Origin of the sequence: Paractinoplanes hotanensis (assembly GCF_023717965.1) — a bacterium.
Lineage (GTDB): Bacteria > Actinomycetota > Actinomycetes > Mycobacteriales > Micromonosporaceae > Actinoplanes > Actinoplanes polyasparticus.
This window is the reverse complement of record NZ_JAMQOL010000082.1, coordinates 1-57,671: the sequence shown is the minus strand read 5'-3', so window position 1 is coordinate 57,671 and position 57,671 is coordinate 1. Positions and strand designations below refer to the sequence as shown.

The window sequence follows — 57,671 nt, the reverse complement described above, 5'->3', positions numbered from 1 at the left end:
GGTGCCGCGGAATGTCGAACGTGAACGCGTCGAGCGCGGCGGCCGTCATACACGCTTCGGGTGCCGAACCACGGACGTACGTGGGGAAGCCACCATGCGGATGGCGAACCGCGGACAACGAGGCCAGTCCGCGGTCGGCCGCCCGCGCGGCGGACCGGGTCCCGTGGGTACGCAGCACCTGCACGGCGACGGAGGTGTCGTCCACGTCGGTCTGCAGGGCGACATCCGTGTACGACCATCCGCCGCCGGGTTGCTGGCAGCGCACCAGGCGGTCGGCGACCCGGTTCAGCACCGGCTCGGGGGCGCCGGCGGCGGCGAGGGCGACACCGGCGGTCACCGTGCACCACGTGTCGGTGTCCGTGACGAACGGAGCACTGCCGTCGGATCGCACGTGCCGGAGAGCTTTGCGGACTCCGTCCGCGACGGCCGTTTCCGTACCGGGGAGTCGCTGCAGCGCGTGCAGGCTGAAGAGGTGGATGAGCAGGTTGCCCTCCCACACCTCGGGGAGCCGTTGGGTGGCCAGCAGAACGTGGGCGTCCTCGTCGTCGAACGACTCCGTGAGCAGGCTCTTCAACGCGGTCACCTGTACCTGAGCCCAGGAATGCAGACCGTTGCGGTGCAGGAGGTCCGGGTCTGCGCGGGGACGGTCCTCGGCGGATCCACCGAGGGCGGCGAACATGCCGTCGATCAGCGCGCGTTTGCGCGGTCCGGTGAAGGTGGGGGAGCGCTCGAGGATGCGGGAGCGAAGGTCATCGGTGAGTTCCCCGCCTTCAAGCAGGGCGGTCCGGGCGATGGCCAGATCGAACGGATCGGAGTCCGCGGGAAGGTTTCGCAGGTAGCCGATTTGCCTGGTCGCCGGCTGCCCGATGCGCTGCAGGAGGCTGGCCAGGAGAGCCGTTTCCAACGGCCGGCCGCGGCAAGGCGCCCGTACGGCGCCGTCGGAGTCGACGTGCGTGGTGACGTACTCGGTCAGCCGAGCTTTCGCCCTCTCCAGCGACTCAGGAAACGCGGAGGAATGCCACGAATCGCCGTGGTGCTGCAAGGGTCGCATGACTGGCCTCACCCGTTCGAATCGATCAGCTTATGGACGGCGGTGGACGGTGACCGGCATCCGATCCGGTCGCAGCGTGACGACGGCCTTCGGCCGGACACGGGCCGAAGCAGGCACGATTCGCCAGCGCGCGCCGATGCTCGCCAGGATCGTCGTGACCTCACTCACGCCGAAGGCCTCACCTACACACCGGTGCACGCCCGCGCCGAACGGCACGTAGGCGCCCCGCGGCAGACCTCGCTGCCGGCCGGGAAGCCACCGGTCGGGGTCGAATCGCTCGGGATCGGTGTACCAGCGGGGATCCCGGTGCAGGCCGTACGGGCTGAAGTACACGGACGCGCCGGCGCCTACCTTCTGGCCGCCCAGGCGCAGGGGTGCGGCTGCCCGTCGCCGCACCAGCCACACCGGCGGGAACAGCCGCAGAGACTCCCGCACGACCCTGCGCAGATGGCTCAGTTCGGTGAGGTCACCCGCCGCCTGCCTGATCTCGTCCTCCACGCGCACGGCGATGTCCGGATGGCGGCCCAACAGGTAGAACGTCCAGCACACCGTGGTCGCCACCGTCTCGACCCCGGCGACCAGCATCGTCATGATCTCGTCGTGGACCTGCTGATCGTCCAGCCCCGGCAGGCCTAGGTCCTGGGCCTCCCAGAGCCGGCTCAGGAAGAAGGAAGGTGCCTCGGCGGGTCCGCCGGGAACACGCCGGCCGAGCGCGTCGGCGACAGCGTGCAGGCGGCCGAGCGCGGCGGCGTACCGCCGGCCGCTCGTACTCGGAAGCCTCGTCGAGGCGAAGGCGCGCCGGGAGGCGATGTCCAGGCAGGTGGGCAGCGCGGCAGCCACCTCATGTGCCATGGCCTCGGGTGACCGTACGCCGAACAGGCTCGCGAGCACGCCGGTGGCGGCGACGGCCAGCATCTGCCGGACGAGGTCGACCGGCTCGCCCTCGGTCCATCGAGACGCCTGCTGCTCCGCCGCCTCCCGCACAGCCGGAACGTAGGACTCGACCCGCTCACGGTGGAACACCGGCTGGATCAGTCGCCGTTGCTGCCGGTGGAAATCGCCGTCCGAGCTTCCCAGGCCGTTTCCGGTCAGGGCGCGGGTCTTGTCACCGTTGCGGCCACGTCCGACCTCGCCGGAGAGTTCGGTGAGCAGCCGCCACACCAGGTCCGGATCATTGACGAGGTACGCCGGGTGGCGGCGCAGCGTGAAGCTGGTCACTGCACCCAGGGCTCGTTGCCGCTCCACGAATTCCAGCGGTCGCCACCGCAGCCACGGAAGGTGGCCGAGCACGGGCAGCGCACCCGGCATCGCGGCGTCAGCCATCGTGGCCATCCGTCATGGCCGAGACCTGGTATCGAGCCGGCCGGGTGATCGTGAACCACTCGTACTGGCCCTGCATCCAGTTCTCCATCCCCGTGATGCACCGGAGCACGCCCGCTCGTACGTCTTCCGGGAGGCGCGCGAGCGCACGACCGCGACGCAACGCGGCCGCCTTGGCGATGAACTCCTGAACCTTGTCGTCGGTCATGGCGACCACGCGCGCCCGGGCCTCCTCCTCCGGTAGATCCATGCGCTGGGAGAGCACCTCGACGAGGTTGAAGTGCCTGCCCTCGCTACGCTCCTTGCGGTAGGAGTAGAGGTCGTTCGTCCACGTGAGCACGTCCGCGCAGATGTCCCGGAGCTCCTGCCACGGCCGCGCGGCGCGGAATTCGCCCGGCAGGTCGGCACGTGCGGCGACTTCGATGAGATCGATGGTGGGCTTGGCCGCCCCTTCCTCCCGTCGCAGGCGCACGAATTCCTCGATCGTGGGCGGCGGGGCGGTCGTCGCCGATCCCGCGTGCCGGACGGCGTGGAGCACGAAGCTGTCGAGATCCTGGCGGAACAGGTCGACCCAATGGCGGCTCATGCGCCGTACGACGTCGTCGTACCAATCCCGCACCCCGGAGACGACGATCTGGGGCATCGCGTCCGCCAGCCTCCGGTCGGCGAAGGCGGGCGATTCGACGGAAGCCAGATCCGCAACCTGCCGGGTGGCGAAGACCTGCTCGAAGAGGTCGTCCAGTGGGAAGATCCACAGCACCCAGTCGGCGATCGGAGCGATGGTGTCGGCATCGGCCACGGACGAGATCCGGCAGATCAGGTCCACCATGATGTCCTCGTCAGGTACGAAGCTTCCCAGTTGGTGGGCTTCGAGCCGGTCATGGATCGCCCGTGCACGGGCGCGGACGAGCTTCTCCGACGGATACCGACCGTTGTCGAAGGCCAGCTTCAGACGGGGCAGACCACTGGTCACCGTGTTGCCCTCCCCACGCCGGTCGGCGACACGGGCCGGGGGATCATCGGCATCCGGTCCGGATGTACGGTCCCCGTCGCCACCTCGCGGATCGGCCGGTCCGCCGCCGGTTCCAGCCGCTGCGTCGAGCAGATCACGGCGAGGCTGGTGGCGATCGCGGCCAGTGCCATCCTCCGGCCGATGCAGACGTGCACTCCCGCCCCGAACGGGATGTACGCGTCCTTGGCGGGCGGGTCCGACCGGTCGGGCGACCAGCGATCGGGGTCGAACTGCCGCGGCTGGGGGAACCAGCGGCGGTCGTGGTGCAGGATGTACGGGCTGAAGACGATCTCGGCGTGTGCCGGCAGGTCGACCTCGCCGAGCCGGACCGGTCGGAGCGTCCGGCGCATGATGAAGGGAACGGGGTAGCGGCGAACGGTCTCGCTGATCACCTTCTCGAGGTAGGTCAGCGACGACAGGCGCTCGAGGGTGAGGTCCCGGTTCCCGAGCACCTCGTCGAGTTCGCGGCGTACGGCGTCCTCGATCGGCGGATGGCGGAAAATCTCGTACAGGGCCCAGGTCAGCACGGCGCCGGTGGTCTCACTGCCGGCCACGAGCAGGGTCATCACCTGGTCGCGGACGGCCCGGACCGACAGCGCCGCACCGTTGTCGTCCCGGACCGCCAGGAGCGAGGTGAGCACGTCACCGGGGGCCTCGGGGTCCGGATGTTCCGCGCGCCGGGCAGTGATGACGTCGTTCACCAGGGCGTCCATGGCTCGCATGGAGGTGCGGAAGCGAAGGTTCCCGGGCGTGGGCAGCCGGTCCCATCCGTTCGGCATCGCCGTCCGGGCGAGGACGCCCCGGAACAGCACCGGCATGTGGTGCCGGATGCTCGCGAGCTTCTCGGTGGTGAGACCGGTGGAGAACAGGCTCCGGGCCACGCTGGTCAACGCGAGGTCGTTCATGTGCTCGTCGAGGGCGAACGCTCGGCCCGGCGTCCACGAGCCGACCACTTTCTGCGTCTCGTCCCGAACACGCCTGACGTGCGCGGCGAGGTGCTCGCCGGTGAAGGCGGATCGCAGCGCCCTGCGCTGGCGTCGGTGGGACTCGCCGTACGAGGTGAGAAGTGAGTCGCCGAACCAGGTGCTCGACTTCTCCATCAGCAGCCCGCGGTCGTAGTGCTGGTCTCCCGGCACGAGCAGCCGACGGACGAGTGCCGGGTGGGTGACCACATAGGCGGGTACCGGCCCGAGCCGGATCCGCACCACCTCGCCGACCGCCGCGAGGGAGGACAGGAACTCCAGGCGCCGGGTCAGCAAGGCGGGGGCGTGCCCGACGACGGGCCACCCGCCCGGGGCGGACACCGGACCGGCGGCGGGTGACCGCGGCCTCGTGTCGTCGGGCTTCTGCATCATCACGGTACCTCCCTGATGAACCTGTACACGGGTGCCGACTGCTACGGGGTGCGGGAACAGGTGACCACTAACTTCTGCCGACAACCGATGGGTTGCCCTGCATCCACAAGACCGTGACGTGCCTGTTCGTGAACCGCCAGCCATCCGGGGTGCGGAGCAGCCGGTCCTCGTAACGGGCGCCGATCATGCACAGGTCCCCATCTGGTAGGCCGTGCCGCAGATGCTGGGCGATCGTGTAGCTGGAGTGTGTCGCGTGATCACCGTGCACGGCGACCAGATGGTTGCCGTTGACGTGCTGGCTGGCGTCCAGCGGCTGGAGAATGGTGCGGATGAGCTCGGTGATGCCGTCCGGTCCCTCGCCGGTCCCGACGTCTGCGACCTCGATGCGGGCGTCGTCGGTGAACAACTGGCCGATCGCGGCCCAGTCGCGCCTGTCCAGCGTCAGCGCGTACCGGTTGGCCACGGCCTCTACCTCCACCCGGTCGGCAAGGTCCCGGACGAGGTGCTCATCCGTCAAGCGATCCATTGCTCCTCCTCCTGATGCCGCCGGAACCCCTGACCGCAGTCAGCGGGCACAGTCGAAGTACCAGACGGTCGCTCCACCGCGGGACGGGTCGAACCACCGGGGGACCTGCCGCCCGTGCTGGTCGGCGAGCTCGGTGAGGGTATGCACCGCGAGGCGCCATCCGTGACCGGCCAGCCAGTCGTGCGGAGGGATCGGCGGTCCGCTGCTGAACAGGCTGAGCACGCGGTCGACGCCGTCATTGGCGATTTCCTCATCGTGGAGACCCGCCCGCAGCGACGTGGCCACCTCGATGCCGAGGTGGCTGCCCGGCGCGGAGAGTTCACCGATCCGCCTCAGCATCAGGTCGAGCTCGGCGCGGTTCAGGTAGATCGTGAGCCCTTCGGCCAGCCAGCCGGTCGGCCGGGCCGGGTCGAAACCCGCGGTGGTCAAGGCGCCCGGCCAATCGTCGGCCAGGTCGATCGCAACCGGCGTACGCTCGGCCATCGGCTCCAGGCCCGCGACGCGGGCCACGTCCTCCTTCAGCGCCAGGACGGCGGGCCGGTCCAACTCGAAGACGCGCCGCCCCGCCCAGGGCAGCCGGTACGCACGACCGTCCAGCCCCGCGCCCAACAGCACGATCTGTTCGACGGGCAGGTCGGTCAGCAGCCGGTCGTGATGCAGGGTCCGCAGGGTGACAGCGTCGCCCATCATGCGAGTCAGACCGGCCATCTCGCGGGGCATCTCGTGGAGGCGGGGTGTCTCCCCGGGTTGGGCGAGTCCGAGGTGGACGACGGTCGCCTCGGCCAGCGGGTCCCGGAAGGCGGGTGCGGCGGACAGCGACTCGGCGGCCCGCTGGGCGGCGACCAGGACGGCCGTCCACGCGACGCCGTCCGGGAGAGGTGGGTTACTAATGGTTCTCACGTCCAGGAGTCGAGACGGGGTTCCATGTGCTGCCTCCCGTTTGGCTAGGGAGGAACAGCTTCCGGCGGTGGCCTTCACGCCGGCTGTGTGTGGTTGTAGGCGGTGTGCAGGTTCCGCGCCGCCCGCAGACGTCACGCTCACGATGAGGGCGGCGTTGTGTTTCTTGCCGTCAGCCCGTTTGCGGTCGTAGTAGACCCCTCTGAGCGGGCCGGCCAGGGCCGCGAACGCGGACAGAAGGGACCGGGGCGAGCACGAACTTCTCGTTCGCGATCAGCGACCTACACGGAACACAGAACGCCCAGCCTGTACTCGAACAACACGGCTCAGCCGCGCTCTGGGGCGGGCACGGCAGAGGGGTGCGTGGCGAAGCCACTTCCAGCTCAGCCGTGCTCTGGGGCGGGTAAGGCAGAGGGGGTGCGGGTGGCGAAGCCACTTCCAGCTCAGCCGTGCTCTGGGGCGGGTACGGCAGAGGGGGTGCGGGTGGCGAAGCCGCTTGCAGCTCAGCCGCGCTCTGGGGCGGGTACGGCAGAGGGGGTGCGGGTGGCGAAGCCACTTCCAGCCCAGCCGTGCTCTGGGGCGGGTAAGGCAGAGGGGGTGCGGGTGGCGAAGCCACTTCCAGCCCAGCCGTGCTCTGGGGCGGGTACGGCAGAGGGGGTGCGGGTGGCGAAGCCCCCGCTCGCGCGCGACGAAGTCGCGCGCATAAGGAACGAGGCGGCCCGGTCTGCGCGTTCCGCAGACAGAGTTCCGCCCCCGACTCGTGGGCGATACTGGGATCGAACCAGTGACCTCTCCGGTGTGAACGGAGCGCTCTCCCGCTGAGCTAATCGCCCTCAACGAACTCAGACTGTACTAGACCGGCTCCGGAATCCGCGAGCAGGGGTCACGCGAGGTACTCGCGCGCCTTGTCGATCAGGTCGATGCCGAGGCTGAGGCGGACCGAGATGTAGACGATCGCGCTCACGAACACGAAGCCGACAAGGCCGACCAGGCCTTTGACCGGCCAGGACTGGCGGGCGATCCAGTGGGTCCAGGACAGTACGTGTTTCTTCGTGAACTCGAGCAGGTGCCGGGCCCAGGCGAACTCGATGGCCCAGATGGCGAGGCCGGCGATCACGATGGCCCAGCCGGGGCCGGGGAACGGGATCAGCACGATGCCGACGGCGACGACGATGGCGCCGAGGGTGGCGATCGAGATCTTCAGGGCGAGCTTGCCCGTCGGGTTGGCTCGGATCTTGTCCAGCACACCCGGACGAGCTTGTTCTTGGTCGGGTTTCGCAGTCATTTCATCCCCCAGTGTCCCGGAGCCCCGTCACTACCCGGGAGGAATGGACGTTACCGGAGTAAGTCAACTGCTGGACCACCCGACGCCGGGCGGAACCGAGTACTTGGGGCAGAACAGTACAAGATATCGCTTTACGTCTTGTGCGAAAGGGTTTTCGGAACCGTCTTCCCACTACTGGGTGAGATCAGCGTATGGCGGAGCGTAACGACAGGGATCACCTGAGTATGGGAAACGCGGGGTTCACCAGCCTCGCAGCGGTGCCGGGGGGAGTTCGTCCATGAGTACCATTCGTCCAACGACCGTCGAGGTCGAGACCTCACTGCGGCTCGTAGCGCCTGATGCCACGGCACTGCCCGTGCGTGCCAGCCTGCGTTACGACCCAGCCGACCCTTATGCGGTACACGTGTTGTTCCACGCAGAATCAGCCGGTGGGGAAGCCGTGAGCTGGTCCTTTGCGCGGGAGCTGCTCGTGACCGGGCTCGATGAGCCCGCGGGTATCGGAGACGTCCGGGTGTGGCCGTGGGCCACGCCGCGGGGCGACTTCGTTGCTCTTGCTTTGTCGTCTCCGGACGGCAATGCGCTGTTCGAGGTGCCTCGCAGCGTTCTTGTCCGATTCCTCCGTCGCACCTATGTGGTGGTGCCGCGGGGCCGGGAATCCGAACACCTGGACGTCGATGCGGCGGTGAATCGATTGCTGGCCGGCCGATAGCGAAGGAAAGCGACGGGGGCGACTCGCACGGACACTGCCGGTCCGTACGGGTCGCTTTTCCGTATACGGAACTTAAATCTCAAAACCGGACATTGGCTCCCAGAATTCACGCGGAGCGGCGTCCATTCGCTCAAGCTGCGTTTTCAACGGGTGCATCGCTGGTCAGAGCCAGTTACCGTCGGCGCGATGTCCATTGCTGCTCCGCGGCTCGAGGCCGCGACGACGACGTTCCGCCCGCCCGGCTGGGCGGGCGTCGGCACCTGCGCTCTGGACGCTACCTCGGCCCAGCCGCCGAGCCGGCTTCCCTTCCACGTCCTGCTGCTGGCCACGGCCGGTCACGGCACGGTCGAGGTCGACTTCTTCGGGCATTCGTGCCGGCCCGGCACCCTGCTCTGGATCCGTCCCGGCCAGGCGTTGCGGGTCGGCCGCAACGGGCTGACCGCCTCGGTCGTCACCTTCGAGGAGCGGCTGGCCGGCGACGAGGCGCATCTGCACAGCCGCTGGCAGCTGCGCGGCGAGGACGAGGATGCGGTGATCAACGAGTTCGCCCAGCTCGCCGTCGACTGCGAGCGGCACCCGCCGGGGCCGATCGCGGCCGACCTGCTGCGCCACCAGCTGCGGGTGCTGCTGCTGCGGATCGCTCTGCTGGCGGCGGCCGACGCGTCGGGTGCCGAGAGCCGTACGTACACCCGGTTCCGTGGGCTGCTCGAAGCCGGCCACCCGCACAGCCGCCGGGTCGAGGACTACGCCGAGGAACTCGGCTGCTCCGTGCGTACGCTGACCCGGGCCTGCCTGGCCGTGACCGGCCGCACCGCCAAGCAGGTGGTCGACGACCGCGTCGCGCTGGAGGCTCGCCGGCTGCTCGCGTGCACCCCGCTCTCGGTGGCCGAGGTGGGTCGCCACCTGGGGTTTCCCGAGCCCACGAACTTCGGTCGCTTCTTCCACCGCGAGGTCGGTATGAGCCCGGGCCACTTCCGTTCCCAGGTCACGGCCGAGCCGCACGCCGCGATCCCGGCCCAGCGACGATCGTCTGACTGAGGGTAATTCCCACAAAACCATGGGGTATGTGCGACTCGGTGGCGCCGAGAGGGCATGATGAATGGGTGCAGATCTCCGCGCGCGGTGACTACGCGGTCCGGGCCGCGCTCAGTCTGGCGAGGGCCTACCCGGCACTGATGTCCGCCCAAGCCATCGCTCAAGACCAGGAAATGCCCCGCAAGTTCCTCGAGGCGGTGCTCGCCGATCTGCGCCGGGCCGGTGTCGTCCGGGCTCAGCGCGGCGCCGAGGGCGGCTACACATTGTCACAGTCCCCGCGGGACGTGACGATCGGCCAGATCCTGCGTGCGGTCGACGGCCCGCTGGCCGGGGTGCGCGGCCTCCGTCCTGAAGAGACCCGCTACACCGGCGCGGCGGAAAACCTGCCCAATCTCTGGGTCGCGGTCCGAGCCGCCGTACGCGAAGTGGTCGACGAGGTGAATCTGGCCGAGCTCATCAGCGGGCGGATGCCGGCGCACGTCCGCAAGCTGACCACGCGCCCCGACGCGTGGCAGCCGCGCTGAAGTTTGCCGATTTCTCGCACCGGGAATCATCCGGACGTCCGAACGAACCTTTGGGAGGGACGTACCGATGGGCCTCGTTTTCCGCAAGCGTAAGAAGTTCGGCCCGTTGATCCTGAACTTCACCGAGAACGGTTACTCCTCGTGGAGCCTCAAGATCGGCCGTTGGTCGTGGAACTCGCGCAGCCGCGCACACCGCTATGACCTGCCCGGCCCGTTCTCGTGGAAGCAGGACAAGGACAAGAGCCGCTCCTAAGCGGATATGACGACGTCCCCGCCGAGCCGTCCGTGTGACGGCCGGCGGGTGACCGTTCCCGCGTCGACCAGCGTGTGCAGCACCCGCGTGGCGTCCGCGGCCCGATACACCGTCTCGGTCAGCGCGAACGTGCGCAGCTCGGTCACCGTCGCCTCGCCGGCCTGGGCCAGATGGGCCAGCAGTTCGCGGCGCAGCGGCCCGGGATGCGGCGTCAGCGAGATGTCGATCAGGTGCCGCTCCGGGTCGCCGGGATCGCGGTAGCGGACCCCCGCGAACTCGTCGACCGACCACAGCGCCTCCTTGAAGCCCTCGAGGCTCTTGCCGGCCGTGGTGGCATAGACCAGCAGCTCGCCCGGTTCCTCCGAGTCGGCCAGCTCGACCTGCGTGAACAGCGGCCAGCCGGCCCGGTAGGCGTCGACCGAGGAGGCCGACGAGCCCGGCGGCAGCACCAGCAGCATCTCGGACGGTTTTCCGGCGGTCAGCGCGGCCACGGTGGCCGGTGCGGGCGGCTCGCTGCCCGAAGCGTCGAGAAACCCCAGCACAGGTACGCGCTGAGCCCCGACCGCCTTGAGGCCGACCGGCAGCCGTCCGTCCGTTCCGCCCGAGATCGTGTGCACGGCCAGCCCGGCCCCCGCGCCGGATTCGGCGGAGATCGTCTTGAGCCGCGGGTCGATCGCCCCCAGGTCGTCGCCGGTGGCCACCATGATCAGTTCCCGGCCCCGGACGAGATCGGACTGCTCGGCCAGCACGCGCATGGCCGCCTCGGCCGAGACGCCGCCGTCGGCATCGGCGTACCCGTGGGCGTAAATCACCCGCCGGGCACGGTGCAGCGCGGCGGGCGCCCAGGCTTCGAGGTGCCTGACCAGCAGTTCCCGCTTGACGGTGGCGATCGGTGAAGAGGACATAGGCGAGTTCTACAGTGTCCGAGAAGCGAGGAGTTCGCAACCTTGCACTTGTACCTACAGTGGTCACGTGAGCACTATGGGAAACGTGGCCCCTCCGCAGCTCGCCGAACTCACCGCGCGCGCCCAGACCATGACGTCTGAAGGCGATCTTGCCGGTGCGCGCCAGGTGCTGGCCAACGTGCTCGATCCGGTCGACGTCACCGACCCGCGCCACGCCACCGCCGACCTGGCCCTGGCGGCCGCGCTGCACGCCCGCATCCTGATCGCGCTGGGCGACGCCCACGGGGCCCGGCTGTGGGCCGAGTACGCCCACGTCGCCGAGGAACGCCTGCACGGCCCCCACCACGACCGTACGGTCGGCGCCGCCGCCACCCACGCCGCCGTGCTGCAGCGCGTCGGCCACTTCGGCCGGGCCGCCCAGGTCTACCGCCAGCTCGTCGGCGACCTCGCCGAGATCGACGGTCCCGACTCGCCCCGGGTGCTCGCAGCCGAGGCCGACCTGGCCACCGCCGAGCACGCGGCCGGTCACTGCACCGCCGCCCGGTCCCGGCTCACGGCGGCCTGGCGGCGGCACGTCAAGCGGTACGGCGAAGCGTCCGCTCCCGGCATCAAGATGCTGGCCCGCCTGGGCGCGATGGAACGCGAGTGCGGCCGCGAAGCCGAATCCCACGAGCACCTGGCCCAGGCGCAAGAGTTGTGCGCGCGCTACCTGCCCTCCGACCACCCGCTGGTCCGCCAGGTCACGGCCCTCGCCGCCGCTCCCGTCACCGGCAAGCACGTCTGCGGCCGCGTCGAGCAGTCCGACGGCCCCGGCGTCACCACGGTGGGCGCCCCCGGCGTACGCACCCTGCCGTTCCCGCGGCGTCCCACGGTGCCCGAGCCCGACCCGTCCGCCGACCCCGCGCAGCCGCCGCCCGACAACCGCCCCACCGACCCCAACGGCTCGGTCTACCAGCAGCCGCTCTACCTCGCCGACGTGCACCAGGCGCCCGGCGACCTGACCGGCCGTCACGCCCGCGCCGACACCCCGCCGCCGGTTCCCGGCCGTCGCGCTCCCGATTACGGCCCCGACGGTCGCCCCCAGCCGGTCGGTTCGGCCCCCGCGAGCACCTACACGCTCCCACCGAACTCGCAGCATCTTCCCGTACGGACGGAGCCCGCCCCCACCCCCGCCGGCCGCCGCCGTCAGCCCTTCCTGCTGGCCGCCGTCCTGGTGGCCGGCGTGGCCGCCGCCGTGGCCGTGGTCGCACTGACCCTGCCCGACGCCAACGGGAACGAGAACCCGGCCGCCACCCCCGCCCCCGCGGCCTCGTCACCGGCCGCAGCCGCGCCGGCCACGCCCACCACGCGTCCGCCCAAGGCCGACCCGGGCGCCCCCACCGCCGTCAAACTGCGCGACAGCCGCGACAGCGTCCTGCTCCAGTGGACCTACCCGAAGAACTCCGAGGGCCCGGTCTTGGTCTCCGGCGGCCGGGCCGGCCAGCCGCAGAAGCCGTTCCAGCAGCTCCCCGCGGGCAGCGCCGACTACGTCGTCTACGGCCTCAACGAGCAGCTGAACTACTGCTTCACGATCTCGGTCGCCTACGGCACCAACAACATCGCCCGCTCGGTCCCGGTCTGCACCAAGCGCTGACCGCCCCGCGACCGCGCCGAGCACTCGTTCAGTTCCGAGCTGCGCGCAGCGCTGACCGCCCATCGACCACGTCCGGCCCGGTGTGCCGCGCCGGGCGCCCGCGATCGGCCCGGCGCACCTGGAATCCGGCGGCTGACAGTGCGAGGTCCACGTCGCCGGGGTCTCCGTCGATCAGCGCCTCGAAGGTCAGGGAGTCCCTGGGGTTGAGGATCAGCGGATCCAGTTCGATCGCGGAGTCCGTGACCTTCCTCGGCGCGACCCTGCGGTCCTTGGTGCTCCCGTCCGCGTGAAAGGTCACCGCCGCGGTCAGCAACTTCGCCGGTGAGACGTCCAGCACGAGGCGGGTCGCGAGGTCCGACTTCTTCAGTTCGATGCGTCCGCGGTTCGTCAGCCGGACGACGATGACCCGCGGGTCGCACGCCGAGGTGCCCTGCCAGCTGAAAGTCATGCCGGTCCGGTCGATCTCGCCGGTCCGGGGAATGAGTGCGGTGTTCTGGGAGACGCTCCAGACCAGGAGCTTCGATCGGCCGTGGCGGAACTTGTAGATCGTGAACCAGAGACCGGCCAGGGCCACGACCACGGCCGCGGTCGTGGCCCACGCTGCTGCGGTCACTCTTCGATCCAGCGTCGCAGCAGGGCCCGGAATCCACGACGAGGCCGGTCCTCGGGCGCCTCGGCGTTCGGCGCAGTGACCTGCGGTCGATCGGCCGGGTCCTCGCTCGAAGCGTCCGACACGGCTGGTATCAGGCGGAGCGGAATCCTCCGGCCCGGCGTGGGCCTGGCGCCCGGAGTGGAGGAAACGGGCGGTGCCGATCCAGCGGCGATGCTGTCCGGGTCGGCAAGGGCGAGCGGCGCCGGTCGGCCGACGGGAGGCGTGCTGTCCGCGAGAGCGATCGGTGCCGGCCGGGCTGCGGTGGGAACGTCATCCGCGCTGTCCCGGGGTGTGCGGATCAGCGCTGCCGGGCGGCTGGCCATGGGGCCGGCGTCTCTGCTGTTCGCGTCGGTGTCGGCGAGTGAAGCGGGATGATCTGGGATGTGCTTCGTTTCCCGGCCGTCCGGGGCTGAGGCGGCGGGTTGCACCGGCGCGCCTGACTCCGGGACGGCCAGGGCGGCATACCGGTCGTTGGGGCGGCGGTAGGCGCGGCCGAGACTGCTGATCCAGTCTTCCAGGTCGACTTCTTCGCGGGCGTCCACGGGGCGGGGACTCGGCAGGGTGCGCGCGGCGCGGGTGCTCGGCGCGGTCGGCCCTTCGCGGTTCAGGGCGTCGATGCGAGTGAGGTTGATCCGGCGGCGGTATCCGCCGTCGTCCTCCACGCCGTGGGTCTGGCGGAACATCGCGCTCCGGGTGAGTTGCAGGTGTTCGCCGGGCACTCGGCGCGGGAGTTCGATGCTGGTGCTGGTGATGGTCATGCCGCCGACCACCGCGTGGGCGAACACGGTGATGTCCTGGGCGGTGGGTTGCACGACGCTGCGCGACATGGGTGCGTCCGCGCGTTGCCGGGCCTTCTTCTCCTCCTGCTGGGCGATCAGATTGCGGCGGCCGACCTCGTACAGCTGCCAGACCTTGTCCAGTTCCTCTGTGGTGAGTTCGCGGCCGACCGCGGCCAGCGCGTCCAGCAGATCCTGCACGGACTGCCGGCCCTTGGCGGTGCCGTTCACCGTGGTGCTCATGGTGCTCTTCGGCAGCCCCGACTTCTGGGCTGTCCGCTCGAGCGTGAGTTTGGTCGAGCGGATCAACTCGCGGAGGTACTCGCCGAGTTCCCGCGCGGGGCGGTCGGCGGGTATGGGCTTGAACGCCTTGGGGGCCAGGAGCGCCGGGCCCGGCCCGGCCTCGTCTGCCGACTGCCCGCCCGGCTCGAGCTTGGGCGGGCGCCATTCTTCCGACATCGGTCTCACCTTCAAAAGAAGTCGAGGGCGTCCGGGAAAGAGGCGGACGGGCCTCGAGGCCACATCATTCGACGGCGGCAACGGGACCGTGGCTGCCACACCACACCGGCCGACCGGTATCACGAATAGTCATATTGCCCGCCTCTCCGGTTGTCATGGAAGCGTGTCGACGGGATGTCGTGCCATTCTGTGCCGACTCGATGTTCCGACGCCGGATGTCGATCTATACGAACAGAACGTCAGAGGGCATCGTGTTCCGGAGATTGATCATGGAACATGCCTGGAGGTCAGAAGATCCAGCTCAGGGCCTTGTGCGCTGGGAGCAGGTTTTGCATCGTAGGTGCGGATGGCAATCCCGGTATCGGTCTCACGGCTGCGCGATCGTTCGGGATGCGGGGTCCCTTCTGCCACGGGGATCCCGCAGCCGCCCCCACGTATTCGTGAGGACTCAATAACGCACGGTAATCGCGCCAAGAATGCATCGGCAATTCCCGAGGTATCGTCGGATCGAGATCATTCCGCAATTTGATCGACGTGCCCCGGTCGCCCGGCGCCACAACGGCGGGGCGGGCCGTGATGGCCTTGGCGGAGAGCGAGGAGTCTGCCGGCCCAGAGCGCCGATGCGGCCCGCCCGGTCGTCCGCCATACGTCGATCGGTGGATTCGCGGACGGGGCGGTGGACGCGGGGAGCAGTACATCGGTCGATTCGGGCGGGGGCCGGGCGGCCGAAGACTGAGGGCATGACTGTCGAGCACGTATCTGCCATGGCCGGGCCGGTTGGGGTGCGGGAGCGGGCGCTGGCGCCCGATCTCGCGCGGGGGCTCATGCTGGCGCTCATCGCGCTGGCCAACTCGGTCGTCTATCTCTACGCGAGGCCCTACGGGGTGCGGCAGCACATCGTGGGGGACGGGCTCGTGGACCGGATCGTCAGCGTCGTCACGGTGACCACTGTGGACGGCCGGGCCTATCCGATGTTCGCGGCCCTCTTCGCGTACGGAGTGGTGCAGATCATGCAGAGGCAGCGCGCCGCCGGCGCGTCGCTCGCCGACGCGAAGAGACTGCTGCGGCGGCGTAGCTGGTGGCTCGTCGCGTTCGGGTTCGCGCACGCCCTGCTGCTGTTCCCGGGGGACATCCTCGGGCTGTACGGCGTGGCCGGCTTCATCCTGGTCGCACTCACGGGGGTGTCCGACCGAAAGCTGCTGATCGCGGCGGGCTGCTGGCTTCTCGTGGTCGCGCTGGTGCAGGGCGCGGCCTACATGGCGCCGCCGTCGGGGGAGCGGTCGTTCTTCTGGTCGTTCGAGACGGCCGATCCGTGGCAGGCCATGACTCTGCGGCCGTTCGAGTGGCTGATGACGCCGGCCGGCGTGCTCGGTGTGGGCAGCGCCGTCCTGGTCGGCACCTGGGCCGCGCGGCGGGGCGTCCTCGCCGATCCGGCCGCGCACCGGACGCTGCTCGTCCGGACGGCGGTGGTGGGGCTGACGACGGCGGTCGTGGGCGGGCTGCCGGCGGGGCTGGCGGTCGGGCACTTCTGGACGTCGGGCACGACGCTCGCGCTGTGGGGGATCTCGGCGCTGCACGCGGTGACCGGTGTCGCCGGCGGCCTGGGGTATGCGGCGCTCATCGGTCTGCTGGCGATCCGGGCGCGGGGGCCGGTGGTGACCGCGCTGGCTGCCACGGGGCAGCGGTCGCTCAGTTGCTACCTGTTCCAGTCGGTGGTGTTCGTGGCGCTGCTGGCGCCGTGGACGTTCGGGCTGGGCGCGACGATCAGCACCGGCGTCGCGGCGCTGCTGGCCCTGGGCACGTGGCTGGTGTCGGTTGTGCTGGCCGACCTGTTGCGGCGGGCCGGACGGCGCGGGCCGGCCGAAATCGTGTTGCGCCGGCTGACGTACCGCAGAGGCAAGATGACGGTGTGACCGAGATGGCGGAGGAACTGCGCCGGGAACACCGATGGAACCAGGCGTGGGCATTGCTCCCGTACGGGCTGCTGGTTCTCTCGTACGGGATCTCGCTGTTCACCGGCGGGGCCGAGTGGCCGCAGCAACTCGTGACGCTGGCCGTGGCAGCCGGGTTCGCCGTCTGGCACTGGTGGTTCGTCCTGGCCCACCCGGACTGGTGGGAGCGCCGCCCGTGGGCCATGGCGGTCTACTTCGCGGGGGTGCTCGGCTGGACCTACCTGCTGCTGGAGCGGGACGAGGCGTTCCAGCTGTTCGTCCCGGCCTGTTACGTGCTCGCCTTCGTGGCCCTGCCGGGGTGGTACGCCTATCTGGGACTGCTCGCGGCGAACCTGCCGCTGCTGGTGGCGTCCGAGGCCGGGCTGACCTCGGTGCTGATCAACGTCGGGATCATCACGCCGCTGGCAGCGCTGTTCGGCACGATGATCCGGGTGATGGAACGGGAGGCGATCCGGCGGCGCGAGGTCAACAGCGAGCTGGTCGCCATGGCCGCCGAGAACACCCGGCTCAGCCGCCAGGCCGGCGTCGCCGAGGAACGGGCCCGGCTGGCCCGCGAGATCCATGACACGGTGGCTCAGGGGCTGACCGGCATCGTCACGCAGCTCGAGGCGCTGGGCGAGGTTCGGCCCGAGCAGGAACGGCGGCTCGACAACGCCCGTACGCTGGCCCGCACCAGCCTCGACGAGGTGCGCCGGTCGATCGACGCGCTGCGGCCGGGGCCGCTGCAGGACGCCCGGCTGGGTGACGCCGTACGGCTGGCCGTGGCGACCTGGAGCGGGCAGCAGGAGGTGCCCGCGAGTTTCACCGTGACCGGTACGCCCGTGCCGGCGCATTCGGAGGTCGAGGTGACCCTGCTCCGGGCGGCCCAGGAAGCGCTGGCCAACGTGGGCCGGCACGCGCGAGCCGGCCGGGCCGACGTCACGCTGTCCTACATGGAGGATGTCATCGTGCTGGACGTGCGGGACGACGGCACGGGTTTCGACGTGTCCCGGGCCGGTGGGTTCGGGCTGGTCGCGCTGCGCCAGCGGGTCGAGGCGCTCGCCGGGTCGGTCGCGATCGAGTCGTCGCCCGGGGCCGGGACGGCGGTCAGCGTGACCCTGCCGGCGATCGGGCCGGCGTGATGGCGGCGCTCCGGCTCGTGGTCGTCGACGACCACCCGGTCGTCCGGGACGGGTTGCGCGGCATGCTCGGCGCCCAGCCCGACTTCGCGATCGTGGGCGAGGCCGCGACCGGCTCCGAGGCGCTGACCGTGGTCGAGGCGGTGCGCCCGGACGTGGTGCTGACCGACCTGCGCCTGCCCGGGCCGAGCGGCGGCGCGCTGATCCGGCTGCTGCTCGAACGCGTGCCCACCGCCCGGGTGCTCGTGCTGACCACCCACGACACCGATTCCGACGTGCTGCCCGCGGTCGAGGCCGGCGCCATCGGCTATCTGCTCAAGGATGCGCCCCGCGAGGAGCTGTTCCGTGCAGTGCGGGCCGCCGCCAAGGGTGAGACCGTGCTGTCCCCCTCGGTCGCGGCGGTGCTGCTGGCCCGCGTACGCCCGAACCGGCCCGCACCCACCACCCGGCTCAGCGCCCGCGAACGCGAGATCCTGGCCCTGGTGGCCGAGGGCCGCACCAACCGCGAGACGGCGGCCGCCCTGTTCATCAGCGAGGCCACGGTCAAGACCCACCTGCTGCACATCTACGCCAAGCTCGAGGTGCCGGACAGGGCCTCCGCCGTCTCGGCCGCCCACCGCCGCGGCATTCTCTAGCCTTCGACGAGCTCCGACACCGTCACGGCCCGCAGGCCTTGCGCGGCCAGGGCCATCAGCAGCTCCTCAGTGGTGGCCGCCACGCCGCTGCGCCGCGCGGTGCCCTCGTGCAGCACGACGATCGACCCCGGGCGGATGGCGGCGAGCAGGTCGCCGGCGATCGCCTCGTCGCCCGGCCCTCCGGTGTGCGCGGCGACGAGGGTGCCGAGCACCGCGCGCAGGCCCAGCCCGGCCGCCGACCGCAGCATCCGCGGGGTGTAGAAGCCGGAGCCGGGCCGGAACCAGCGGACCGTGCCGTACCGCGTGAGCAGCTGGTTGACCTCGGCCAGATCGCGCCGGAACCGATCGCCGGGCACGAGCACGGACCGTTCGTCGCGCATCAGGTGGTTGGCGATCTCGTGCCCCTCGGCGACGATCCGCCCGACCAGTTCCCCGTGCGCCGCGACCCGTTCACCGATGAGGAAGAACGTCGCCCGGGCGCCGTGCCGGCGCAACACGTCCAGAAGCTGAGGGGTGGTGCCCGGGTGCGGCCCGTCGTCGAACGTCAGCGCGAACACGGGCTCGGCCGTCTCGGCGAACCAGAGCACGTCGCCGGGCAGCACCCGGGACAGGGCGCGGGCGACGGGTTCCCGCCGGCGCCGGAACCCGTCGGTGGCCATGCGTCATGGTAGGTCAGATCCGCGGCAGCAGCGTCCGGGCGACCTGCTTGGCGTCGGCCAGATTCCGGGTGTCGGAGGCGCGAGCAGACGTCGAGCTGCACGGCGCCGCAGAAGGACGTACAGGTGGTGGGGCGGCTCTCGAGGTGCTGAGCGGGCTCAGGCGGCTGCCCGGCGGTGCTGGGTGAGCCAGCGCATCACCTCGAGCGCGTGCGATGCCGGGTCGGGGATCGGGTGGAAGACGTGCTCGACCACGTCGTCGGCGACCACCAGGGTGAGCCGGTCGTAGAGGGTCATGTCGCCCGCGGCCAGCGTGGGCAGGCCGGCCGCCTCGGCCAGGGTCAGCCGCGGATCGGGGATCAGCGGGTAGGGCAGGCGCAGCCGGTGCACCAGTTCGCGCTGGTAGCCGGTCGACTGGGCGGACAGGCCGTAGACGCGGGCGGCGCCGGCGGCCAGGATCTCGGCGTGGTGGTCGCGCAACCAGATGGCCTGGTCGGTGCTGCCGCGGGCGCCGGCCACCTCGAGCAGGCCGCGTGGCAGGTCGACGCCGGGGCGGCCGGTGAGCGGATAGACGAACACGACCGTACGGCAGGCCGGGGCGGCGTCGGCCATGTGGTAGGTGTCCGGGCCGAAGAACACCGAGCCGGGCGCGTCGGTCGGGAACGCCGAATGCACGAACAGCTCCCCGTCGTACGAGGAGAAGCGCACCCGGCTCCGCCAGAGCTCACCACTGGTGTCGACCGCGCCGGTCGTGGGGAGCAGGTCGACGATCGGCCCGGGCAGCAGATCGGGGGCGAACGGCCGGCTCCAGCCGAACACGTCGCGCAGGGTGCGCGCGGTGGCGTTGCCGGGGCGGTGGTTGACCCGCTCATGAGTGGCCGGTGTGACAGTCGTGAAGCTGTAACCGCTTTCCTTCAGCGTTCTACCGAGCTGCAGCAGTGCGGCGTCGGCGTCGGTCAGTCCGGCCATGGCGGCAGCCGTGGTGGCCGTCGTCATGGGCCGCGCATTCCCCCGGATCGTCGGCCTATTCGTGCCACGACGTTCATCCCCGGCGGGCGATGCCGGGCCTGCTCTCGCCGTACGCAAGCCCGAGTTGGACGCGGCGGACGCGGGCGTCCATGCGTACGCCAAAGCGGCGGCACGACGTTCGCCTTCGGGGTGGCCGCGTCGGCGGACGCGAACGACAACGGCGAGCGACTGTTGCTGTCGCTCGCCGCTCTCGCGTACGCCGTCGTCACCGGGCTGACCCTCTATGCGTCCGGGCATGTCGAGCGGCGCGTCTCGCCCCGCATCGGCATGATCCTGGACCGGGTGGCCGGCATCCTGCTGACGTCGATCGCGGTGATCCTGCTGGCCAACGGGTTCACCGATCTTGTCCAGGCGGCCCGGTAGCTACCTCAGACCGCGAAGCCGCGGTGGCGGCGCACCAGCTTGCGCAGCATGAACACGGACTGGGCGATGGTGGCGATGTAGAGCAACGGCCAGCCGAGCGAGAGGATCGCCGACTGCACGCCCACGCTCTGCTGGGTCCAGGCGAAGATGGCCCCACCCATGACGGCGATCAGCACGACCAGCGGCATGACGTAGGCCGAGCCCTTGCCCTTCTCCGCGTTGGCCTGGGCGGCCCAGTTGTCCTGATCGGTCTTGGCCAGGAATTGCGCCCAGGCCGAGACGAAGTGCCCCATCCGGATGAACATGTAGAGCTCGGCCGGGACGAAGAGCGCGGCATAGAGGATGTCGGACGCGCTCTTGTCCTTCATGGACAGCGCGAGGCGCAGGTTGAGCAGCATCGCGATGGCCGGCGGGATGAGCCAGATCGGGTTGAACACGAAGGCGTCGATCGACAGCGCGGCCACCAGCAGCAGCAGGAAGCCCAGCCGCGAAATGATGTTGAACGCCATCGAGATGTTCTCGAACCACCGCAGCCGCAGGTTGGGGTGCAGCGGCTGGCCCTTGCTGTCACCGCGCTGGCCCGGCCAGAACAGGTCGATGGCGCCGAAGTTCCACTTCACCTGCTGGCCGTGCAGAGCCCGGAGGTTGGTCATCGGGCCCACGTACGCCCGGGCGGTCGCGCTGATCTTCGTGCTGAAGCCGGCGTCCTTGATCTGCAGCGACAGCTTGCTGTCCTCGACCTCGCTGTCGCGGACCCACGGCGCCTGCTGGTAGTGGCGGACCATCACCGTCTCGAGCGCCCGCATGTTGAACAGGCTGCACTGGCCGCCCAGCACGGCCATGTTGCGGCCGCGGAGCAGGTTGTCCATGTTGAACGCGGCGAACTGCGCCCGCTGCCCGGCTACCAGGAACCGCGCCATCAGGCCCTTGCGGTTCTTGTCGATGCTGTAGATGGCGCTGAGCCCGCCGATCCGCGGGTCGTCGGTCATCTCCAGCTCGAGCCGCTCCACGGTGTCGCGGGCGAGCGTCGTGTCGCCGTCGACGCCGAGGATGTAGTCGTAGCCGCGCGACAGGAAGTAGCCGTAGTTGAGCGCGCCGACCTTCTTGTCGGGGTTCACGCCCATGTCGTGGACGTGCACCGTGGTGACGAACTCCTCGCCCTTCACCGTACGGGTGTGCCGGCCCTCGAAACCGCGGGCGATCTCGGGGGTGTCGTCGTCGGTGTTGTTGATGACGACGTGGATGACGTCCGGCAGCCGGGTCTGGGCCAGCAGGCTCTTCAGCACGTCGGCGATCGTGTCCTGCTCGTTGTAGCAGGGGATGATGCAGCTGATCGTGGCGTTGCGGGGAGTCGCAGTGGTCGAGGCCGCCGCGATCTCGCCGGAGATGGTCTCGACAGCCTCGAGCTCGTGCAGCTGCGGCACGGCCGGGGGAAGCGCGAGCGGGCCGGCCTTGGCGCTGCGGGGCAGCAGGATCTGGCGGTCGGTGGCCCGGCGCAGGCCGGGGCTGGACTCGGTCATCGGGGGGCACCATTCGTGAGCAACGGCAGGGTCAGGGTGTCGAGCGCGGTGGAGCGGTAGTAGCTGCCCGACTTCGGCGCCGTCTCCACGAGCAGGTCCAGCCGGATCGTGAGCGTGAGCGTCGTTGCTCCCGTAGTCGCCGCCGGCAGCGCCACCACGGTGTTGTAGGGGTAGGGCGGGGTGACGTCGAACCTGCCGTTGTCGGTGGCGGCGGTGACCCGCTTCGTACCGTCGTCCTGGATCACCTGGAACGTGCTGATGGTGATGCGGTGGGTGTCATCGGCGTCCTCGACATGGGCCGCGACATTGATGGTCTTGAGCGTCTCGGCGCTGTAGAGCTTGGCGTTGTCCGAGGTCCAATAGGTCAGCTTCACCGAGAAGGTGCCCTGCTTGAGGCTGTGGGTGACCGTGCCGGTGTCCAGCGGCCCGCTGGCCCGGACGGGAAGCTTGACCGCCTGAGCGCTGGCGCCGGCGCTGGGGGTGGGGGAAGGCGACGCGCTGGGGCTGCTCTCGCCTATCAGCGGTTTGCTGCTGCTGGTGATCTGCTTGAGGCTGCTGCAGCCGGTCAGGCTGCCGCACAATACGGCGGCGGCCAGTCCGGCCGCCACGCTTCGGGGGAGGCGCACGGTGGGGGAACCCTTCGCTTCTTCGACCAGCGCGGCACGCCCGCGCTTGCTCGACTCCTCATCGGTCGAGGCGGGTCCGCGCTTGAAGGTTTCGTCCCGGGTTCTTTTCGGTAGCTCGCGGCGCTCGGAGACGACGGCGCCCGCCGGCGCCGTCATCGCCGGATCGGGCAGGTGGCGGGGTCAGTAAGTGCGGCCGGTCGAAGGTGCCGGAGGCTGGGCTTCGGAGCGGGGATGCCAGACGGTCAGGTCGTTCGAGCGGCGGGTGACCACGGCGTGCTCGAAGAACTGGATGGTGTCGGGGCCGGAGCCGATCGACTGCTCGGGATGAGTGGGGAACCCGACGCGTTCGTCGGGGTCGAAGCGAAAGCCGGTCGGGGGGACGAAGCGCACCAGGGCCAGGACGTCGGCGCGGACCGCGACCGCGTCGTGCTCGGGACTCCAGTAGATGTCGCCGCCCTCGAAGGCTTGCACTCGGCGTCGCTCCTCCGCCTTCTCCGAGCTTCCGGTCGGGAAGCCCAGCCAGCCTGCGGTGCCGCCCATCCGCTCGTAGAGGATGCCGATGCCGCCGTCGACCTTGTACGTGCCGTGGACGGACGTGTAGACAGTGGCGCCGCCGGGGCGGTCGAAGCCGATGCACGCGGCGACCAAGTCCTCGGGGTAGTCCCAGGCGCCCTCGAAACGCTGGAACTTGCCGTCGGTGCCGCGGGGTGAGCGACCGGCGCCCTGCGCCTTCCCGCGCGGGAAGCCGAGCCTGCCGCTGACTCCGCCGTGCGCGTCATGGTGTTCCCGCACCGGGGACATGATCTCGATGGCGCCGGTGGAATTGGTGTAGGCGATGCTGCCCTTCTCGAAGGGCTGGATCCAGCCGCTGTCCCCGGTGCCGCCCGAGCGGGTCGGGCCGGCCTCGACGCCGGGTCCCGTGGGAAAGCCGAACCGGTCGGGGCCGCCCCGCAAGTCATAGTGCTTTCCGATGCCACCCCGGGTGGCGAAGACGCCGTACTCGACCGTCGAGTAGACCGACGTCGCGCGGGAGTGCTTGTCGGGCTCGAGCCTCTGCCGCAGAGCCTTCGTCGCGACGCCTGTTCCGGTCACACCCTCGCTCTCGCCGATGGGGAATCCGAGCCGGCCTCCGGTTCCGCCCTCGTCCCGGTGGAAGCGGAGGAAGGGACCGAGCAGGGACACGGCGCCGGCGGAAGCGGACCAGAAGATGGCACCGTTCTCGTAAAGGCGGTAGAAGCCGGTGTTTCCCCGTGGCGAGGCTGCCGAGCGGCGAAGGCCGCCATGCTTGCCGCCAAGAACCGCGCGATGGTGACCGTGGAGTTCGGAAATCTCCTCGTCCGCCCTCGGCACGTCCCGCAGGACCTCGAGCTCTGCGCCGCCGGCGTCGACCAGTGCCTGGACCCGTCCCGGATGTACGTCGGCGAGCAGTTCGACGACGAGGCTGTCGTCGGAGGCGAGCAATACTCGGAGGACTGCGGCCGTTTTGTCCACCGCAGCCTCGGCCAAGACCCGGAAGGCGTTCCTGGCCGGCATTCCCAGGATCTTGTCGGCGGCGGCTCGCGGGGACGACCACTCGACGAAGCTCAGGTCGAGCGGCTCGGGGGCGACGTAGTTGTTGTTCTGGATGTTGCCGGTGCCGATCTGTACTCCGCTGCTCCCGTCGACCGAGGTCTCGATCCTTCGAGGTTCCGGGTCCACGGGTGCTCCTGACGACGTCGGGCGAACGGCGGCAGTCAGTATCACGGAGGGGCACCGAACCCGAAACCGGACAAACGGTCGGTGTCACAGGCCGGGGGTATGATGGCTGGCGCGGTGAACGCCGAGGGTTTGTCAGGTTAACTCAAGGTAAACTGACTGGCTTTACCGCCTATTGTCACCAGATTGTCGATCGAAGGAAAGAGGAAGGTTTTGTTTCGCCGATTCGGGCAATGCGGGTCGGCATGTCGGACCACCGGGAACGCGGGCGTGCAGTGACTGAAGCAGTGATGACCAGGTGTTTCTGGCAACCTCCGATGAGCAAGCAGGCGCCTAAGGTCGAGCTCAAAGTGGCGGTTTCGTCCGCCGATCTGCGTTCCCTCGGTGCTGATGTGAAATGCGGCATAACCCGCCGGATCTATTTTCTGGACACGGCCGACCTCGCCCTCCAGCAGCACGGGCTCATCGTGCGTCTGCGCAGCACCAAGGGGCGCCCGAGCGACGCTGTCGTGAAGCTGCGCCCGGTGCTGCCCAAGGCGCTGCCGGGGTGGCTGCGCAACGACAACGGGTTCGCGGTCGAGATCGACGCGTTGCCCGACAACTACGCCTGTTCGGGGACGCTCAAGCGCACCCTGGGGCGGCACGAGGTCGAGCGCACGGCCGCGGCCCGCAAGCCGCTCGCTCGGCTGCTCTCCGGTCGCCAGCGGCGCCTCCTCACGGCGTACGCCAATGTGCCTCTCGACAGCCTGCTGACGTTCGGCCCGGTCGAGGTGCGGCGCTGCCGGTTCGAGCTTGCGGCCTCCGACCATCCGCTGGTGGCCGAGGAGTGGACGTTCCCGGACGGGTCGTCGATCGCCGAGCTGTCCACCCGCTGCCCGTCGGCCAAGGCGGCCCAGGTGGCGGCCGAGACGTCGAGCGCTTTGCGGGCGCACGGCATCGTTCCGGACGACGAGCCCCAGGTGACCAAGACGGAGGCGACGCTCCGGTATTTCAGACCTCTATTCGCGAACCCATGATCACCGTGTGGTCGCGAGGCAGGCTGAAGTATTCGGCGGCGTCGGCCGTGATGTACGACGTGGCGATGAACAGGCGCTTGCGCCAGGGGGCCATGGTCGGCGACGGGCCGCGGCCGAGCTCGATCTTCGACAGGAAGTAGGACGCCTCGTCGACCGAGATCTGGCCCTCGGTCAGCTCGGCGTCGAGCATCTGGAGCAGGGCCGGCACGTCCGGCGTCTCCATGTAGCCGTAGCGCGCGGTCACGTGGGTGATGCCGTCGCCCGCGTGGCCCAGGTGGTCGACGAGGATCCGCTGATCGTCGGCGAGCCGGGGGACGGGCAGCGTGTCGATCGACAGGACGACCACGTGCTCGTGCCGGACGTGGTTGTGCTCGACGTTGGCCCGCAGCGCGAGCGGGGCGGTCTGCTTGCCGCGGTTCAGGAAGATCGCCGTGCCGGGCACCCGGCTCAGCGGCGGTTCGCGGTTCTGGATGTCGTCGACGAACTCGCTCAGCGAGCCCTCGGCGCGGTCACGCTCCGCGGTCACGATCGCGCGGCCACGCTGCCACGTGGTCATGACGGTGAACGCGGTGAGACCGATCAGCAGCGGCAGCCACGCTCCGTGCACGAGTTTGGTGAGGTTGGCGCTGACGAAGAGCAAATCGATGGCGAGCAGCAGACCGCCACCGACGACCACCACCCACAGCGGCGTCTTCCAGCGCACCCGGGCCAGGTAGAAGAAGAGCAGCGTGGTGATGGTGATCGTGGCGACGACGGCCATGCCGTAGGCGTAGGCCAGGGCGGCCGAGCTGCGGAAGGCGAAGACCAGCACCAGTACGGACACCATGAGCAGCCAGTTGATCCACGGGACGTAGATCTGGCCGATCGCCGACTCCGAGGTGTGCACGACGCGCAACCGCGGAAGGTAACCGAGCTGACCGGCCTGGGACGCCACCGAGTAGGCGCCGGTGATGACGGCCTGGGCCGCGATCACGGTGGCCACGGTGGCCAGGATCACCAGGGGCAGCCGCGCCCAATCCGGCACGAGCAGGAAGAACGGGCTGGTGAGCTTGCTCGGGTCGTCGAGCAGCAGCGCGCCCTGGCCGAGATAGTTGAGCGTGCTGGCCGGCAGCACGAGGCTGAGCCAGCCGATCACGATGGCCTTCCGGCCGAAGTGCCCCATGTCGGCGTAGATCGCCTCGGCGCCGGTGACGGAGAGGACGATCGCGGCCAGCGCGAAGAACGCGATGTGGAAATGCCCGGCGAGAAAACCGACGGCGAACGTCGGGGACAGCGCCTCGAGGATGCGGGGTTCTTGCACGATCCCCCAGACGCCGGCCGCGCCGATGGCCGTGAACCAGGTGATCATCACCGGGCCGAAGAGCTTGCCCACCGCGGCCGTGCCGTGCCGCTGGAACGCGAACAGAACCACGATGATCACGGCCGTCAGCGGCACGACGACGCTCTCGAGGCCGGGCCGGACGGTTTCGAGGCCCTCGACCGCCGACAGCACCGAGATGGCCGGGGTGATCATGCTGTCGCCGAAGAACAACGAGGCGCCGAAGATGCCGAGGGCGGCCAGGAACACCGCGCTGCGCCGGCGGTTGGACGACCCCCACCGGCGTAGCAGCGTGATCAGGGCCATGATGCCGCCCTCACCGTCGTTGTTGACCCGCATCACCAGAGTGATGTAAGTCAGCGTCACGATGATCATGACCGACCAGAAGATCGTCGAGATGACGCCGAGGATGTTGCCGTCGCTGATCGGCACGGGGTGCGGGTCGGCCGGGTTGAAGATGGTCTGGACCGTGTAGATCGGGCTCGTGCCGATGTCGCCGAACACCACGCCGAGCGCGCCGACCACCACGGCGGCCTTCAGCGTCGAGTGGCCGTGATGGGGCGCTTCGAGGCTCACGGGCTCATTCTGCGCGCCGGTGCCCGCTTCAGGTGGCGTGTCGGCAGGTGTCGCCCGCCACGGGCCGGACGGGTTCAGCGTCACGGACCGTACGGATTCAGCCCGCGGCCGCGCGTGCTTCGGTCACTTCCCGCCCCCGCTCGGAGGCCGGGAAACGATCGAGCATGGCGCGCAACTCGGCCGCCGGGACGTTGGCGCCGAACGCCTCGGTGCCGGGCTCCAGCCGTACGCCCTGGGACAGCGACCCGGCAATCACCGGATCGAAGCCCAGCCCGTCAACGAGCGCCGCGACAGCGGCGACGTCGGCCTCGCCGTCCCCCGCCACCGCGATCGCCTTGCGACCGGGCGCGCCCGCCGGCAGCGCGCCCTCCTCGAGGTCGTGGTAGCCCATGTGGTTGAAGGCCTTCACGATCCGCGAATCGGGCAGGAACGCCTGGACGATCTCGCTCGACGACGTGCGGGGGTCGGTGAGGTCGTCGCGGATGCCGTCGACCTCCCACCAGTAGTTCATGGCGTCGACGACGAGCTTGCCGCGCAGCGCGTCGACCGGGAGGCTCTGGTGCTTGCCCAGCGGCAGCGCGAGCACCACGATGTCGGCCCGGGCGGCCGCGTCCCGGGCCGTGGTGGGCTCGGCCCCGGGCGCCAGCACCCCGATGATCAACTTGATCTTCGAGACGTCGCCCGACCCGGCGATGAGCACCTGGTGCCCGGCTGCCACCGCCAGCCGGGCCAGGACGGTGCCGACCTTGCCGGCGCCGAGGATGCCGATCGTCGCCATGGCTCAGGCCGCCAGCAGATCGCGGGTCATCGGGAGCACCTTGCTGCCGAACAGCTCGACGGCGCGCAGGCGGGCGCTCGCGGGCGTCGACCCGGCCACGTAGATCAGGTCGAAGCGGCCGACGCCGAGGGTCTTGATCGCCTTGGCCATCTTGCGGGCCACGGTCTCGGGCGAGCCGATGTAGAGCGAGCCGTGCTCGACCTCGTGGTCGAACTCCTGCTTGCGCAGCGGGGGCCAGCCGCGCAGCTTGCCGATCCGGTCACGCATGACCTTGTAACGCGGGTAGAACACTTCCTTGGCCTCCTCGTCGGTGTCCGCGACGAACCCCGGCGAGTGCATGCCGACCGGGTGGGCCACGGTGCCGAGCTGGTCGGCGGCACGGCGATAGAGATCGACGTACGGGGCGAAGCGGTCGGGGGAGCCGCCGATGATCGCGAGCATCAGGGGCAGACCGTACCGCGCCGTGCGGACCACCGACTGCGGGGATCCACCGACGCCCACCCAGGTGGAGAGGTGACCCGAGTCGGTCTTGGGGAAGACGTCGGCGTCGGTCAGCGCCGCGCGGGTCGTGCCGCTCCAGGTGACCGGCTTCTCCTTGAGCAGCTCGGCGAACAGCTCGATCTTCTCCTCGAAGAGCACGTCGTAGTCGGCCATGTCGTAGCCGAACAGCGGGAACGACTCGGTGAACGAGCCGCGGCCCAGGATGACCTCGGCGCGGCCGTTGGACAGGCCGTCGAGAGTAGCGAAGCGCTGGAACACGCGTACGGGATCGTCGGAGCTCAGCACCGTCACGCCGGAAGCGAGCCGGATGTTTTTCGTGCGGCCGGCGATGCCGGCGAGCACGGTCTCGGGGGAGGAGATCGCGTACTCGGGGCGGTGGTGCTCGCCGAGCGCGATGACGTCGACGCCCAGCTCGTCGGCGAGGACAGCCTCGTCGACGACCTGGCGGATCGCCGCGCCGTACGAGAGCAGATTGCCGTTGTCGTCCTCCGGCACGTCGCCGAACGTGTCGAGGCCGAAGGTGATGTCACTCATGCGATCCTCCAAGCTGATTGACGTGTCAATTATGCCCGCTACGATTGACACGTCAACTACAGGAGGTGTGGCCGTGGCCACTCGGCGCTTCCCGACCCGCGAGGAACTACGGGTCTGGCGTGATTTCATCGAGACCGGCGAGCTGGTCAGGTCAGCCATGGCCGCCCGGCTGCAGAGGGAAGGACTCTCGCCGGGCGACTACACGGTGCTCCTCGCGCTCAGCGAGGCGCCCGGCGAGCGGCTGCGCTCGTCCGAGCTGGCGACCGCCGTCGGCTGGGAACGCAGCCGCCTCTCCCACCACCTCGGCCGCATGGAGAAGCGGGGCCTGATCCGCCGCGAGGAGTGCCTGACCGACAACCGCGGCGCCGAGGCCGTGCTGGCCCCGGCCGGCCGGGCGATCTTTCAGCAGGTCAACCGGCCCCACCTGCGCGACATCCGGGAGATCTTCGTGGACGCGCTGACCCCGGCCCAGCTGGAAGCGACGGGCGAGATCATGGCCGCCCTGCGGGAGCACCTCGCGCGGGAGTAGAAAGGTGGTCATGGCTCGTATCGCGGTGACCGGTGGCAGCGGCAAACTCGGCCGCGCCGTAGTGCAGGACCTGCTCGACCACGGCCGGCAGGTCGTCAACCTCGACTCGGCGCCGTCCGCCGACGTGCGGGTCGACCTCGCCGACTTCGGCCAGGTGGTCGGCGCGCTGACCGCGGTCGACGACCGCTACGACGGCATCGACGCCGTCGTGCACCTGGCCGCCATCCCGGCGCCCGGGCTGCGGCCCAACGCCGCGATCTTCCACAACAACGTGCCCGCCACCTACAACGTCTTCGAGGCAGCCCGGGTGGCCGGCATCAAGACGGTCGTCTGGGCGTCCAGCGAGACCGTGCTCGGCCTGCCGTTCGCGAGCACCCCGCCGCCGTACCTGCCGGCCGACGAGAACTACGAGGCCCGCCCCAACTCGGCGTACTCGCTGGGCAAGCACCTCGAGGAGCAGATGGCGGCCCAGTTCTGCCGCTGGGATCCCGAGCTGACGATGATCGGCCTGCGCTTCTCCAACGTCATGGAGCCGCACGACTACGCGGCCTTCCCCGGCTACGACGCCGACCCCCACCTGCGAAGCTGGAACGCCTGGGGCTACATCGACGCCCGCGACGGCGCCCAGGCAGTGCGTAAGGCGCTGGCCTACCCCGAACCCGGCGTCGAGATCTTCGTGATCGCCAACGCCGACACGGTGATGAGCCGCCCCAGCGCCGCCCTGGCCGCCGAGGTCTTCCCCGACCTGCCGATCACGAAGGAACTGGGGGAACACGAGACCCTGCTCTCCATCGACAAGGCCCGCCGCCTGCTCGGCTACGAACCCGAGTTCAGCTGGCGCACCGAAGTCTGAGGGAGGGAAGCGGTGGCGCGCCGGCGATGAGCGCCGCGGTGTGGATCACGACTGCTGCTCGCACCGAAGCCCTGCCTTGTTAGGCTGCGTCGCGAAGGTCATGAGCGCCAGCGTCAAGCCCCGGCTCGCTGGCCGGCAACCCTTGCGTTCGCGATGGGGTGCCCCGGGTGAAGACCTGGCCTGCGCCCGACCGGGCGTGGGCAAGCGCGAGCTTCTCCGGAGGCAGAGCCATGTCCGATCTCCTCGACATCGTCGGCGCCGACCTGACCGTCCCGCTGCCCGGCGGCGACATCCGCTTCGCCCACCTCGACTACGCGGCGTCCGCGCCGGCCGTGCGGACCGCCGCCGACGCCGTACGCGACCTGCTCCCGTACTACGGCAGCGTCCACCGCGGCGCCGGCCTGCGCTCGCAGCGCTCGACCTTCGAGTACGAGCGGGCCCGCGAGACCGTGGCCGAGTTCGTGGGCGCCCGCGACGGGGACGCCGTGATCTTCACCCGCAACACCACCGACGCGCTGAACCTGCTGGCCCGGGCGCTGCCCGCGGGCACCACGACCGTCGTCTTCGACGGTGAGCACCACGCCAACCTGTTGCCCTGGCCCTCTCCCGTGCGCCTGCCGGCTCCGGCCACCCCCGACGAGGCGGTCGAGGCGGTGCGGGTCGCGCTTTCCTCCGTACGGGGCCCCGCTCTGCTCGCGGTGACCGGCGCCAGCAACGTGACGGGTGAGATCTGGCCCGTCCGCCGCCTGGCCGACATCGCCCACGCGTACGGGGCCCGGGTGCTCGTCGACGCGGCCCAGCTCGCGCCGCACGTGCCGGTCGACCTGGACGACCTGGGCGCCGACTACCTGGCCTTCTCGGGTCACAAGCTGTACGCCCCGTTCGGCGCCGGTGTGCTGGCCGGCCGCGGCGACTGGCTCGACGCCGCCGAGCCGTACCTGCGCGGCGGCGGGGCCAGCGCGTCCGTCGGCGACGCGTCCGGCGATGTCGTCTGGGCCACCGGCCCGGCCCGGCACGAGGGCGGCACCCCCAACCTGGTCGGCGCGATCTCGCTCGCCGCCGTCTGTGAGGCACTGCTGCGGGCCGACCGCGTGGCCCTCCTCGAACACGAGCAGAGCCTGCTGGCGGGCCTCGGCGGCGGCGTCTCTCTCTTCGGCGGCCGGGCGCCCCGCGTCGGCATCGTCTCGTTCGCGGTGCCCGACCCGGCCGGGGTGGCCGACCGGCTGGCCCGGGACTACGGCATCGGCGTACGGGCCGGCCTGTTCTGCGCCCACCCGCTGGTCCGCCGCCTGGGCGGCGACGGCACCTGCGACAGCGGCGGCCTGCTGCGCGCCAGCTGGGGCCTGGGCAGCACGCACGACGACCTCGACCGCCTGGCCACCGCGCTGATCGAGCTGGGCGTGTACCCCTGACCACTCTCGCGTCCTTCCGACGGCCCGCGGCCTTCGACGACAGCGACGGCACCGGTGGCAGCTACCCCGACGCGGCGGTCGTGGCGCTGCACGGCGGCGGCATCGAGCCCGGCACGTCCGAGCTGTTCCTGGCCATCGCCGGTTACCACCCGGCCGGCGGCGCTACTGGCGGGCCGGTTCACGACTACTGGATGTTCGAGGGCATCCGGTCGTCGGGCAACGCTGCGCTGCACATCACGTCGGCGAGCTGCGACGACCTTCGTCGACGCCACCCGGTCGGCGCTGTCGGATGAATCTGCGTCCCGGGGGTTAGCCTGACCCGGTGAGAATTGTGGTGGTCGGCGGCAGCGGGCACATCGGCACGTTCCTGGTTCCCCGGCTGGTGCGAGCCGGCCATGAGGTGGTCAACGTCAGCCGGGGGCAGCGGTCGCACTACGTCGACGACCCGGCCTGGTCGCAGGTGCGGCCCGTGACGGCCGACCGCGACGACCCGGCGTTCCCGGAAACCGTGTCGGGGCTCCAGCCCGACGTCGTGGTCGACCTGATCTGCTTCACCCTGGAATCGGCGACCGCACTGGTCGAACGGCTGCGCGGGCAGACCGGGCACCTGCTGCACTGCGGCTCGATCTGGCGCGCCGGGCCCAGCCTGAAGCTGCCCGTCACCGAGGAGAACGGCCCGCCGCCCCTCGGCGAGTACGGCATCGCGAAGGACGCCATCGCCCGGATGCTCAAGGAGGAGACCAGATCCGGCGGGCTGGTCACCACCTCGGTGCACCCCGGGCACATCGTCGGCCCGGGCTGGCATCCGATCGGCCCGCTCGGCAACGTCGACCCCGCGGTGTGGCGCACGTTGTCGGCCGGGGACCCGCTCGACGTCCCCGGAATCGGCACCGAATTCATGCACCACGTCCACGCCGACGACGTGGCCCAGATCTTCGAGGCCGCCATCGACCGGCGCGAGGCCGCCGCGGGTGAGGACTTCAGCGCCGTCGCCCCGTCCGCCCTCAACGTCCGCGGGTACGCCCGGATCGCCGCCTCGTGGTTCGGCCAGGAGGCCCGGCTCCGCCCGGTGACCTGGGTCGATTTCCGCCGTACGGCCGGCGACGAGGCGGCCGAGACCAGCTGGGAACACCTCGTCCGCGACCACTACTTCAGCATCGACAAGGCCCGTGCCCTGCTCGGCTACGCCCCCGCGTACGAGCCGGAACAGGCGATCCTCGAAGCCGTCCGCTGGCTCATCGACCACGATCAGCTGGACGTCGCCACCCCGCTCACGGTCTGACGCCGACGTGCACGGCTACAGGCTGGCCGTGCCCCGGCACCACGGTGTCGAAGTCGTGCACCAGCCCGAGCTTCTCCATGACCCGGGCCGACCGCGTGTTCTCCACGTGCCGGATGCTGATGACGCGATCGAGGCCGACCTCCTCGAATCCGAACCGCAATGCCTCCGCGGCCGCCTCGGTGGCATACCCGTGGCCCCAGAACGGCCGCCCCAGCCGCCACCCGATCTCGACCGCCGGTAGAACCTCGGGCAGGAACGCCGGAACCGCGAGCCCCGCCCACCCGATCAGCTCGCCCCGCCGCTCGACAGCGAAGAGGCCGAAGCCCCGTTCCGTCCAGTCGCGTCGCATCTTCCGCAGCCCTTCGGCGCTTTGCTCCCGATCCCGCACCGACCCGTCGAGGATGTAGCGCATCACTTCCGGATCCGCGTTGATGGCGGCGAGCCCGTCCAGGTCGTCGTCCCGCCACCCGCGCAGCACCAGCCGCTCGGTCTCCACAGTTCGCATGAAGCCATCCTGCCGGTGTCCGCGCGTGCGTCGCCGGTGGCTCGGCCGTAGGGTCGCCGGTATGTCTGTAGCCGTGGCTGCGCCTCATCCAGCCGCGATCGAGGCTGCGCGCGCGGTTGTCGCGGACGGGGGCAACGCGTTCGATGCGGCGCTGGCCGCGGCGGGGGCGCTGGCCGTCGTCTATCCGCATCAGTGTTCGGTGGGTGGCGATCTGGTGGCCATGGTGCGGCCGGCCGGGTCGGCCGTGCGGGCTGTGCTGTCGATCGGCGCGGCGGCCCGCGACGCGCGGGTGGAGAGCATGCCGTTGCGCGGGCCGCAGACGGTGACCGTGCCGGGAGCGGTCGCGGGCTGGGCCGCGGTGCAGTCGCTGGGCGCCCGGCTCCCGCTCGGCGCGTTGCTCGCCCCGGCCATCGGGTTCGCGGCCGGCGGCGTCGAGAAGAGCAAGGGATTGCGTACGGCGATCAGCCAGGGCCTCGACGTCATCCGGGCCGACCCCGGCCTGGCCGCGGTGCTGCTCGGGCCCACGTTCGTGCAGCCGGCGCTGGCCGAGACCCTGGCCGGGATCGCCCGGGACTGGCGGTCCTTCTATGCCGGTCCGCTCAACCGCAGGCTGGTCGCCGGGCTGCGATCGCTGGGCAGCGCGCTGTCGGAAGCTGACTTCGCCGCGCACGCGGCCGAGGTGGGGGCGCCGCTGAGCCGTACGGTCGGGGACGTGGTGTGGCATGCCGCGCCGCCGCCGGTGCAGGGCGCCACGTTCCTCGCGGTCGTCGGCTCGCGGTCACTGGTGGCCGACAGCCGTCGCGCGCAGGCCGCTCGCAACGCGCTGCTCGGCGACCCCCGCGGCGGGCCGGTCTCGATCGACGGGCTTCTCCTGCGTACGCGGGAAGCCTTCGACCCTCAGCCCGAGCCCCCGAGACCCACCGGCGACACGGTGGCCGTCACCGCCGCCGACGACGAGGGCAACGCTGTGACGATCATCCAGAGCGTCTTCGAGAGCTTCGGCGCGGGCCTGCTCGAGCCGTCGACCGGGGTGGTGCTGCACAACCGTGGCACGTCCTTCAGCCTCGACCCGGCCCATCCCGCGCACTTCGCCGGCGGCCTGCGCCCGCCGCACACCCTGTGCCCGACGATCGCGCTGACCCCGGACGGCGTGGTCGCGCTGGGCTGCCAGGGTGGCCGGGCCCAGCCCTGGATCCTGGCCCAGCTGGCCCCCGACGTGCTCACCGCGGACGCCGCCGAACTGGTCAGCCGCCCACGATGGATCGTCCGCGGCGACGACCTGATCGTGGAGCCCGGCTTGCCCCCGCTCGACCCGGCCGGCCTCACGGTAACGACCACCGCGGGCCCGCACGACGACGCGGGCCACGTGCAGCTGGCCCGGCTGCGCTCCGGAACCCTCGACGCGGGCAGCGACCCGCGCGCCGACGGCCTCGCCGCCGTGCTGACCATTTAGCATCGCCGGCATGACGCGCACGACACCGCCGCGACCGCTGGACATCACGGCCGTCTTTCCCGAGCTGCGTGAGTTCTCGGCGACGGCCACCCGGCTGCATCCCCGGCCCGGCATGCCGTCGGTCGCGGACAGCTCCGTCGGCGGCCCGCTGTTGTGGCCCGCGGACGAGGCGTGGCCCGTCTGCACCGACGGGGAGTCCCACGCCGTCGACAGCTTGCAGACACCGGCAATGGTCCGCCGCAGCCGGCAGATCTTCGCGGCGGCCAGCGCCCGCGAGTTCTACCACCTGACCGACGAGGAGCAGGCCGAACTGCCGGACTTCGACCACTCCGAGCCGGTCGCGACGGTGCGGCAGCCGATCCCGCTCGTGCCCGTAGCTCAGCTGTATCGGCGTGACATTCCCGATTTCGCCGGCCCCGGCGACAGCGACCTGCTTCAGGTGCTGTGGTGCCCGCTCGACCACCCCGGCGAGGGCTACAACCCACGGGTGCGGCTCTACTGGCGGCGCAGCGCAGGCGTCGGCCCGCGGCTGGAGGCCGCGCCGGAACCGCCGGTGGTTGAGGAGCCCTACCTGCCGAACCGCTGCGTCGTTCACCCGGAACAGATTCGCGAGTACGAGTACGCCGCGAAGCTGCCCGAGCACCTCGCCACGCGGATCGCCGCCTGGGAGGAGGACGGCGACCACGAGGACGTCATCGACTACTCCGTCGACCTGTCGCTGGCACCCGGCTGGAAGGTCGGTGGCTTCGCGAACTGGTCGCTGACCGACCCGCTGCCGAACGACTGCGCCGAGTGCGGCACGGCGATGACGCTGCTGCTGACCGCGGACTCGTCCGAATGGGAGGGCGCGGGCAGCAGCTGGCAACCCGTGGAGGACGCCGTTCCCGAGCCCACCGAGGTGGTCATCGGGCGCGGCTACGCCCTTTACATCTTCCGCTGCCCGGCCTCGTTCGACCACCCGCCCTCCACGGCGATGCAGTGATCCCGCACGGTCAAGCTGAGCCCTTCGGGGCGAGGCACTCCGCCGAGGGCGTGTGAACCGGGAGGCGTGCCGGCGCCGTGTAGGTTGCGGAGTCGGAGCTCGATGGGATGGCGGTTGATCGATGGATGACATGACCAGCATCGATGCGCCTGCGGTGCGGGCGATGGGCGTGGCGGTGACCGAGATCGGCGACGAGATCGCCGGGGCGGCCGCGCTGATTCCCGGGTGGGAGTACGCGGGGCAGGGCGCTGTCGAGGGCGCCGAGGTGTGTGAGAACTCGATGGCCCACGCGGCCCGTTTCTGGCAGATCACGGTCGAGGGGCTGGCCGGGCTGGTCCGCGACTACGGCGGTGAGCTGCGCGCGGCGGCCGGCGACTTCGTGGCCACCGATCAGGGGGCCGCCGACCGCGTCCAGGTCGCCGGAAAGCCGGGATGACGCCATGACGATCACGCTGCGGGGGCTGCTCGACGCTGACACCGGGCGGCTCGAGACGGTGGCCCGGCACTGGGACCGGTTGGCCCGTACGCTCGACGCCGCCGTGGAAGATCTCGGCCGGGACACCCGCGAGCTGCCGAACCACTGGCCGGCCGGGCCCAGCTCGCAGGCCGCGCAGGACAGGGCGGCCGAGCTGCGCGTGCAGGTCGGCAACGGGCAGACGCACTGCGCCGCCATCGCCTGGATCATTCGTGACTTCGCGCTCGACCTGGGGCAGGGGCGGCGCCGGCTGCTGGAGCTGGTCGAAGAGGCGCGGGCGGCCGGGTTGCGGGTCGACCTGGAAGCGGGCCTGATCACCGCGCCGATCGCGGTCGCCACCGGGGCGGGGGCCGTCGACGCGTACGCCCAGCAGATCGGCGAAGTCCTGGCGGCGGTCAACGACCTTGATCGGAAGGCGGCCGCGGCCCTCGGCGAGCACACGTTCCGTGCGGACGTCCTGCCCGACGCCGAGCAGTCGCGGTTCGACGACGTCTCGATCCTCGCGCTGGCCAACTGGATCGACACGAGCCAGGCCGACTACTGGAAGGGCCTGCACTCCCTGCACCAGGAGCGGGCGATCGCCGAGTTCCCCACGATCATCGGGGCCGCGCGGGGCCTGCCGCCGAGCGACCGCGACACCGCCAACCGCCTCCTGCTGCGCCAGGCCAAGGACGACCTGCTGGCCACCCGCGCCCGTCAGGAGGAGCAGCACGACGGCGCCATGAACCGGGCTCAGCTCGACCTCGACCGGCGGCTGGCTGCCATCACCGACCTGGAACGCCGGTCCGAGGGCCGGCACCTGCTGGCGTACGAACCGGGCTCGGAACTCGGGGCGCAACTCGCCCAGCGGTGAAAACCGGGTCGCGCGGGGCCGGGGGAATTTCCGGGCGGATAGCATCGTCAAGGTTCTGATGGGCTTTTCCGTACCAGAAGGAGATCACCGTGTCCGCAACCCGTACCCCCGCTGTGGCCGACCCTCTCGTCGTCCCGGCCGGGACTACGGCCGCCGATGCGGTGGCCGCAGCCGGCCTGCCGACGACCGGCCCCAAGGCGATCGTCGTCGTCCGCGACGCCGGTGGCCGCCTGCGTGACCTCGACTGGCGGCCCGAGCTCGACACCGACGCCACGCCGGTCGCGATCGACGAGCCCGACGGACTCAACGTGCTGCGCCACTCGGCCGCGCACGTGCTGGCCCAGGCCGTGCAGGACATCTTCCCCGAGGCCAGGCTGGGCATCGGCCCGCCCATCGACAACGGCTTCTACTACGACTTCGACGTGCCGAAGCCGTTCCAGCCGGAAGACCTGACGAAGCTCGAGAAGCGGATGCAGGAGATCGTCAAGGCCGGGCAGGCGTTCCGCCGTCGCGAGTACAAGTCGCTCGACGAGGCCAAGGTCGAGCTGGCCGCCGAGCCGTACAAGCTCGAGCTGGTCGACATCAAGGGCGACGTCGACGACGCCGAGCTGAGCACGGTCGGCGCCGGCGAGCTGACCCACTACGACAACCTCGACAAGGAGGGCAAGCGCGTCTGGGGCGACCTGTGCCGCGGCCCTCACCTGCCGACCACCCGCTTCATCCCCGCGTTCAAGCTGATGCGCTCGGCCGCCGCCTACTGGCGCGGCTCCGAGAAGAACCCGCAGCTCCAGCGCATCTACGGCACCGCCTGGCCGTCGCGCGACGAGCTCAAGGCGTACCTGAACCGCCTGGCCGAGGCCGAGCGCCGCGACCACCGCAAGCTCGGCACCGAGCTCGACCTGTTCTCGTTCCCCGACGAGATCGGCTCCGGGCTGGTCGTCTTCCACCCCAAGGGCGGCATCATCAAGCGCGAGATGGAGGACTACGTCCGCGCCCGCCACATCGAGGAGGGCTTCCAGTACGTCAGCTCGCCGCACATCACCAAGGAGGGGCTGTTCCACACCTCCGGGCACCTGCCGTACTACAAGGACACGATGTTCCCCCCGATGCAGCTGGAGGGGGCCGACTACTACCTCAAGGCCATGAACTGCCCGATGCACAACTTGATCTTCAAGTCGCGCGGGCGGTCCTACCGTGAGCTGCCGCTGCGCTTCTTCGAGTTCGGCACGGTCTACCGCTACGAGAAGAGCGGCGTGGTCCACGGCCTCACCCGGGTCCGCGGCCTCACCCAGGACGACTCCCACTCGTACGTGACTGCCGAGCAGGCCCCGGGCGAGATCAAGCACCTGCTGAACTTCGTGCTCTCCCTGCTGCGCGACTTCGGTCTCGACGACTACTACCTCGAGCTGTCGACCCGCGACCCCAAGAGCGACAAGTTCATCGGCACCGACGAGCAGTGGGCCGTCGCCACCAAGGTCCTCGAGGACGTGGCCGTCGAATCCGGCCTCGAGCTCGTCCTCGACCCGGGCGGCGCCGCCTTCTACGGCCCGAAGATCAGCGTCCAGGCCAAGGACGCGATCGGCCGCACCTGGCAGATGTCGACCATCCAGTACGACTTCAACCAGCCCGCCCGCTTCGGCCTGGAATTCCAGGCAGCCGACGGCACCCGGCAAGAGCCCGTAATGATCCACTCGGCGAAGTTCGGCTCGATCGAGCGCTTCTTCGGCGTGCTCGTGGAGCACTACGCCGGCGCCTTCCCGGCCTGGCTGGCCCCCGTCCAGGTCGTGGGCATCCCGATCCGGGACGACCACGTGGGCTATCTGGCCGAGTTCGTGGCCAAGCTGCGGGCCGCCGGCATCCGCGCCGAGGTCGACTACTCGGACGACCGCATGCAGAAGAAGATCCGAACCGCGCAGCAGCAGAAGATCCCGTTCATGGCCATCGCCGGCGACGACGACGTGGCCGCCGGAACGGTCTCCTTCCGCTACCGCGACGGCTCGCAGCGCAACGGCGTCCCGGTCGACGAGGCTGTGGCCCACGTGGCCGAGATCGTCCGCTCCCGCACCAACGTCGGGCCTTCCGCGGCGTAGCCGCTTTCCTACGCTCGGACAGCGGAGGTCTGAGCGGACGGGGCCGCCTGCCCGGCGGGCGGTCCCTGTTCGGCCCGCGAGATGCGCAGCCACACCACGAAGCCCCAGATCACGAACACGGCGTAGACGCCGTACAGAATGGCCGACGGGTAGTAGCGGAAGTGCAGCAACTCGGGGACGCCGACCAGGTCGACGGCTATCCAGCAGAGCCAGAACTCGACCCAGCCCCGGGCCAGGGCGTACGTGGCCAGCATGGACCCGACGAAGATCCACGAGTCGGCCAGGTAGTACCACCAGGGGACGGGGAAACCAGCGCCGACCGCCCGGAACACGTAGAAGCAGAGGACCACGGCGAACACGGCCAGGCTGCCGTAGACCACGCGCTGGCGGGCCGTGGCCCAGTGCGGCTGGACCGCCACGCCGGCCGAAGCGCGGTTCCGGTTCCACCGCCACCAGCCGTACACGCTGGCGATGACGAAGAAGACCTGCCGCGCGGCCTGCCCGAACAGGGGCGTGCCCTGGTCGTTGCCGATGGCCTGGCCCGCGAAGACGGTGAACAGCAGCACGTTGCCGACGATGCCGACCGGCCACGCCCAGACGTTGCGGCGCATGCCGAACAACGCCGAGCCCAGCCCGAAGGCGTTGCCCACGATCTCGCGGTAGTAGATCGCCTGGTCCGCCGTCACCTGCCACTTGGCGTGGTAGAACGCGGAGAGTAGTTGGTCGAGCCAGTCCACGACTTATCGTAGGGCGCGGCCGGCGGGGCATAGTGGTTCCCGTGACCGAACCCACCTGCCCGATCGAGACCCGCCTCTATGAGAGCGGCCGGCCGATCGCCAAGGATTTCCCGTACGACCAGGTGGCCCCGCTGCTCGACGAGCACCCGGACGCGGTGCTCTGGCTCGACCTGTTCCACCCCACCCCGGACGACCTGACCCTGGTGGCCCGGGAGTTCCGGCTGCACCCGCTGGCCGTCGAGGACGCCACGGTCGACCACGAGCGGCCCAAGCTCGACCGCTACCCCCACCACGTCTTCCTCAACGTGTACGCGGTCGACATCGCCACCGAGGACTCCCGTACGAGGTTCGGCAAGACCGAGATCAGCGTCTTCGTGACGACCCGGGCGCTGATCACGGTCCGCAAGTCGCCCAGTGACACGAGCAAGTTCGTCACCCGGTGGGAGGCCGACGCCGAGCTCGACGGCGGCGGCGTCGGCTGGTTGCTCTACGGCCTGCTCGACGTGGTGGTCGACGGGCAGTACGGGGCCGCCCAGCAGCTGGACGCGGCGATGGACCTGGTCGAGGACAACCTTCTCGAGGAGGGCGGAGCGCCGCGAACGGTCCGTCTGCGGGGCATCGAGCAGCGGAAGTTGCTGGCCGCCCTGCGCCGGGCCGTGGCGCCCATGCCCGAGCTGGTCGGCCAGGCCATGCGCTCCGACCTGGGCCTGGTCGACGCCAAGCTGCGCCCGTACTACCGGGATGTGGAGGACCACGCGACCCACACCGTCGACGAGGTCGAGCATCTGCGGGACCGGATCGACGCGCTGCTGCAGGCCGACACGGCCGAGCAGGGCAACGCGCTCAACGACACCACCCGCAAGCTGGCCGCGTGGGCCGCCATCATCGCCGTGCCGACCGCGATCACCGGGTATTTCGGGCAGAACCTGCCGTACCCGGGCTTCGAGAAGTTCTGGGGCTTCGTGGTGAGCACGGTGTCCATCGTGGCCATCTCGATCCTGCTGTACTTCTATCTGAAGCGCCGCGACTGGCTGTGATCCGCGGGCACCCGGACGCCTTCCGGTTGGCGTAACCTCCCGGAAGATCCGGCCGGGGGAGGCAATCATGTTCACGCTCATCTGGGGCGCGGTGCGGACCCGCACGGCCCAGGTGCTGACCGTGCTGATGCTCACCGCGCTGGCCGCCACCGTCGCCGCGGCCGGGCCGTGGTTCGCCTACGCCGGCATCAACCGCGCGGCCACGGCCGACGTGACCGCCGCCCCGCCCGAACAGCGGATCGTGTCGGTGCGGCAGATGGCCGACACCGCGGGCGACCCACAGGCCGCGATCGACGACCTCGCGTCGACGGTGCAGAGCCAATTGCCGCTGCCGCAGGCCGACCCGGTGACCGGGCTGGCGCTGCCGCTCACGGCCAGCGCCCGCGGCGGCGCCCCCTCCATGAATCTCGCCTTCCGCGACGACTTCTGCGCCCACGTACAGCTTGACGGCGCCTGCCCCGCCTCGCCCGGGGAAGCGGCGATCAGCGTCGCCGCCGCGCAGCGGCTGGATCTCCGGCCGGGCGACCCGATGGCCCTGCGGTCGTCGCCCGGCGCGGAGCCGATCGTCCTGACCGTGGTGGGGACGTTCACATACATCGACCCGGGCGGCACCTACTGGGGTAATTCGCTGTTCGAGGCGAACGGTGGCCTCGACCCGGCCTTCACACCGATCGAGACGTTCCGGTCGGATCAGCTCGGGGAACCGTCCGTCACCTTCGACCTCACCGTGCCGGACGAGCTGCTGCGCGGCGAGGAGGGGTTCCGGCTCGGCCCGGTGCTGCGCGAGGCGGAGGCGCGCCTCGCGGCCTCGGGCCTGCGGCTGGTCAACGCGACCGGGCCGCTGATCGAGGCGATCGACCGCAACCGGCAGGAGATCGAGCTCGGCGTCTTCGTCGCGATGGCGCAGACGCTGGTGCTCACCTGGTTCGCGATCGGCCTGGCCGGCCACTACACCGGGCGCGACCGGCGCGGCGACGCCGCCCTGCTCAAGCTGCGCGGCAGCACACGGTCCGCGATGCTGCGCCTGGCCTGGGGGCAACACATGCTGCCGCTGACCGCGGGCGCGCTGATCGGCGTGCCGCTCGGCTACCTGCTCGCGCGGTGGCTGGCCGGTCCCGTCGCCTCGCCCGTCGAGCAGCGGGAGGCCCTGCTGCTCTCCTTGGCCGCGGTTGCCGCGGTGCTGCTCGGCGGTCTCGTCGTGCTCGCCGTGGTCGAGGCCGTGGCGCTGCGCCGCCCGGTCGCCGACCTGCTGCGCGAGGTCGGCTCGGGTCGTGGCGACTGGCGGGGCGGGCTGGCTGACCTGTTGCTGCTCGTGATCGCGGTGGCCGCCGTCTATCAGGCCCGGTCGAGCGCGCCCGACAGCGGGCTGGCGCTCGCCGCTCCGGGCCTGGTCGCGCTGGCGGTGGCGTTGCTGGTGGCGCGGCTGCTGGCCCAGGTCGCCGACCGGGGTGGCGGGTTGGCGATGCGCACGGGTCATCTGCGGCTCGGCCTCACGTCGGTGCAGGTCTCCCGACAGCCCGGCAGCGACCGGGTGTTCGCCTTCGTCGTCGTCGCGGTCGCCCTCTTCGCCACCACTCTGGGTCTCACCCTCGGCGACAACCGGGCCCGGGCCGATCGCAGCGAGGCTGAGCTGGGTGCCGAACGGGTGCTGTCGGTGCGGACGCCCACCCGCGCCACGTTGCTCGACGCCGTGCGCCGTGCCGATCCCGCGGGCGACCAGGCCATGGCCGTGGTCGTCGACCGCACCAACGCCCCGCCCGTGCTCGCGGTCGACAGCTCCCGGTTGGCCGCCGTGGCCCGCTGGCGCCCGGTCTACGGCCCGGCCGACCTGCTCGCCGCGGCGACCGCCGACAACCCCGGCCCGAGGCCCGCGCCCGCCATCACCGGCGACCGGCTCACCCTGCGGCTGCGCAACGACAGCCGGCAACCGGTCGCAGTGGGCCTCTCCCTGCAGCACGAGGGCACCGGCCTGCCCGTCCAGGTGCGGTTCGGCACGTTGCGCCCGGGCGAGCAGTCGCTCACCGCGCAGGTCTCCGGGTGCCGTGCGGCGCCCGGCTGCCGCATCCTGCGCTGGCAGCTCAGCAGCCCGGTCGAGGCCAACGGCAACGTCCCGCCGGCCCCGCCCGGCAGCGCGGTGATCCTGCGCGTACTGAGCCAGCAGGGCCAGCAGGGACCGTCGGCCGAGATCCTCGGCCGCAGCCAGCTCGGTGACATCGCCCGGTGGCGTTCCGGCACGGCCGGCGCGGCCCTCGACATCGCCACGGTCGACGGGAACCTGCGTATCTCGAGCGACGAGAACCGGGCCGGCACCCCGGACATCGGCATTCAGGTGTACGCCGTGGACAGTGCCCTGCCTCCGCCGGTCGTGCTGGCCGGGCCGCCGCCGGACGAGTGGCGGTTCAAGGAGCCGTCGATGTCGTCGCTCGGCGATCAGCCGGTCCCGGTACGGGTCGACGGCACCACACGCGTGCTGCCCGCGGTGGGCAGCAATGGCGTCCTCATCGACCTCGAGACCAGCCGCCGCATCGCCGGCGACGCCGACGCGCCGGGTGAGTTCCAGGTCTGGCTCGCGCCCGGGGCCGGCTCCGGGGTGGTCGACGCGCTGCGTGCGGCCGGGCTCGTCGTCACCGGCGAGGACACGGTGGCTCGCCGATCGAGCCGGTTGGCCGACCAGGGGCCGGCCGCGGTCGCCCGGTTCGGGCTGCTCTGCGGGGCGGTCGGACTGCTGCTGGCGGCCGCGACGCTCGGGGTGGCCGGCGCGGTCGACCGGCGCCGACGGCTGGAGCAACTGCGGGCGTTGCGTCTTCAGGGACTTCCGCTCGGGGTGGCGGTCGGCACGGCGTACGCGGGGGCCTGGGTGTTGATCGTGGCGGGTGTCGTGGTGGGGCTGGTGGCGGCGGCGATCGCCGACCCGTTGGCGCGCGTGGCCGTTCGCGGCTTCACCGACGGGTGGGACGTGCTGCCGCTGCCGGGCGCTCTGGGGTGGCCGGCCGTGGGGCTGGCCGGGCTGATCGCGTTCGGGCTGCTCGGCCTGGTCGGGTGGCTTTCGGTGCTGCCGCTGGTGCGCGGGCTGCGCGGCGGGGCGGCGGCGCGATGATGTCGCTGGTGCTGGCCATGGTCTGGACCAGGCGTGGACAGGCCGTCACTCTGGCGCTGCTGTCCCTGTTCGCGGTCGCCGCGGCCGTGGCCTCGCCGGCCTACCTGACGGCGATCGACCGGGCGGTCGCGGCGGGCCAGATCGAGACGTCCACGCCCGGCGAGCGCAGCCTGGTCATCACCGGCATGCAGGACGCCCGGGTCGACAGCGGCGCGCCCGACTTCACCGACGTCGGCGCCGCCCTGATCGAGCTGCCCGGATTCACCTATGTCTACGGCTCGTCCTACCCGATCATCGGGCTCCGGCCGGACAACGACAACGCCGACCGGATGGTCTTCCGGCAGGACGTCTGCGCCCACCTACGCATCGTCAGCGGCCGCTGCCTGGTCGGCGAGGACGACATCGTCGTCGGGGCGGCGACGGCCCGGCGCCTCGGGCTGACCGCCGGCGACCAGGTGTCGCTGACGTCCGCGGCGTATGTCGAAATACCGCAGCCGCTGTGGGTGAAGGACGGCGACCCCAGGCGGCTCGTCATCGCCGGCACCTACGCGGTCGAGGACCCCGAAGACGTCTACTGGGGCACGCACGGCTATTTCACGACCCTCCCCGGCGTGGGCGCCTCGGAGCCCGTTTTCACCGGTGCGACGACGTTCAGCACGATGGACCACGGCCCGACCGACCTGTCCATCGACGGGCTGGCCGGCCCCGGCGCGCTCGACCCCGACCGGCTCGGCGAGCTGCGCGCCGCCCTGCTGGCGCTGATCCGCAAGGCCACCGAGATCGGCCCCGATCTGCAGGTCAACACCGCTGTCCCGGCCCTGCTCGACCGCATCGACTCGGGCCGCGCGACGGCCCACCTGCTGGTGCCGGTGCTGGCCGTCCCACTCGTGCTGCTCGCCTGCTTCAGCATCTTCCTGGCGGTCGGCTACGGCACCGAGGGCCGCCGGCCCGAGCTCGCGATCGTCGCGTTGCGCGGCACGCGCTGGTGGACCCGGTGGTGGCTGGCGATCGGCGAGAGTCTCGCGGCGATCCTGGCCGGCGCCGTGGCCGGCTGCCTGGCCGGCCAACTGATGGTCAACGCGGTGGCCGCGGCTCGGTTCCCCGGCGTCGGCATCGAGGAGGGCTGGGCCTCCCTCCGGTACGCGCCCTACGCCGCGCTGGCCGCGCTGGCCGCAGCCGTGCTGGCGCAGCGGCGCCAGCTCGTCAGCCCGGTCGCCACGCTGCTGCGGCGGCCGGTGACCGCCGGCCGCCACCGCGCGATCACTCTCGACGCCGTGATCGTGCTGCTCGCCGTCGTTTCCGTGGGGCAACTCGTGATCACCGGCGGGTCGCTCACCGGCGTCGGCCTGCTCGCCCCCGCGCTGGTCATGCTGGCGCTCGCACTGCTCGCCGGGCGCGCCCTGCTGCCACTGGTCACCCGGTACGCCTCCGGGGCGCTCGCCGCCGGCCGGCTCGGCCCCGCCCTGGCCGGCTTCCAGCTCTCCCGCCGTCCCGGCGCCCAGCGGCTCTTCGCGCTGCTGGTCGCGACCGTGGCCGTCGCCGGATATGCGACCTGCGCGATCGACGTGGCCGCCCGGGGCCGGGTCGTTCAGGCCGAACTCGGCGTCGGCGCGAGCCGCGTGCTCGAGGTGGAGCCGGTTTACCGCAGCCGGCTGCTGCATGCCGTGAGACAGGTCGACCCGGAGGGGAGGTTCGCCATGGCAGCCGCCCGGCTGCGCAACAGCGACGGCCGCGAGCCGCTCGGCCTGGCCGTCGACTCGACCCGGCTGACCACCGTGCCGACCTGGCCCGACGGCGCGCCGCCGGCCGGTGAGGTGGCGCGTGCGCTGCGCCCGGAGGCACCCGCCGCGCCCACCATCGGCGGGCCCGACCTCAGGATCAAGGCGACCGCCGGCGGCATCGTGAAGGGCAAGGAGCTGCGGCTCAATGTGTCCGTCTCGTCGCTGACCGGCCTCGGCGAGACCCTGGTGGCGCTCGGCGACCTGCGCCCGGGCGAGTGGACCTACAAGCAGCGGGTCGACGCGTGCGACCAGGGCTGCCGCGTCAACGGTTTCCAGCTTCAGGTCAACGGCAACGTGGTCGGCGTGACCGGTGAGGTGACCCTCGAGAGCGTGAGCAGCGACTCCGCCTGGCTGAAAGACGCGAATCGATGGCGGATGCCCCGGCACGGCCGGATCAGCACTGCCCCCGAGGGTCTGCGCATCGAGGTCGACGAGCCCGGCGGATTACCCGACGGCGCCTGGGTGCAGCCGGCCGACACGCCCTACCCGTTGCCGGTGGGATTCGCGGGCGGTGACCCGTCCGGTGACATGCTGACCGGCCTCGACGGCCGGCCGATGGCGGTCACCGGGGTCTTCGACCTGCCCGTCGTGCCACGCCTGGGCGGGCACGCCAGCCTGGTCGACCTCGAATACGCCGACCGCTTGGCGACCGACGCCGCCCCGGCGCTGCTGCCCGAGGTGTGGCTCAACTCCCACGCTCCGGCCGATGTGGTCGAGCGGCTGACCGCCCAGGGGCTGACGATCCGCTCCGACACCCGGTCGGCGCAGGTCCTGCGGCAACTCGCCGAGCAGGGCCCGGCCCTGTCGCTCTGGTTCCACCTGCTCGCGGGCGGCCTCGCCGTGCTGCTCGGCGCCTTCGTCCTGGTGCTCGCGGCCGCAGTCGACCGGGCCCGCCGAGTCGAGGACCTCTCGGCGCTGCGCGTGCAGGGCCTGCGCCGCCCGACCATGAGCCGGGCGACGCTGTGGACCTACCCGGCGCTGGTCGGCATCGCCGCGGTGACCGGCATGCTGACCGCGCTGGCCGGGTGGGCGGCGACCGCGTGGGCGCTGCCGCTGGCCGGGGTCGACCCGGTCGATCTGCCGTTGCCGTCCTGGCCCCGGGTGCTGGTGCTGGCCGGCACGACCGTTCTCGTCCTTCTACTGTTGGCCACCGTGGCCCTGGCCACCGGCCGGGACCTCCGCCGTCGCATCACGCCTTCCTAGGGGATCACCACATGAAGACACTCAGCGTTGTGGACGCCGACCTCGCCTGGGATGCCGACCTGACGGTGCTGCGAGGCGTCACGGTCGACGCGCGGCCAGGCCAGATCCTGGCCGTCACCGGCACCTCCGGCGCGGGCAAGACCACGCTGCTCAGCGCCCTGGCCGGCCTGCTGACCCCGGTCCGCGGCGAGGTGCTGGTCGACGGCGAGCGGCTGACCGGCCGCGACCAGGCGGTGAAGCTCGGCGTGGTGCTGATCCCGCAGGACAACGGCCTGGCCGCGATCCTGACCGCCGCCGAGAACATCTCGGTCGCGGTCATCGCCACCGGCGGCACGGCAGCCGAGGCCCGCCGGCGCACCGCCGAGGCGCTCGAGCCGCTGGGCCTCTCGGGCCAGGCCAACCAGCTCATCGAGGAGCTCTCCGGCGGCCAGCAGCAGCGCACGGCCATCGCCCGCGGCCTGGCCCTGCAGGGCGACATCCTGCTGGCCGACGAGATCACGAGCGAGCTCGACGCGGCCAACCGCCAGCGCGTCATGGAACTGCTGCGAGCCGAGGCCGCCCGCGGCGCCGCCGTGGTCTTCGCCACCCACGACCCCGAGGCCGCCGCGGCGTGCGACCGCGAGCTGCACCTGGGCGACGGCGAGGCGGTCTGGTTGCGGCCTTGACCAGGCGGGTGGGTCAGGCGGGTGGGTGCCGTCAGGAGACGAGGTCGGTGAGTTCGCGATCGATCGTCTCGGCGAACGAGCCGGCCGCGACGACCGACACGTTGGATGCCTCGGCTCCGCTGTCGATGGCCAGGAAGCGTACGGCCGGGAAACTCTTGGCGGCTGCCGCGACCGCATCGGTCTGCGTCTTGCCCACCGCGACCACGACGCCGCATCGGCTTCCGGCCAGCGAGTTGAGATGCGCCTGCGCGTTCGCCGGCGTCTGAGGGCCGGCGACCGCGAGGTACTGCACGCGCGCGTGGCTCGATAGGGACGCTTCCTGCATGGCCGTCCACAGTGGCTGGGTTGCGGCGCCGGTCACCCCGTCGGAACCGGTGAGCAGGCAGGCGGTGGCATCGACGTAGTCACGTTGGCGCGGCGGGTCGGGCCACAGCAGCCAGGTGCCGAGGGCGGCGCTGGTCACCAATGCGGCAGCTCCGGCCGCCCACCACATCACTCGTTGACGCACCGGCGGATCGTACGTGTCAATGATCTTCAAAACAACGTCTTGTATGGATGCGTCGATTCGTTGATGATCTCTGCGCTGTGCGTGATCGTCGCTCATCGGTCACGTTGATCACGGGGGAGCATCGTGCGCCGCTGGCTTGGTGTCGTTACCGCTATGGCTTTGGCCTTCACCGTCGGACTGCCGCCCGGGGCGGTTCCGGCCGAGGGCGGATTCCCGCTGCGTGGGCTGTTTTCGTGGCTTGAGCAGCCGGCCGCCCTGGCCGACGTGCTGGGCCTGCCGGTGCAGAAGAATCCGTCCGGCGAGGGCCGGGGTCACTACGTCTCGGCCGACGAGACCAGCTCCGAGGGCGGCGCCGGTCAGCCGGCCGGCCGTGGCATCGGCGCTGTTGCCGCTGAGCTTCCCGAGCCGCCGCAGCAGAAGAAGTACACCGCGCCGGTCGCGCCCGGGGCCGACAGCTTCGACGAGAAGACCAGCGTGCGCGTGCCGGAGCGGTCCGGCGAGCGGTTCACCGAGTACCGCAACGCCGATGGATCGGCGACCCGCCGGCTCTACGGCAGCCGGGTCAACTTCCGCGACGTGGACGGTCGCTGGCAGCCGATCGACACCGAGCTGACCACGCGTGAGGGGCGGCTCGAGACGACGGCGAACTCGGTCGGCGTCAGCCTGGCCCCGGCCGGCGCCGACGACGAACTGGCCACGGTGACCACCGCCGCCGGGGACAGCGTCGCGCTGGGAGTGGACGGCGCTGCCGGCACGCCCGCCGCGGCCGCCGGCTCGGTGGCGACGTACGGGGAGATCCTGCCCTCGATCGACCTCGAGGCCGAGGCGCTCGCGGACGGCCTGCGCAGCACGATCGTGCTGAAGGAGCGGCCGGCGGACAGCGAATGGGTGCTGCCGCTCGCCCTCGACGGGCTGACGGCGCGCACCGCGACCGACGGCGCAGTCGCCCTGGCCGATGCGGCGGGCCAGGTCGCGTTGCGGATGACGCCCGGCACCATGGAGGACGCCAACGTCGACCCGATGTCCGGAAGCGCGGCCCAGGCGCCGGTGACCCTCACGGTGGACGCCGGCTCGGTGACAGTGTCGGCCGATCCGGCCTGGCTGGCCGACCCGGCCCGGGAATATCCGGTGCGGATCGGCACGACGATCGTGACCGGGGACGCGCGGACGGATACGTTTGCCGACGCCGACCCGGCCACGACCAACCGGGACACCGATGACCTGCCTGTCGGCACCTGGAAGGACGGGTCCGCGGTGGCCCGGTCGTACATCGGGTTCGACGCGGCTGCGGCCGACGGCTTCGGCGACAAGCTGGTCAGGTCGGCGACGCTCAACCTGTTCCACTCGTGGTCGGCCGACTGCGGGAACCAGCAGCCGATTTCTGTACGGCGGGTGACCGTGCCGTTCGACGGCACCCCGCCCGCCGACGAGGACGGTCTGGCCGCCGCACCGGCGTACTCGGATCCCATCGGGACCTTGGAGGTCGCGGACAACCGCCCGGCGTGCACCAACGGCGCCGGTGACCGTGGTGTCGGCAAGTGGTGGAGTGTGCCGCTGGAGAAGGACGCGGTGACCGACTGGACGGCGGGGGAGCCGACGGACGTCGCGCTGGCGCTGACCACCACGGAGACCGACGCCGGCGCGTTCAAGCGGTTCACGTCGGGCAATGTCGAGGGCGGCGAGTTCCAGCCGTTCGTCGAGGTGACGGCGGCTGAGAACACCGGGCCGCAGGTCAACGAGCAGTATCCGAGCTACGGCCGGGCCGTGCCGACGCTCACGCCCGAGCTGCTGGCCGACGCCTCCGACCCGGACGACGGGCCGGGGTCGTTGCGCTACATGTTCATCCTGTACGGGAGCGACGGCAAGACCGAGATCGGCCGGTCGATTCCGTTGTACCGCAAGTCGTGGACCGTGCCGACCGGCGTGTTCAAGTGGGCTGAGTCCTACTACTGGAGCGTGCGCGTCGACGACGGCCTGGACTCTAACCAGGAGTACCTCTACAAGAACCTGATCACTACACCCGTACCGCAACCCGCGGTCACCTCGGGGTTGTCGCAGAACTCGGGCCGCTCGTTCGATCCCGCCGCGGGCAACTACACCACCTCGGCCCGCGACGCGATCGTCACCACGGTCGGCCCGGCGCTGGAGATTGTTCGCTACTACAACAGCAACGACCCGCGTACGACCCAGGCCCTGGGCGCGGGCTGGTCGAGCATCCTCGATTCCAAGGTCGTCAACCGCGGCAGCACGGTCGTGCTGACCTACCCGAACGGTCGCGAGATGGCGTTCGGCCGCAACGCCGACGGCACGTTCACCTCGCCGGCCGGGCGCAGCGCGATCCTGAACAGCATCACCGGCGGATACCGGCTGTGGGAGAAGGACGGCAACCGCTACGAGTTCCTGCAGGCCAAACCGAACGGGGTGTGGGCGCTCAGCACGTTCAAGGACGTCCACAACCGCACGCTGAAGCTCAACTGGGTCAGCGGCCGGATCGACAGCCTGGAGGCGGCGTCGGGCCGCAAGCTGTATCTGACCTGGGACAGCACGACCGCCCCGAAGCACGTGACGCAGGTCAGCACCGACGCGGTGAACGGCGCCGCGAACCGGTGGACCTACACCTATTCGGGCACCGCGCTGACCACCGTCTGCCCGCCGACCTCCAGCACCAAGTGCCACTCCTACCAGTACGCCGACGGCTCGCTGTATCAGACCGTGGTGGCCAACAACCAGCCGCTGTCGTACTACCGGCTGACCGAGACCAGCGGCACGTCGGTCCGCAGCTCGGTGCTCGAGAACGCCGGGACGGACAACGGCACCTACCACGGCGTCACGTTCAACGTCGCCGGCCCGCTCGCCGGCTCGTCGGCCAAGGCGGTCGGGTTCAACGGCTCGGCGCGGGTCGCCCTGCCCGCGTCCAAGCTGTCCGGTGACGCCTCGAACCAGGCCGTCAGCATGTGGTTCAAGGCTGCTCCGAGCAGCACCTCCCGGGTGCTGTACGGCCAGTCGTGGCAGAACAGCGACAACGTCTCCACCAAGGCCGGCTACAACCCGACGCTGTACCTCAGCACGGAGGGTCACCTCATGGGTGGCTTCCCGGTCGCGCCGCAGCCGGGCACCGCGATCGGCACCCTGGTCACCCCGTCGTCCAACGAGTGCATCGGCGTGGCCGGGAACACCGCCACCGTGGGGGCCCGGCTGGGCCTGTTCGGCTGCACCGGCTCCGTCAGCCACCAGTTCAGCTGGACGACGGCGCGCGAGCTGCGGGTCACCACCGGCGGACAGGTCCGCTGCATCGCCCCCGAGAACGGCGACTACGGCAAGGTCTTCGTCGTCACGGCCACCTGCGACGGCAGCGCGAAGCTGAAGTGGGACGTGCGGGCCAACGGCGAGATCGTCAGCGACTACTCGTACATGTGCTTCAGCCGGATCGAGGTCACCGGTCAGTCGTACACCGGAGCCATCGGGCAGCGGCCCTGCGACACCAGGCCGCGCGCGCTCTGGCAGCGGTACTTCCCCCGGCTGCACACCGCGATGAAGTCCGGCACGATCCTGGCCGACAACGACTGGCACCACGTCGTCCTCTCCGCCTCGGGCAACTCGCAGACGATGTACGTCGACGGCGAGGTGGCGGCCACCCAGACCGGGCTGCAGGTGCAGGACATGACGCCGGTCTACAACTACCTGGGCGCCGGTTGGCTCGGGGGTGGCTGGCGGGACAGCGGTGTCGACGACACCACCAGCAACGCGGGCTACCGGCGCAACTTCAACGGCGCGCTGTCGGAGGTGGCGCTGTTCGACACCCCGGTCAACGCGGCGACCGCCCGGGACCTGTACGAGGCGAACAACCCGGTCCGCCAGCTGACCAAGGTGCTGCGGCCGTCGGGCAACCCGGCCGGGCAGGTCACGTACGACCCGATCGACGGTCGGGTCAGCCAGGTGACCGACAGCAACGGCGCGATCTGGAGACCGCAGGACCCGACGGTCGGCGGCACCACCAAGGTGTACGAGAGCTCCGTGCTCGCCGGCGTGCCCAACAACTACTGGCGCCTCAACGACGCGGCCGCGACCCAGGCCAAGAACCAGATCAACGGCGAGACCGCGACCTACAACGCCGTCGAACTAGGCTGGAACGGGCCGTTCTGGCCGCTGACCACGGCGGCGAACTTCGACGGTTTCCCGTCCCGCCTCACCGCCCGCGATCCCACGACCTGCGGCGCCGACTGCGTGACCGACATGAATCTGTCCGCGGTCTCGATGTGGTTCAAGACGTCGGTCAACGGCTATCCGCTGTTCAGCTACGGCAACGCGGCCATCCAGGGCGGCACGACGACGAAGACGTACACGGCGCTCTACGTCGACTCCGAGGGCAAACTAAGGGGCCAGTTCGGCACCAGCGCGGTCAACCCGATCCGGAGCGCGGCCAAGGTCAACGACAGCAAGTGGCACCACGTCGCGCTGGTCACCTGGGACGACAACCAGAGCCTCTACCTGGACGGCAAGATCCAGGGCAGCCTGGCCGGCGTACCGGTGCGCGACAACGTCGCCAAGTACATGTACGCCGGCGCCGGCTACCTCGGCGGCGGGTACACGCCCGGCACCCACGAGACCGTCCCGCCGACCGCGCGCGGCTGGATGGGCCAGATCGCCGAGGTCGCCACGTACAGCAAGCCGCTCGACGGAAAGATGGTCGAGGCGCAGTTCAAGGCGCGCAACGCGGTGACCGCCACGGCCGTGCCGTCGGTGACCTACAGCGTGCAGCAACCCGACCACACCGACGACGCGCCCGTGGTGAGCCGGGACATCCACGACCTGCAGGGCGGTCGCAAGCTCGCCGAGGTCGACCCGATGGGCAACCAGACGCGCTACGGCTACAGCACCAAGGGCTTCCTGCGTACGGTCACCGACCCCAACGGCAACCAGACCATCAACGAGCACGACGTACGCGGGAACGTCGTCTCGACCGCGACCTGTCAGAACCGGTCGACCGACCGGTGCACGACGACCTATTACACGTACTTCCCCGACGCGACGACCGAGCAGCCCGGCGCCAGCGTGATGAACGACCGACTGCTCACCAAGCGCGGGCCCGGGTCGGCGAACTCGTCGGACGACCGGTACCTGGCCACGTACACCTACAACACGGACAACGCGGTCCGCACCTCGGAGACCGACGCGCTGGGCCGCAGGACGACTGTCGAATACACCAACGGCTCCACCGCGCCCTCCGGCCTGCCCACGAGGATCCTCAAGCCGGGCGGCAGCGTCGTCACCATCACCTACAACACCGCGGGTGACCTGCTCAGCACCACCGACCCGGCCGGCAAGCGGACCGAGTACGAGTACGACGCCCTCGGCCGCACCACCAAGGAGATCGAGGTCGTCGGCGGTACGTCGCGGATGATCGCGCAGTACGAGTACGACAAGCAGGACCGGGTGGTCAAGGAGACCGGCGCCGCCGTGACCAACCACGTGACCGGGGCGGTGCACACGCCGGTCACCACGACGGTCTACAACGACGACGGCCTGCCGACGTCGGAGACCGTGGCCGACGCGACCGGCGGTGACGCGTCCCGCACGGTGTCGTTCGGCTACGACACGTTCGGGCGCCGTACGACCGAGACCGACGCGCTCGGCAAGACGGTGACGATCGGCTACGACGCGTACGGGCGGGTCGCCTCGCAGACGCACGCCGACGACAGCGTCGTGCGCACCAAGTACGACCCGCTCGGCAACGAGCTCGAGGTCACCGTCGAGGGCGAATCCGACCCGGTCAAGAAGATGGCCTACGACCCCGCGGGCCGCCTGGCGTCGGTCACCGACGCGATGAACTTCGTGACCAAGTACGAGTACACGGACAACAACCTGCTCACCAAGGTCACCCGCTACAACAGCGCGAACGGCACCGGCACGGCCTACGTCGAGGAGCAGAACGCGTACGACTCGGCCGGCAACCTGACCTCGCAGGTCACCAACAACGGCCTGACCACGACCACCCGCACGTACGACGCGGCCGGTCGCGGGCTCACGGCGACGCTCGACCCGGCCGGCCTGAACCGCACCACCACCCACACGTACTCGGTCAACGACGACGTGCTGACTACGACCCTCACCACCGGAAGCACGGTCGTGAGCCGGTCGGAGTCGATGTTCGACAAGCTCGGCCGGGCCCTGGCCGAGACGACGTACACGTCGGCCGGGCTCACCCCGACCTTCCGGTGGATGTTCGGCGAGATCACCGCCGGCAGCACGGCCGACGCGGCGGGCAACACCCGCGGTGTGGCGGGCGCCGGGGCGACCTGGTCGACCGAGCGCGGCGGTTCGGTGTCGCTGACCGGCGCCGCGGCGGCGGTCACGGCGAACCAGCCGGTCGTCGACACCAGCCGCAGCTACACGGCCGGCCTCCGGGTCAACGTCGGCGACCGGACCGCGGACCGCCCCCTGCTGTCGATGCCGGCCGCCGCCGGGCGCCCGGCCATGGAGCTGAAGTACGTCACGGGTAACGCGTTCCAGCTCACGATCAACGGGACCACCGCCGCGGGCGCGGAGACCGCCCTCACGCTGAAGTCGGCCAACGGGACCGTCCCCGCCGCCGGCACGTGGGCGCATCTGGCGGCCTCGTACGACGCGACCAGCCGTACGGCCCGGCTGTACGTCAACGGTGTCGCGCTCGCGCCCGCCACGGCCACCGACTTCGTGCCCGTGACCGCGGCCAAGGTCCAGGTCGGGCACCTGGGCAGCACGGCCGCGCAGGGCCTGTTCGACGAGGCGATCGCGTTCCAGTCGGCGCTCACCACCACCGAGGCGCAGAACCTGAGCTCGGGCGCGGTGCCGGCGGCCGGTGCCAAAGTAGTGCGCACCAACCAGAACCTCGACGCGGACGGCTCGCCGGTCTCGGCCACCGACGCCCGCGGCTACATCACGTACGTCACCAACGACGAGGCCGGCCGGGCCGCCGTGCTCACGGCGCCGGAAGCCGCCAGTGTGACCGGGGAGGGGACACCGGTCGTCTCGGTGTCGACGACCCGGGCCGGCTACAACACGTTCGGCGAGCTCACCGAGCAGCAGGACCCGCTCGGCCGGGTGTCGACCACCCGGTACGACGCGGTCGGCCGTCCGCTCGAGACCCAGCTGCCCGACTACGTCGCGCCGGGCTCGTCCACGCCCATCACCGCGAAGACCACCAACGCCTACAACACGGTCGGCCAGGTCGCGTCGACGACCGACCCGCTCGGCAACACCACGAGCTTCGAGTACGACCGGTTCGGCCGTACGACGAAGGTCACCGCACCCGACGACGGCGTCAGCTCGTTCGTCTATTCCAAGAACGGCGACCTGCTCGAGCAGACCGACCCGACCGGGGCCAGGGCGACCGCCACCTACGACTTCATGGGCCGCACGCTGACCAGCACGCAGGCGGTGCGCCAGACCGGGCAGGCGAGCACGACGACGCTCGCGTACGCAGGCGGGCCGTGGCCGGCCACGGTAACGTCCGCGGCCGGCGTGGTCACCACCATGGAGTACAACGCCGCCGGCGAGCAGAAGTCGGTCGAGGACGGCGCGGGCAACACCACGCTGACCAGCTACGACGGCGCGGGACGGCCGGTGCGGGTCACGGCGCCCGACAACACCTACGAGACGGCGGCCTACGACCTGGCCGGCCGCATGGTCGAGGCCAAGTCGTGGTCGGCGGCCGGCGCGGCGCTGCGGACGGTCTCCAGCCAGTACGACGCGGCCGGCAACCTGGTCGAGGGCACCGACGCCCGGGGCACGACGCGGACGTTCACGTACGACGCCCGCGGGCAACTGGTGACGCAGACCGAGCCGATCAGCGGCTCCGACGCGATCGTGTCGGCGTTCGGCTACGACCTGGCCGGGCAGCGCACACGGTTCACCGACGGGCGGGGCAACACCTTCGTCACCACGTACAACGCCTGGGGCCTGCCCGAGTCGCAGATCGAGCCGGCCACGGCGGCCCACCCGAACCTGGCCGACCGCACGTTCACGACCTCGTACGACGCGGCCGGCCGAGCCGTGCGCACCACGTCGCCCGGCGGTGTCGAGGTCACGTCCGAGTACAACAACATGGGCCGCCTGACCCGCAACACCGGCGCCGGCGCCCAGGTCGCGACGGTCGACAAGACGTTCGGGTACGACGCCGCGGGCCGGGTGACGTCGCTGACCGGCTCGGCCGGGGACACCACGATCGCGTACGACGACCGGGGCCTGCCGACGACGATCGGCGGGGTGTCGGGCGCGTCGTCCTACACGTACAACCTCGACGGCGCGCTGGCCTCGCGCACCGACGCGGCCGGGACGACCTCGTACACCTACGACACCGCGGGACGGCAGAAGACGGTCGTCAACAGCGGCGCCGGCGTCGACATGACGTACGCGTACAACACCATGTCGATGGTCAGCTCGATCACCCACGGCGCCGGCGGCAACGTCCGGTCGTTCGGCTACGACAACCTGCACCGGGTCACCTCGGACGAACTCAAGACAGCCGGCGGCGCCTCGGTCGCGAAGATCGCCTACGGCTGGGACCTCAACGACAACCTCACCTCGAAGACGACGACCGGCTTCACCGGCGCGGCCGCCAACACCTACACGTACGACCTGGCCGACCGTCTGATCGGCTGGAACAACGGCACGACACCGACGGTCTACGCCTACGACAAGTCGGGCAACCGGACCCAGGCCGACGGCAAGACGTTCGCCTACGACCAGCGCAACCAGTTGCTGTCGTCGTCGGACGGCACGCAGTACCACTACTCGCCGCGGGGCACCCTGACCAGCACGATCGAGAACGGCGTCGAGCAGCAGACGGAAACCGACGCGTTCAACCAGGTGACGTCGCAGACCGTGGCCGGCGGCGACACGCGCACCTACACCTACGACGGTCTCGGCCGCATGATCAAGCCAGGCCTGACGTACACGGGTCTCGCGAACACGGTCGCCGGGGACAGCACCACGACCTACGTGCGCGACGCGGCCGACGGTCTGGTCGGCGTCGCCTCGGGTGGGACCAAGCGGTACGCGTGGACCGACCTGCACACCGACGTGGTGGGCGAGTTCCTGGGTAACGGCGCGGCCCTGGCCGCGTCGGTGGCGTACGACCCGTGGGGCAAGGTCCTGGCCTCCGGCGGCATGATCGGCAGGCTCGGCTATCAGTCGCAGTGGACCGATGAGGGCACTGGCAAGGTCAACATGTGGGCCCGCTGGTACGACCCGGAGACGGGTGCCTTCGATACGCGGGACGCGGCGTCGAACAACCCGAACCCGGCTTCCGGGGCGGCCAACCGGTTCGCGTACGCCGAGGGCAACCCGCTGGGCAACACGGACACCACCGGGTACGGCGTTGATGGCAAGTGTGGGACGTATGACTACGAGTGTGAGCTGAAGAAGTATCAGGGTCAGCTCGCTCAGTACAACCGCGACATGGACCAGCATCAGCGTGATGTGCGGTTCACCGGTGAGGACATCGCCCGGCAGGAGGCCGA

Annotated in this window: 46 protein-coding genes, 1 tRNA gene and 1 riboswitch (1 of these 48 running past the window's edge); of the genes, 25 read left to right on the top strand and 22 right to left on the bottom strand. The window is 70.8% G+C overall.

The genetic code is table 11. The annotated features are described in order from the left end of the window. The 8 genes from LXN57_RS45215 to LXN57_RS45175 all read right to left on the bottom strand — a co-directional run. Positions 1-1,051, bottom strand: partial view of a prenyltransferase/squalene oxidase repeat-containing protein gene (locus LXN57_RS45215; protein ID WP_251804489.1) — the 5' portion only. Its footprint begins 530 nt before the window's first position; only the first 1,051 of its 1,581 coding nucleotides appear in the window; it begins with the start codon at positions 1,049-1,051; the stop codon falls past the left edge of the window. Between the two features lie 30 nt (positions 1,052-1,081). Further along, on the bottom strand, positions 1,082-2,374 hold the full coding sequence (locus LXN57_RS45210) for a cytochrome P450 (RefSeq protein WP_251804488.1): 1,293 nt from the start codon (positions 2,372-2,374) through the stop codon (positions 1,082-1,084). Continuing rightward, complete coding sequence (locus tag LXN57_RS45205) at positions 2,367-3,344, bottom strand: terpene synthase family protein (protein ID WP_251804487.1); 978 nt, start codon at positions 3,342-3,344, stop codon at positions 2,367-2,369. The genes LXN57_RS45210 and LXN57_RS45205 overlap by 8 nt, the downstream gene beginning before the upstream one ends. Beyond that, the gene (locus tag LXN57_RS45200) at positions 3,341-4,738 is read right to left on the bottom strand and encodes a cytochrome P450 (protein ID WP_251804494.1); all 1,398 of its coding nucleotides are present in this window, start codon (positions 4,736-4,738) and stop codon (positions 3,341-3,343) included. Before LXN57_RS45200 ends, LXN57_RS45205 begins: the two co-directional genes overlap by 4 nt. A 67-nt stretch (positions 4,739-4,805) precedes the next feature. After that, the gene (locus LXN57_RS45195; protein ID WP_251804486.1) at positions 4,806-5,264 is read right to left on the bottom strand and encodes a nuclear transport factor 2 family protein; all 459 of its coding nucleotides are present in this window, start codon (positions 5,262-5,264) and stop codon (positions 4,806-4,808) included. Between the two features lie 39 nt (positions 5,265-5,303). Next, the gene (locus LXN57_RS45190; protein WP_251804485.1) at positions 5,304-6,164 is read right to left on the bottom strand and encodes an SAM-dependent methyltransferase; all 861 of its coding nucleotides are present in this window, start codon (positions 6,162-6,164) and stop codon (positions 5,304-5,306) included. Positions 6,165-6,922: 758 nt separating this feature from the next. Then, a tRNA-Val gene (locus LXN57_RS45180) sits at positions 6,923-6,994 on the bottom strand. Between the two features lie 50 nt (positions 6,995-7,044). Then, positions 7,045-7,446 (bottom strand): TIGR02611 family protein, encoded by a 402-nt coding sequence (locus LXN57_RS45175; RefSeq protein WP_251804484.1) that lies wholly within the window; start codon positions 7,444-7,446, stop codon positions 7,045-7,047. A gap of 277 nt (positions 7,447-7,723) precedes the next feature. Here LXN57_RS45175 and LXN57_RS45170 point away from each other — a divergent pair, with 277 nt between their 5' ends. The 4 genes from LXN57_RS45170 to LXN57_RS45155 all read left to right on the top strand — a co-directional run bounded on the left by LXN57_RS45170 (position 7,724) and on the right by LXN57_RS45155 (position 9,967). Continuing rightward, a complete protein-coding gene (locus LXN57_RS45170; protein WP_020514863.1) occupies positions 7,724-8,155 on the top strand; it encodes an SsgA family sporulation/cell division regulator in 432 nt (143 codons plus the stop codon). A 186-nt stretch (positions 8,156-8,341) separates the two neighbouring features. Beyond that, positions 8,342-9,193 carry a helix-turn-helix transcriptional regulator gene (locus LXN57_RS45165; RefSeq protein WP_251804483.1) on the top strand — a complete coding sequence of 284 codons (852 nt, stop codon included), beginning with the start codon at positions 8,342-8,344 and terminating at the stop codon, positions 9,191-9,193. A gap of 65 nt (positions 9,194-9,258) precedes the next feature. After that, entirely contained in the window at positions 9,259-9,714 is a 456-nt protein-coding gene (locus LXN57_RS45160; RefSeq protein WP_184956002.1) for an RrF2 family transcriptional regulator, read from the top strand. A gap of 67 nt (positions 9,715-9,781) precedes the next feature. Continuing rightward, the gene (locus tag LXN57_RS45155; protein WP_221377694.1) at positions 9,782-9,967 is read left to right on the top strand and encodes a DUF4236 domain-containing protein; all 186 of its coding nucleotides are present in this window, start codon (positions 9,782-9,784) and stop codon (positions 9,965-9,967) included. On the opposite strand, the gene LXN57_RS45150 is transcribed toward LXN57_RS45155, so the two are convergent. Next, the gene (locus LXN57_RS45150; RefSeq protein ID WP_251804482.1) at positions 9,964-10,872 is read right to left on the bottom strand and encodes a hypothetical protein; all 909 of its coding nucleotides are present in this window, start codon (positions 10,870-10,872) and stop codon (positions 9,964-9,966) included. The two genes, LXN57_RS45155 and LXN57_RS45150, sit on opposite strands and share 4 nt — an antisense overlap. A gap of 76 nt (positions 10,873-10,948) precedes the next feature. On the opposite strand from LXN57_RS45150, the gene LXN57_RS45145 reads away from it, so the two are divergent. Further along, entirely contained in the window at positions 10,949-12,505 is a 1,557-nt protein-coding gene (locus LXN57_RS45145) for a fibronectin type III domain-containing protein (RefSeq protein WP_251804493.1), read from the top strand. 28 nt (positions 12,506-12,533) lie between these two features. On the opposite strand, the gene LXN57_RS45140 is transcribed toward LXN57_RS45145, so the two are convergent. Further along, positions 12,534-13,118: a hypothetical protein gene (locus LXN57_RS45140; RefSeq protein WP_251804481.1), complete on the bottom strand. Its 585-nt coding sequence runs from the start codon at positions 13,116-13,118 to the stop codon at positions 12,534-12,536. Further along, on the bottom strand, positions 13,115-14,392 hold the full coding sequence (locus LXN57_RS45135) for a hypothetical protein (RefSeq protein ID WP_251804480.1): 1,278 nt from the start codon (positions 14,390-14,392) through the stop codon (positions 13,115-13,117). The genes LXN57_RS45140 and LXN57_RS45135 overlap by 4 nt, the downstream gene beginning before the upstream one ends. 740 nt (positions 14,393-15,132) lie before the next feature. Between LXN57_RS45135 and LXN57_RS45130 the strand changes: the two genes are divergently transcribed. The 3 genes from LXN57_RS45130 to LXN57_RS45120 are packed head-to-tail and all read left to right on the top strand — an operon-like array spanning position 15,133 to position 18,097. Then, entirely contained in the window at positions 15,133-16,305 is a 1,173-nt protein-coding gene (locus LXN57_RS45130; protein ID WP_251804479.1) for a DUF418 domain-containing protein, read from the top strand. Positions 16,306-16,310: 5 nt separating this feature from the next. Then, the gene (locus LXN57_RS45125; RefSeq protein WP_251804492.1) at positions 16,311-17,465 is read left to right on the top strand and encodes a sensor histidine kinase; all 1,155 of its coding nucleotides are present in this window, start codon (positions 16,311-16,313) and stop codon (positions 17,463-17,465) included. Continuing rightward, positions 17,465-18,097, top strand: a complete 633-nt coding sequence (locus tag LXN57_RS45120; protein ID WP_251804478.1) for a response regulator — start codon at positions 17,465-17,467, stop codon at positions 18,095-18,097. The genes LXN57_RS45125 and LXN57_RS45120 overlap by 1 nt, the downstream gene beginning before the upstream one ends. Here the strand turns inward: LXN57_RS45120 and LXN57_RS45115 are convergent. After that, positions 18,094-18,756 (bottom strand): polysaccharide deacetylase family protein, encoded by a 663-nt coding sequence (locus LXN57_RS45115; protein ID WP_251804477.1) that lies wholly within the window; start codon positions 18,754-18,756, stop codon positions 18,094-18,096. The genes LXN57_RS45120 and LXN57_RS45115 overlap by 4 nt on opposite strands. A gap of 156 nt (positions 18,757-18,912) precedes the next feature. After that, positions 18,913-19,749, bottom strand: a complete 837-nt coding sequence (locus LXN57_RS45110; RefSeq protein WP_251804476.1) for a thioredoxin domain-containing protein — start codon at positions 19,747-19,749, stop codon at positions 18,913-18,915. A gap of 162 nt (positions 19,750-19,911) precedes the next feature. Between LXN57_RS45110 and LXN57_RS45105 the strand changes: the two genes are divergently transcribed. Next, a complete protein-coding gene (locus LXN57_RS45105; RefSeq protein WP_251804475.1) occupies positions 19,912-20,145 on the top strand; it encodes a hypothetical protein in 234 nt (77 codons plus the stop codon). 5 nt (positions 20,146-20,150) lie between these two features. Here LXN57_RS45105 and LXN57_RS45100 read toward each other — a convergent pair whose 3' ends face one another. From LXN57_RS45100 to LXN57_RS45090, 3 genes are read right to left on the bottom strand one after another with little or no spacing between them, the layout of a single operon-like run. Then, the gene (locus LXN57_RS45100) at positions 20,151-21,665 is read right to left on the bottom strand and encodes a glycosyltransferase family 2 protein (RefSeq protein WP_251804474.1); all 1,515 of its coding nucleotides are present in this window, start codon (positions 21,663-21,665) and stop codon (positions 20,151-20,153) included. Next, complete coding sequence (locus LXN57_RS45095; RefSeq protein ID WP_251804473.1) at positions 21,662-22,447, bottom strand: hypothetical protein; 786 nt, start codon at positions 22,445-22,447, stop codon at positions 21,662-21,664. The genes LXN57_RS45100 and LXN57_RS45095 overlap by 4 nt, the downstream gene beginning before the upstream one ends. A 24-nt stretch (positions 22,448-22,471) precedes the next feature. Further along, on the bottom strand, positions 22,472-23,989 hold the full coding sequence (locus tag LXN57_RS45090) for an LGFP repeat-containing protein (RefSeq protein ID WP_251804472.1): 1,518 nt from the start codon (positions 23,987-23,989) through the stop codon (positions 22,472-22,474). A gap of 347 nt (positions 23,990-24,336) precedes the next feature. On the opposite strand from LXN57_RS45090, the gene LXN57_RS45085 reads away from it, so the two are divergent. Then, the gene (locus LXN57_RS45085) at positions 24,337-25,002 is read left to right on the top strand and encodes a hypothetical protein (RefSeq protein ID WP_251804471.1); all 666 of its coding nucleotides are present in this window, start codon (positions 24,337-24,339) and stop codon (positions 25,000-25,002) included. On the opposite strand, the gene LXN57_RS45080 is transcribed toward LXN57_RS45085, so the two are convergent. The 3 genes from LXN57_RS45080 to LXN57_RS45070 form a co-directional block, all read right to left on the bottom strand. Then, positions 24,977-26,896, bottom strand: coding sequence for a potassium transporter Kup (locus LXN57_RS45080; RefSeq protein WP_251804470.1), 1,920 nt, complete (start codon positions 26,894-26,896; stop codon positions 24,977-24,979). The two genes, LXN57_RS45085 and LXN57_RS45080, sit on opposite strands and share 26 nt — an antisense overlap. Before the next feature lie 97 nt (positions 26,897-26,993). Beyond that, positions 26,994-27,674: an NADPH-dependent F420 reductase gene (locus tag LXN57_RS45075; protein ID WP_251804469.1), complete on the bottom strand. Its 681-nt coding sequence runs from the start codon at positions 27,672-27,674 to the stop codon at positions 26,994-26,996. Between the two features lie 3 nt (positions 27,675-27,677). Further along, the gene (locus LXN57_RS45070; RefSeq protein ID WP_251804468.1) at positions 27,678-28,709 is read right to left on the bottom strand and encodes an LLM class flavin-dependent oxidoreductase; all 1,032 of its coding nucleotides are present in this window, start codon (positions 28,707-28,709) and stop codon (positions 27,678-27,680) included. Between the two features lie 73 nt (positions 28,710-28,782). Here LXN57_RS45070 and LXN57_RS45065 point away from each other — a divergent pair, with 73 nt between their 5' ends. The 5 genes from LXN57_RS45065 (at position 28,783) to LXN57_RS45045 (ending at position 32,785) form a co-directional block, all read left to right on the top strand. Next, the gene (locus LXN57_RS45065; protein WP_251804467.1) at positions 28,783-29,238 is read left to right on the top strand and encodes a MarR family winged helix-turn-helix transcriptional regulator; all 456 of its coding nucleotides are present in this window, start codon (positions 28,783-28,785) and stop codon (positions 29,236-29,238) included. Between the two features lie 10 nt (positions 29,239-29,248). Then, entirely contained in the window at positions 29,249-30,091 is an 843-nt protein-coding gene (locus LXN57_RS45060) for an NAD-dependent epimerase/dehydratase family protein (protein ID WP_251804466.1), read from the top strand. A gap of 96 nt (positions 30,092-30,187) precedes the next feature. Beyond that, positions 30,188-30,304: riboswitch (SAM riboswitch) on the top strand. 17 nt (positions 30,305-30,321) lie between these two features. Further along, on the top strand, positions 30,322-31,503 hold the full coding sequence (locus LXN57_RS45055) for an aminotransferase class V-fold PLP-dependent enzyme (protein ID WP_251804465.1): 1,182 nt from the start codon (positions 30,322-30,324) through the stop codon (positions 31,501-31,503). A gap of 80 nt (positions 31,504-31,583) precedes the next feature. Beyond that, on the top strand, positions 31,584-31,796 hold the full coding sequence (locus tag LXN57_RS45050) for a poly-gamma-glutamate hydrolase family protein (RefSeq protein WP_251804464.1): 213 nt from the start codon (positions 31,584-31,586) through the stop codon (positions 31,794-31,796). Positions 31,797-31,825: 29 nt separating this feature from the next. Further along, positions 31,826-32,785, top strand: coding sequence for an NAD-dependent epimerase/dehydratase family protein (locus LXN57_RS45045; protein ID WP_251804463.1), 960 nt, complete (start codon positions 31,826-31,828; stop codon positions 32,783-32,785). Here the strand turns inward: LXN57_RS45045 and LXN57_RS45040 are convergent. Then, entirely contained in the window at positions 32,775-33,290 is a 516-nt protein-coding gene (locus LXN57_RS45040; RefSeq protein WP_251804462.1) for a GNAT family N-acetyltransferase, read from the bottom strand. The genes LXN57_RS45045 and LXN57_RS45040 overlap by 11 nt on opposite strands. Positions 33,291-33,351: 61 nt before the next feature. On the opposite strand from LXN57_RS45040, the gene LXN57_RS45035 reads away from it, so the two are divergent. From LXN57_RS45035 to thrS, 5 genes are all read left to right on the top strand, one after another. After that, complete coding sequence (locus LXN57_RS45035) at positions 33,352-34,743, top strand: gamma-glutamyltransferase (protein WP_251804461.1); 1,392 nt, start codon at positions 33,352-33,354, stop codon at positions 34,741-34,743. Between the two features lie 10 nt (positions 34,744-34,753). Then, a complete protein-coding gene (locus tag LXN57_RS45030; RefSeq protein WP_251804460.1) occupies positions 34,754-35,725 on the top strand; it encodes a hypothetical protein in 972 nt (323 codons plus the stop codon). A 130-nt stretch (positions 35,726-35,855) separates the two neighbouring features. Next, the gene (locus tag LXN57_RS45025) at positions 35,856-36,161 is read left to right on the top strand and encodes a hypothetical protein (protein ID WP_251804459.1); all 306 of its coding nucleotides are present in this window, start codon (positions 35,856-35,858) and stop codon (positions 36,159-36,161) included. 4 nt (positions 36,162-36,165) lie between these two features. Next, the gene (locus LXN57_RS45020) at positions 36,166-37,053 is read left to right on the top strand and encodes a hypothetical protein (RefSeq protein ID WP_251804458.1); all 888 of its coding nucleotides are present in this window, start codon (positions 36,166-36,168) and stop codon (positions 37,051-37,053) included. 89 nt (positions 37,054-37,142) lie between these two features. Beyond that, on the top strand, positions 37,143-39,143 hold the full coding sequence (gene thrS / locus LXN57_RS45015; protein ID WP_251804457.1) for a threonine--tRNA ligase: 2,001 nt from the start codon (positions 37,143-37,145) through the stop codon (positions 39,141-39,143). An 8-nt stretch (positions 39,144-39,151) separates the two neighbouring features. Here the strand turns inward: thrS and LXN57_RS45010 are convergent, their stop codons facing one another. Next, complete coding sequence (locus LXN57_RS45010; RefSeq protein ID WP_251804456.1) at positions 39,152-39,880, bottom strand: nicotinamide mononucleotide transporter family protein; 729 nt, start codon at positions 39,878-39,880, stop codon at positions 39,152-39,154. Positions 39,881-39,921: 41 nt separating this feature from the next. Here LXN57_RS45010 and LXN57_RS45005 point away from each other — a divergent pair, with 41 nt between their 5' ends. From LXN57_RS45005 to LXN57_RS44990, 4 genes are all read left to right on the top strand, one after another. After that, positions 39,922-40,917, top strand: coding sequence for a magnesium transporter CorA family protein (locus LXN57_RS45005; RefSeq protein ID WP_285904758.1), 996 nt, complete (start codon positions 39,922-39,924; stop codon positions 40,915-40,917). A gap of 67 nt (positions 40,918-40,984) precedes the next feature. Then, positions 40,985-44,014: an FtsX-like permease family protein gene (locus tag LXN57_RS45000; RefSeq protein ID WP_251804455.1), complete on the top strand. Its 3,030-nt coding sequence runs from the start codon at positions 40,985-40,987 to the stop codon at positions 44,012-44,014. Continuing rightward, complete coding sequence (locus tag LXN57_RS44995) at positions 44,011-46,998, top strand: FtsX-like permease family protein (protein WP_251804454.1); 2,988 nt, start codon at positions 44,011-44,013, stop codon at positions 46,996-46,998. The genes LXN57_RS45000 and LXN57_RS44995 overlap by 4 nt, the downstream gene beginning before the upstream one ends. Before the next feature lie 11 nt (positions 46,999-47,009). After that, positions 47,010-47,663 (top strand): ABC transporter ATP-binding protein, encoded by a 654-nt coding sequence (locus LXN57_RS44990; protein ID WP_251804453.1) that lies wholly within the window; start codon positions 47,010-47,012, stop codon positions 47,661-47,663. Positions 47,664-47,694: 31 nt separating this feature from the next. Here the strand turns inward: LXN57_RS44990 and LXN57_RS44985 are convergent, their stop codons facing one another. Then, a complete protein-coding gene (locus LXN57_RS44985) occupies positions 47,695-48,267 on the bottom strand; it encodes a BMP family ABC transporter substrate-binding protein (RefSeq protein ID WP_251804452.1) in 573 nt (190 codons plus the stop codon). Positions 48,268-48,324: 57 nt separating this feature from the next. Between LXN57_RS44985 and LXN57_RS44980 the strand changes: the two genes are divergently transcribed. Next, on the top strand, positions 48,325-57,671 hold a 9,347-nt coding region (locus tag LXN57_RS44980; RefSeq protein ID WP_251804451.1), incomplete at its 3' end, for a LamG-like jellyroll fold domain-containing protein.

Coding starts and splice junctions, on each gene's coding strand:
- LXN57_RS45210 (WP_251804488.1), bottom strand. CDS start 2,374: ATGGCTGACGCCGCGATGCCGGGTGCGCTGCCCGTGCTCGGCCACCTT.
- LXN57_RS45200 (WP_251804494.1), bottom strand. CDS start 4,738: ATGATGCAGAAGCCCGACGACACGAGGCCGCGGTCACCCGCCGCCGGT.
- LXN57_RS45195 (WP_251804486.1), bottom strand. CDS start 5,264: ATGGATCGCTTGACGGATGAGCACCTCGTCCGGGACCTTGCCGACCGG.
- LXN57_RS45175 (WP_251804484.1), bottom strand. CDS start 7,446: ATGACTGCGAAACCCGACCAAGAACAAGCTCGTCCGGGTGTGCTGGAC.
- LXN57_RS45170 (WP_020514863.1), top strand. CDS start 7,724: ATGAGTACCATTCGTCCAACGACCGTCGAGGTCGAGACCTCACTGCGG.
- LXN57_RS45165 (WP_251804483.1), top strand. CDS start 8,342: ATGTCCATTGCTGCTCCGCGGCTCGAGGCCGCGACGACGACGTTCCGC.
- LXN57_RS45155 (WP_221377694.1), top strand. CDS start 9,782: ATGGGCCTCGTTTTCCGCAAGCGTAAGAAGTTCGGCCCGTTGATCCTG.
- LXN57_RS45150 (WP_251804482.1), bottom strand. CDS start 10,872: ATGTCCTCTTCACCGATCGCCACCGTCAAGCGGGAACTGCTGGTCAGG.
- LXN57_RS45145 (WP_251804493.1), top strand. CDS start 10,949: ATGGGAAACGTGGCCCCTCCGCAGCTCGCCGAACTCACCGCGCGCGCC.
- LXN57_RS45135 (WP_251804480.1), bottom strand. CDS start 14,392: ATGTCGGAAGAATGGCGCCCGCCCAAGCTCGAGCCGGGCGGGCAGTCG.
- LXN57_RS45130 (WP_251804479.1), top strand. CDS start 15,133: ATGACTGTCGAGCACGTATCTGCCATGGCCGGGCCGGTTGGGGTGCGG.
- LXN57_RS45125 (WP_251804492.1), top strand. CDS start 16,311: ATGGCGGAGGAACTGCGCCGGGAACACCGATGGAACCAGGCGTGGGCA.
- LXN57_RS45120 (WP_251804478.1), top strand. CDS start 17,465: ATGGCGGCGCTCCGGCTCGTGGTCGTCGACGACCACCCGGTCGTCCGG.
- LXN57_RS45115 (WP_251804477.1), bottom strand. CDS start 18,756: ATGGCCACCGACGGGTTCCGGCGCCGGCGGGAACCCGTCGCCCGCGCC.
- LXN57_RS45110 (WP_251804476.1), bottom strand. CDS start 19,749: ATGACGACGGCCACCACGGCTGCCGCCATGGCCGGACTGACCGACGCC.
- LXN57_RS45100 (WP_251804474.1), bottom strand. CDS start 21,665: ATGACCGAGTCCAGCCCCGGCCTGCGCCGGGCCACCGACCGCCAGATC.
- LXN57_RS45095 (WP_251804473.1), bottom strand. CDS start 22,447: ATGACGGCGCCGGCGGGCGCCGTCGTCTCCGAGCGCCGCGAGCTACCG.
- LXN57_RS45075 (WP_251804469.1), bottom strand. CDS start 27,674: ATGGCGACGATCGGCATCCTCGGCGCCGGCAAGGTCGGCACCGTCCTG.
- LXN57_RS45070 (WP_251804468.1), bottom strand. CDS start 28,709: ATGAGTGACATCACCTTCGGCCTCGACACGTTCGGCGACGTGCCGGAG.
- LXN57_RS45060 (WP_251804466.1), top strand. CDS start 29,249: ATGGCTCGTATCGCGGTGACCGGTGGCAGCGGCAAACTCGGCCGCGCC.
- LXN57_RS45055 (WP_251804465.1), top strand. CDS start 30,322: ATGTCCGATCTCCTCGACATCGTCGGCGCCGACCTGACCGTCCCGCTG.
- LXN57_RS45040 (WP_251804462.1), bottom strand. CDS start 33,290: ATGCGAACTGTGGAGACCGAGCGGCTGGTGCTGCGCGGGTGGCGGGAC.
- LXN57_RS45035 (WP_251804461.1), top strand. CDS start 33,352: ATGTCTGTAGCCGTGGCTGCGCCTCATCCAGCCGCGATCGAGGCTGCG.
- LXN57_RS45030 (WP_251804460.1), top strand. CDS start 34,754: ATGACGCGCACGACACCGCCGCGACCGCTGGACATCACGGCCGTCTTT.
- LXN57_RS45025 (WP_251804459.1), top strand. CDS start 35,856: ATGACCAGCATCGATGCGCCTGCGGTGCGGGCGATGGGCGTGGCGGTG.
- LXN57_RS45020 (WP_251804458.1), top strand. CDS start 36,166: ATGACGATCACGCTGCGGGGGCTGCTCGACGCTGACACCGGGCGGCTC.
- LXN57_RS45000 (WP_251804455.1), top strand. CDS start 40,985: ATGTTCACGCTCATCTGGGGCGCGGTGCGGACCCGCACGGCCCAGGTG.
- LXN57_RS44995 (WP_251804454.1), top strand. CDS start 44,011: ATGATGTCGCTGGTGCTGGCCATGGTCTGGACCAGGCGTGGACAGGCC.
- LXN57_RS44990 (WP_251804453.1), top strand. CDS start 47,010: ATGAAGACACTCAGCGTTGTGGACGCCGACCTCGCCTGGGATGCCGAC.
- LXN57_RS44985 (WP_251804452.1), bottom strand. CDS start 48,267: ATGAGCGACGATCACGCACAGCGCAGAGATCATCAACGAATCGACGCA.